The 46,423-nt window shown below is 39.8% G+C and carries 34 protein-coding genes and 1 pseudogene; 30 read left to right on the forward strand and 5 right to left on the reverse strand.

The genetic code is table 11. The features are described 5' to 3' along the window. Positions 1 to 240 precede the first annotated feature (240 nt). The 4 genes from hemE to ACFQ19_RS17835 all read left to right on the forward strand — a co-directional run bounded on the left by hemE (position 241) and on the right by ACFQ19_RS17835 (position 5,413). Positions 241 to 1,278: a uroporphyrinogen decarboxylase gene (gene hemE / locus ACFQ19_RS17820; protein ID WP_379594031.1), complete on the forward strand. Its 1,038-nt coding sequence runs from the start codon at positions 241 to 243 to the stop codon at positions 1,276 to 1,278. Between the two features lie 121 nt (positions 1,279 to 1,399). After that, positions 1,400 to 2,335 carry a ferrochelatase gene (hemH, locus tag ACFQ19_RS17825; RefSeq protein ID WP_379594032.1) on the forward strand — a complete coding sequence of 312 codons (936 nt, stop codon included), beginning with the start codon at positions 1,400 to 1,402 and terminating at the stop codon, positions 2,333 to 2,335. Beyond that, positions 2,335 to 3,738 carry a protoporphyrinogen oxidase gene (hemY, locus tag ACFQ19_RS17830; RefSeq protein ID WP_379594033.1) on the forward strand — a complete coding sequence of 468 codons (1,404 nt, stop codon included), beginning with the start codon at positions 2,335 to 2,337 and terminating at the stop codon, positions 3,736 to 3,738. Before hemH ends, hemY begins: the two co-directional genes overlap by 1 nt. A 1,114-nt stretch (positions 3,739 to 4,852) precedes the next feature. After that, positions 4,853 to 5,413 (forward strand): GNAT family N-acetyltransferase, encoded by a 561-nt coding sequence (locus ACFQ19_RS17835; RefSeq protein ID WP_379594034.1) that lies wholly within the window; start codon positions 4,853 to 4,855, stop codon positions 5,411 to 5,413. A gap of 150 nt (positions 5,414 to 5,563) precedes the next feature. Here the strand turns inward: ACFQ19_RS17835 and ACFQ19_RS17840 are convergent, their stop codons facing one another. From ACFQ19_RS17840 to yhfH, 3 genes are all read right to left on the reverse strand, one after another. After that, positions 5,564 to 5,776 carry a hypothetical protein gene (locus tag ACFQ19_RS17840; protein WP_379594035.1) on the reverse strand — a complete coding sequence of 71 codons (213 nt, stop codon included), beginning with the start codon at positions 5,774 to 5,776 and terminating at the stop codon, positions 5,564 to 5,566. 269 nt (positions 5,777 to 6,045) lie between these two features. Further along, positions 6,046 to 7,854, reverse strand: coding sequence for an oligoendopeptidase F (gene pepF / locus ACFQ19_RS17845; protein WP_379594036.1), 1,809 nt, complete (start codon positions 7,852 to 7,854; stop codon positions 6,046 to 6,048). Between the two features lie 261 nt (positions 7,855 to 8,115). After that, a complete protein-coding gene (gene yhfH, locus ACFQ19_RS17850) occupies positions 8,116 to 8,247 on the reverse strand; it encodes a protein YhfH (protein WP_379594037.1) in 132 nt (43 codons plus the stop codon). 117 nt (positions 8,248 to 8,364) lie between these two features. Here yhfH and ACFQ19_RS17855 point away from each other — a divergent pair, with 117 nt between their 5' ends. The 15 genes from ACFQ19_RS17855 to ACFQ19_RS17925 all read left to right on the forward strand — a co-directional run bounded on the left by ACFQ19_RS17855 (position 8,365) and on the right by ACFQ19_RS17925 (position 30,168). Next, the gene (locus tag ACFQ19_RS17855; RefSeq protein WP_379594038.1) at positions 8,365 to 9,093 is read left to right on the forward strand and encodes an MBL fold metallo-hydrolase; all 729 of its coding nucleotides are present in this window, start codon (positions 8,365 to 8,367) and stop codon (positions 9,091 to 9,093) included. Positions 9,094 to 9,294: 201 nt separating this feature from the next. Next, entirely contained in the window at positions 9,295 to 10,290 is a 996-nt protein-coding gene (locus ACFQ19_RS17860; protein ID WP_379594039.1) for a lipoate--protein ligase, read from the forward strand. 233 nt (positions 10,291 to 10,523) lie between these two features. Continuing rightward, on the forward strand, positions 10,524 to 10,988 hold the full coding sequence (locus ACFQ19_RS17865; RefSeq protein ID WP_379594040.1) for a competence protein ComK: 465 nt from the start codon (positions 10,524 to 10,526) through the stop codon (positions 10,986 to 10,988). Between the two features lie 311 nt (positions 10,989 to 11,299). After that, complete coding sequence (locus ACFQ19_RS17870) at positions 11,300 to 11,953, forward strand: TVP38/TMEM64 family protein (protein WP_379594042.1); 654 nt, start codon at positions 11,300 to 11,302, stop codon at positions 11,951 to 11,953. 129 nt (positions 11,954 to 12,082) lie between these two features. Further along, the gene (gene lepB / locus ACFQ19_RS17875; RefSeq protein ID WP_379594044.1) at positions 12,083 to 12,631 is read left to right on the forward strand and encodes a signal peptidase I; all 549 of its coding nucleotides are present in this window, start codon (positions 12,083 to 12,085) and stop codon (positions 12,629 to 12,631) included. Between the two features lie 995 nt (positions 12,632 to 13,626). Further along, a complete protein-coding gene (gene addB / locus ACFQ19_RS17880; RefSeq protein WP_379594045.1) occupies positions 13,627 to 17,124 on the forward strand; it encodes a helicase-exonuclease AddAB subunit AddB in 3,498 nt (1,165 codons plus the stop codon). Beyond that, entirely contained in the window at positions 17,117 to 20,836 is a 3,720-nt protein-coding gene (gene addA, locus ACFQ19_RS17885) for a helicase-exonuclease AddAB subunit AddA (protein WP_379594046.1), read from the forward strand. The genes addB and addA overlap by 8 nt, the downstream gene beginning before the upstream one ends. 3 nt (positions 20,837 to 20,839) lie before the next feature. After that, on the forward strand, positions 20,840 to 21,997 hold the full coding sequence (locus tag ACFQ19_RS17890) for a DUF418 domain-containing protein (RefSeq protein WP_379594047.1): 1,158 nt from the start codon (positions 20,840 to 20,842) through the stop codon (positions 21,995 to 21,997). A 148-nt stretch (positions 21,998 to 22,145) separates the two neighbouring features. Further along, on the forward strand, positions 22,146 to 22,517 hold the full coding sequence (locus ACFQ19_RS17895) for a YisL family protein (RefSeq protein WP_379594048.1): 372 nt from the start codon (positions 22,146 to 22,148) through the stop codon (positions 22,515 to 22,517). A gap of 210 nt (positions 22,518 to 22,727) precedes the next feature. Then, complete coding sequence (locus ACFQ19_RS17900; RefSeq protein WP_379594049.1) at positions 22,728 to 24,245, forward strand: alpha-amylase family glycosyl hydrolase; 1,518 nt, start codon at positions 22,728 to 22,730, stop codon at positions 24,243 to 24,245. 277 nt (positions 24,246 to 24,522) lie between these two features. Then, positions 24,523 to 25,152 (forward strand): helix-turn-helix domain-containing protein, encoded by a 630-nt coding sequence (locus ACFQ19_RS17905; protein WP_379594050.1) that lies wholly within the window; start codon positions 24,523 to 24,525, stop codon positions 25,150 to 25,152. A gap of 17 nt (positions 25,153 to 25,169) precedes the next feature. After that, positions 25,170 to 26,336, forward strand: a complete 1,167-nt coding sequence (gene rodA / locus ACFQ19_RS17910; RefSeq protein ID WP_379594051.1) for a rod shape-determining protein RodA — start codon at positions 25,170 to 25,172, stop codon at positions 26,334 to 26,336. A gap of 238 nt (positions 26,337 to 26,574) precedes the next feature. Further along, the gene (gene ddlA / locus ACFQ19_RS17915) at positions 26,575 to 27,672 is read left to right on the forward strand and encodes a D-alanine--D-alanine ligase (RefSeq protein ID WP_379594052.1); all 1,098 of its coding nucleotides are present in this window, start codon (positions 26,575 to 26,577) and stop codon (positions 27,670 to 27,672) included. A gap of 20 nt (positions 27,673 to 27,692) precedes the next feature. Further along, a complete protein-coding gene (locus ACFQ19_RS17920) occupies positions 27,693 to 28,112 on the forward strand; it encodes a hypothetical protein (protein WP_379594053.1) in 420 nt (139 codons plus the stop codon). A 400-nt stretch (positions 28,113 to 28,512) separates the two neighbouring features. After that, entirely contained in the window at positions 28,513 to 30,168 is a 1,656-nt protein-coding gene (locus ACFQ19_RS17925; protein ID WP_379594054.1) for an ABC1 kinase family protein, read from the forward strand. A 55-nt stretch (positions 30,169 to 30,223) separates the two neighbouring features. Here ACFQ19_RS17925 and guaC read toward each other — a convergent pair whose 3' ends face one another. Beyond that, positions 30,224 to 31,207, reverse strand: coding sequence for a GMP reductase (gene guaC / locus ACFQ19_RS17930; protein WP_379594055.1), 984 nt, complete (start codon positions 31,205 to 31,207; stop codon positions 30,224 to 30,226). A gap of 190 nt (positions 31,208 to 31,397) precedes the next feature. On the opposite strand from guaC, the gene ACFQ19_RS17935 reads away from it, so the two are divergent. Next, the gene (locus tag ACFQ19_RS17935) at positions 31,398 to 32,198 is read left to right on the forward strand and encodes an SDR family NAD(P)-dependent oxidoreductase (protein WP_379594056.1); all 801 of its coding nucleotides are present in this window, start codon (positions 31,398 to 31,400) and stop codon (positions 32,196 to 32,198) included. Between the two features lie 49 nt (positions 32,199 to 32,247). Here ACFQ19_RS17935 and ACFQ19_RS17940 read toward each other — a convergent pair whose 3' ends face one another. Beyond that, entirely contained in the window at positions 32,248 to 33,603 is a 1,356-nt protein-coding gene (locus ACFQ19_RS17940) for a DUF5068 domain-containing protein (protein WP_379594057.1), read from the reverse strand. A gap of 396 nt (positions 33,604 to 33,999) precedes the next feature. On the opposite strand from ACFQ19_RS17940, the gene ACFQ19_RS17945 reads away from it, so the two are divergent. From ACFQ19_RS17945 to ACFQ19_RS17990, 10 genes and pseudogenes are all read left to right on the forward strand, one after another. Next, positions 34,000 to 35,655, forward strand: coding sequence for an LPXTG cell wall anchor domain-containing protein (locus tag ACFQ19_RS17945; RefSeq protein WP_379594058.1), 1,656 nt, complete (start codon positions 34,000 to 34,002; stop codon positions 35,653 to 35,655). A gap of 422 nt (positions 35,656 to 36,077) precedes the next feature. After that, a pseudogene (gene essC / locus ACFQ19_RS17950) lies at positions 36,078 to 39,935 on the forward strand (type VII secretion protein EssC); the annotation flags it as partial. Between the two features lie 12 nt (positions 39,936 to 39,947). Further along, the gene (locus ACFQ19_RS17955) at positions 39,948 to 40,370 is read left to right on the forward strand and encodes a YwqH-like family protein (RefSeq protein ID WP_379594060.1); all 423 of its coding nucleotides are present in this window, start codon (positions 39,948 to 39,950) and stop codon (positions 40,368 to 40,370) included. Between the two features lie 2 nt (positions 40,371 to 40,372). Further along, positions 40,373 to 40,651: a TIGR04197 family type VII secretion effector gene (locus ACFQ19_RS17960; protein WP_379594061.1), complete on the forward strand. Its 279-nt coding sequence runs from the start codon at positions 40,373 to 40,375 to the stop codon at positions 40,649 to 40,651. Positions 40,652 to 40,682: 31 nt separating this feature from the next. Beyond that, positions 40,683 to 42,542: a T7SS effector LXG polymorphic toxin gene (locus ACFQ19_RS17965; protein WP_379594062.1), complete on the forward strand. Its 1,860-nt coding sequence runs from the start codon at positions 40,683 to 40,685 to the stop codon at positions 42,540 to 42,542. Positions 42,543 to 42,634: 92 nt separating this feature from the next. After that, complete coding sequence (locus ACFQ19_RS17970) at positions 42,635 to 43,174, forward strand: hypothetical protein (RefSeq protein WP_379594063.1); 540 nt, start codon at positions 42,635 to 42,637, stop codon at positions 43,172 to 43,174. Positions 43,175 to 43,301: 127 nt separating this feature from the next. Next, the gene (locus ACFQ19_RS17975) at positions 43,302 to 44,828 is read left to right on the forward strand and encodes a T7SS effector LXG polymorphic toxin (RefSeq protein ID WP_379594064.1); all 1,527 of its coding nucleotides are present in this window, start codon (positions 43,302 to 43,304) and stop codon (positions 44,826 to 44,828) included. Positions 44,829 to 44,845: 17 nt separating this feature from the next. After that, positions 44,846 to 45,622 (forward strand): hypothetical protein, encoded by a 777-nt coding sequence (locus ACFQ19_RS17980; RefSeq protein WP_379594066.1) that lies wholly within the window; start codon positions 44,846 to 44,848, stop codon positions 45,620 to 45,622. Position 45,623: 1 nt separating this feature from the next. After that, complete coding sequence (locus tag ACFQ19_RS17985) at positions 45,624 to 46,082, forward strand: DUF5085 family protein (protein ID WP_379594067.1); 459 nt, start codon at positions 45,624 to 45,626, stop codon at positions 46,080 to 46,082. After that, a complete protein-coding gene (locus ACFQ19_RS17990) occupies positions 46,079 to 46,327 on the forward strand; it encodes a hypothetical protein (protein WP_379594068.1) in 249 nt (82 codons plus the stop codon). The genes ACFQ19_RS17985 and ACFQ19_RS17990 overlap by 4 nt, the downstream gene beginning before the upstream one ends. Positions 46,328 to 46,423: the final 96 nt, after the last annotated feature.

Consider the following 46,423-nt stretch of genomic DNA (forward strand, 5'->3'; position numbering starts at 1 on the left):
AAATTGCGGAGGAGAAATGTATCCAGAATATTATAATGGCATCCATGGACAGGAATACAAATTATCAGATGTTCTCTAATTTGGATAGAAAGAAAAGGACCGGGCGGGGTTTGCCCGGTTTTTCTTAGAATAATTATAAAATGAGACAATTTGATGACAAACAGTTCCCATCTCTATACAGATACGTGATAAATCGGTATAGTTGGAGGTGGAATAAGAATATAAGAGGATGAACGTTGTATGGCAAAAGTAAAAAACACGACTATTTTAGACGCTTATCGCGGAAACAAAACAAACTATACACCAGCCTGGTTTATGCGCCAGGCCGGCAGATCACAACCCGAATACCGGGCATTAAAAGAAAAGTATTCGCTTTTTGAAATTACCCATCAACCGGAGTTATGTGCTTATGTTACTAGGCTTCCGGTCGAAAATTATGGCGTGGATGCGGCGATTCTTTATAAAGATATTATGACGCCGCTCCCTGCTATTGGTGTCGATGTGGAAATTAAAAGCGGGATTGGTCCCGTGATTGACGATCCGATTCGTACGATGCAGGATATCGAAAACCTTGGTGAGATTCATCCGGAAACGGACACACCATATGTACTGGATACCATCCGTTTACTGGTGGAAGAACAGTTGGATGTCCCTTTAATCGGCTTTTCCGGAGCACCGTTTACGCTGGCAAGCTACATGATAGAAGGCGGACCTTCTAAAAATTATACGAAAACAAAAGCTTTGATGTACCGGGAGCCGAAAACCTGGTTTGCATTAATGGATAAGTTAGCGAACATGATTATTCGTTATGTTGAAGCACAGATAAAAGCCGGTGCAAGCGCAATTCAAATCTTTGATTCCTGGGTCGGTGCTTTAAGTGCGGAAGATTATCGTTATTTTATTAAACCGGTTATGACGGATATTTTTGCGGCCTTAAAAAAATATGATGTTCCGCTTATTACCTTTGGGGTAGGGGCACGCCATCTGCTGATTGAGTGGAATGACTTGCCTGTTGACGTCATTGGGCTGGATTGGCGTACTTCTGTCAATGAAGCCAGAAAAATGGGTATCACGAAAACATTACAAGGAAATCTGGATCCTGCTATTTTGCTCAGCGATTGGGAAACTATTGAAAAAAGAACGAAAGCGATTCTTGATCAGGGAATGCATACAGAAGGATATGTCTTTAATCTTGGTCATGGTGTGACACCGGATATTGAGCCGGAAACCTTAAAACGATTGACGGAACTTGTGCACACTTATTCAAAACAATATTAAATGAAGGCAAATCCGAATCCTTTTTATTGGATTCGGACGCTGCATTCTGTCCTGAAAGCAGGCGTATCATACGTATACTTTCTAACTTTTGAACAACAAAATGTAACGAGGTGTATTGGAAATGGAAAAAAAGAAATTAGGATTATTAGTAATGGCATACGGTACGCCATATAAAGAAGAAGATATTGAACCATATTACACGCATATACGTCATGGCAGAAAGCCGGATCCGGAAGCACTGCAAGATTTAAAGGATCGTTATGAAGCAATTGGCGGCATCTCTCCTTTAGCCAAAATAACCAAAGAACAAACTTTTGCTTTAGAAAGCAAATTGAATGAAGTACAAGATGAATATGAATTTAAAGCATATATCGGTTTAAAGCATATTGAACCATTTATTGAGGATGCTGTAGAAGAAATGGCAAAAGACGGCATTGAAGAAGCAGTTTCCATTGTTTTAGCACCGCATTATTCTACATTCAGCGTAAAATCCTATAATGAACGTGCAAACAGTACAGCTGAAAAACATGGCATTCGTATTGAATCCGTCCAAGATTGGTATACTGAACCAGGGTTTATTAACTTCTGGGCAAAAGGTGTGCAAGATACGTTTGCAAAAATGCCTGCAGAAGAAAAAGAAAATGCAGTATTAATCGTATCTGCGCACAGTCTGCCGGAGAAAATTCTTCAAAACGGCGATCCATATAAACAGCAATTAGAGGAAACAGCGCAACTGATTGCGGAAGCTGCAGATGTGAAAAATTATGCAGTAGGCTGGCAAAGTGAAGGAAACACGCCAGATCCTTGGCTTGGACCGGATGTACAGGATTTAACTCGTGAATTGTATAACAAAGAAGGATACAAAGCGTTTATATATACACCAGTCGGCTTTGTGGCAGATCACCTTGAAGTTCTATATGATAATGATTACGAATGTAAAGTCGTTTGTGATGAGATTGGCGCAAGTTATTATCGTCCGGAAATGCCAAATGCGAAACCGGAATTTATTGAAACGCTGGCAAATGTGGTATTAAAAAAAGTAAAGCGTGATTCGTAATGGATAGAAAAAATGTAGTTATTGTAGGCGGCGGTATAACAGGGTTATCTGCCGCCTATCATCTTCAAAAAAAAGTAAAAGCAGCAAAACTTCCAATCGATATCACATTAGTAGAAGGCTCGGATCGATTAGGCGGACGCATTCATACAGTTAAAAAAGATGGCTTTACGATTGAAAAAGGACCAGATTCGCTTTTAGCACGTAAACCGGCAGCAATGGCATTGGCGGAAGAATTAGGTATTTCCGATCAAGTAAAACGAAATTCGACCGGTCAGTCCTTTATGCTGATTAAAGATCGTCTGCATAAAATGCCAAAGGGTGCTTATATGGGCGTTCCAAAAGAAGTAGGTCCGCTTTTGCGCTCCAATTCCTTTACGTTATCCGGAAAGCTTCGCGGTTTAATGGATTTAGTAAAACCGAAGAAGAAAAGTAAGGAAGATGAATCGTTAGGACATTTTATGCGGCGCCGTTTCGGAGATCAAATCGTCGATAATCAGATTGATCCGCTCTTGTCCGGCATTCACTCCGGCGACCTTGATCAAATGAGTCTGCAGGCGATTTATCCTGTGTTCGGGGAAATGGAACAGGAATATGGCAGTGTGATGAAAGGTCTTAATAAAACAATGCCAAAGCCTGCGAAAAACAAAAAGGCGAAACCTGCTCAAGGACAATTTTTCTCGTTTACCAATGGATTGCAGACGCTTGTTCATGCATTGGAAGCAAGCCTTGATTCTGTGGAAATTATCCGCGGGAATAAAGTAAATCATATGGAGAAAAAAGAAGCGGGTTATCATCTTCTGCTGGATTCCGGCGAGGTTTTAACGGCTGATTTTGTTTTATCCGCTGTCCCGCATACGCAGGTTCCGGGAATGTTAAGCAAGCATCAGCCGCTGCAGGAATTATATAATATTCCGGCAACATCAACTGCCAATGTTGTTCTTGCTTTTGATGAAAAACAAATCAAACGTGACCTGGACGGCACTGGGTTTTTAGTGACGAGAAACAGCAATTACCGGATTACCGCCTGCACATGGGCCCACCGTAAATGGGAAGGAACGGCTCCGGCCGGCAAAGCTTTATTACGCTGTTATGTCGGGAAACCTAGTGATCAGGATATTGTAAAGGCATCCGATCAAACACTCGTAGATACGGTATTAAAAGATTTAAATAAAGTCATGAAAGTAAAAGGGCAGCCTTTATTTTATGAGGTGACCCGATTTATTGATGCCAGACCGCAATACCATACAGGTCATTTGGAACTTGTCCGTCGCGTACGCGATTATGTTGCTGCCAATCTTCCAAACTTGGAATTAATAGGAAGCTCCTATGATGGCACCGGACTTCCGGATTGCATTGAGCATGGCCAAAAAGGTGCTGATCTGGCATTGGAAGCATTGACATAAGAAAACTAACTCTCGGTTCGCTTGCTTTGCGAATCGGGAGTTTTACTTATGTTTCATATTCTTTTGTTAAATGGATTTTTTCATCTGTGAAGATATTATAGAATATTTAAATGGCCAGTGCCCCTAAAATATAATCCACATTTTCTGAACTTCTTTTTAGATACTTTAAACAAAAAATTATAATGGCAAAAATATAAAATGAAACTTCATTCAGAGGGAGTTTTACGGATGGTTTTCCATGATAAATATTTTGTATATGAGCGATATCCCGATTATTTGATAGTTTAAATAATTAATTAAAAAGCAACTTCCTTACCATAGGAACAAGGTTGGTCTTTTCTTCTATACATCTATTGATAAAGGTTAGCAGGTAAGGTGAAAAGCTGCCGATCCGCCTCCGATAGTGGGATGTTCTAAACATGAAATAGCTGAACAAATAAAAATAGATCAGACAGAATACATTTTTCGTCGTGCATGGTAAAAATGTTCAGCAAGCATTCCTTTCTGTGCATGCAAGCTATGCTCGATATGGATGATACATGCTGTCATAATTTGAACTGCTACACTAGAATAATTGTTTATTTAGTCTAAAAAGTAATTATTTCATCTAACTTCATCAAGATATTATTTCTTCCAAACGCTGTAGTATCCTATTAGAGCGCAGGCCAACCACGTAGACTCCAATGGGAACAGGGTGAGCTGAAGATCCACTTGAAAAGCGGTCTTCTTTTCAAGTCAGCTGAAGCCGTCCCCATGGAAAGCGTAGTGGTTGGCCGGAGCGGGAGCTATACAGCCTATCCTGTTCAAAAAATAGAAGGATGCTCTTAAGAAAAGCAAGGTTTATATGCTTATCGTTAGGTGCGAAAGTTGAGTGAATATTAACATAGTTATGGTAATGCCGTATAGATGGTATGAAGAAAAAAAGCTCCATTTCTTCAAGGGTTGATGAACAATCATAAATTTTCAGAGATACTAGCATTCTATCATTGTTTTTTTATGGAAATAACTAAATGAATGATAGAATAAAGAAAATACATGCATTTTCCATAAAGAAGTATTCGAGACTGCGTCGATAATTTTACTCCTGGTACAGATAAAAGAGAGGGGAGAAATCATGCTATATAAACAGGTGAATCCAAACATCATGCTTTCCTTGCTGGAGGAAAATGATGCTGAAATCTTATTTAATTTGGTAACCGCTAACAAAGCTTTTTTAAGTAACTGGTTAAGTTTTCCGTCCGCAACCAATCATGTTGAAGATTCTAAATCATTTATTAAAAAGTCTTTATTTCGTTTTGTGAACAAAGAAGGTTTTTGGGCAGGGATCTGGTATAAAGAGAAATTAGCCGGCTGCATCGGTTTTCTGTATTTTGATTGGAATGTAAAGAAAACAGAAATCGGATATTGGTTAGGCGAGGCATATACAAATAAAGGAATTATGACACAAACCTGTGCTGCAATGGTGAATTATGCATTTCATGAACTGGAACTAAATAAAGTAGAGATTAAAACAGCTGTAAAAAATATAAAAAGTGCAGCAGTTCCTAAAAGATTGGAATTTAAGCATGAAGGGACAATCAGGGCGGATGAACGGATAAGAGACACTTTTCATGACAGGGAAGTGTATGGAATGTTAAGAGAAGAATGGGAAAACGGAAGCAGTTATTATTTATAAAGTTAGATGTAAAGACATTAAATTTCGTATTTTTATATTAAACGTTCGATTGGAACATAAATCTCTCGCGGATATTTTTAAATAACCGGCTGCATTGAGGGAAGTCCAATACCGAACTTAATACAGCCGGTTATACGTGTGATGAAAGCTCTACCTTTTAGGCATTACCATGTCTTTTTTAATAATACCTGTGACAGCAAGGACAACATTTTTTCTTGTAGCGGCTTCTGTAATAACTTTTTTGACATTTATCATGATTGTCATCTTTTTTACACCAATTATGATCATGCTTTTTCTTTTTGCAGCAGCATTTAGAATGGTCTTCGTCTTTCTTTTTGTGACAGTGACATTTACAGTGATCATCGTGTTTCTTTTTACATGGGTCATTACATGGGTCGTAGTAATACATTGCTTTATCACTCCTTTCTCAATCAATATACGTCATTTCAGAAAAGGAGTTTGGACAAAGCTAATAGTAGTTCACACATTTTATACTCTTGAAGTATATAAAATGTAAAGGAGTAGAACAGGTGTCATCATCGAATTTAGATTCAGTGATAATATATGCAATCATCCCATATTAAAAGCCAGACCGGAAAGTTAACCGGCTGGCTTTTAGATGTTATCTTTTATTATTCTGAATAACTGTCTGCTAATTCGTCAATTAATGAACCGACATAATCAACTGCAATTTCAATATTTTTTGGATTAGACATGTCAATGCCCGCATCTTTAATCAAATCCTGCGGACGCTTGGCACCGCCTGTTTTTAATACGTTTAACCAGTCATCCACAGCCGGCTGTCCTTCTTCCCGTATACGCTTGGCCATCGTGGTAGAAACGGTTAACCCTGCAGAGTACGTATATGGGTATAGCCCCATATAGTAATGCGGCTGCCGCATCCAGGTCAAACCGGCACCATCATCAAACGTGACGGTATCTCCCCAGAAAGATTCGAGTACATGTCGTTTTTCCCGGCATAATACATCCGCAGTTAAAGGAGTGCCTTCTTCCGCTAATGCATAAATCTTGCGTTGAAAGGCGCCTTCCAGCAGATGGGTAACAAAATTATGATAATAGGTTCCTAATAATTGTGTAATAATCCAGCGTTTCATTCGCGGGTCATTTTGATTTGTATGCATTAAATGATCGGCAAGCAGCAGTTCATTTAACGTGGATGGTGCTTCAATAAAATAAGTGGAAGGCCGTGTGTTAAACAGAGTCTGGTGTTTGCCGGCCAGGTAGAAATGACCTGCATGTCCCAATTCGTGCGCCAGAATAAACGCATTTCGCATTTTATCCGCCCAGGTTACAAGGATATATGGATGGACGCCATAAGGGCTTGAGCAAAATGCCCCGCTTGCTTTGCCAACATTTTCAGCACGGTCTACCCAGCGTTCGGTTAATGCTTTTTGCATTCCTTCGATATATTCTGATCCCATTACATCCAATGCATTTAAAATGGTCTGGGAAGCTTCTTCATAAGATGTGTTCGGGTTGAATGATGGATCCAGAGGCGCTTTTAAGTCGCAAAAACGTAACGCATCTAAACCGAGTTGTTCTTTCAGTAATCTGGCATATTTTTGCATATGTGTTGCCAATTTTTCCTGAATCACATCTAATTGGTTATGATACATTTCTTTTGTAACTTGCTGTGGCGCTAGCAGCATGTCAGTAACAGAATCATATTTTCGTAATTTGGAAAGCTGGACCTGTTTCGTCACTTCGGCAGCATAGGTTGCAGCATACGTATTTTTATATTGTTCGAATGTATTTACAAAAGAATCGTATGCATTTCGCCTCAGTACGGTGTCCTCTGAATACTCATAACTTTCTTCGTAAAGCGGCTCGCTCATCGGCAAGGTGTTTCCCTGACCATCTGTTACAGATTCAAATTGCATATCCGACTGCTTGCTGCGGGAAAAAACATTATAAGGAGCATCTAAGACTTCGCCTAATGCAGAGAGCGTTTCTTCCACCTCGGGCGAAAGGATATGTTCTTTCTTCTCGAGAATGTCCATGATATATTTATGGTACGTCTCCAGTTCCGGTTCATCTTTTATAAACTGTGTTACATCAGATGAAGAAAGCTCCAGCAGTTCGGTTTCAAAAAAGGAGATTTTTGAGCCGATGGCCGCAAGCGTTGTACTGCTTTTTGCTGCTGCTCCTTGATTAGCCGGATCGCTTCCATCTGCACTGACTAATAGATTCGCATACACGGCAACTCGGATCACTTTTTGCTGGTAACCTTCAGCGGTCTTTAATGCTTCCAATAAAGTGTTAGCGTTTTTAGAAAGCTTTCCTTTAAATGCTATGATTTGATCAGCTTCTTCTACAATTTCTTTTAACGCTTTCTCCCAACTCGCTTTATCCGGAAAAAGGTCTGTTAAATCCCATGTTTGTTCCGTGGGTACATCTTTCCGATATGTCTCTGACATCATCCATCAATCCTCCTCAAATACTTGAAATATCGCTGCATATAAAAGAAAATAAAGCTGTAGCAATACTTCATCAATTAATTCGATTATCTAATTAATTATAATACAAGGAATAAGATAAGGACAGGATTTGAAAGGAAAAAGTTTCTTCTTTTCAAACAAAAAAAAGAATAGCCGCATAGAAGGCTATTCAGGAGAAGGATTAAAGTTATGGGATTCTTATTTCATTAAACAGGGCAATTACGGTTAATTGTGGAACAGATATTAACGCCCTGGATAATCACATTCGTCACAAACATTGCCATAACAATCAGCTTTTTCGTGTACCATTGCATTTCCACATTTAGCACATTTCTTTTTTGGCAAACTTTTAAAGAATTCGATAATTCCGGTCATTTCTATTCCTCCTTGAATTATTTATTGATTTATAAAGTATTGTACTATAACAGTATATCGATGTCAACACTGTATTGATACAATTTTTAAAAAAATAAAAAAAGGAGCTGTTTTTCGATGAAATTAACGATTGTGGGCTTTTGGGGCGGTTATCCGAATAAGGATGGCGCTACTTCCAGTTATTTATTAGAAAAAGATAATTATAAATTGGTGATAGATATGGGAAGCGGTGCGTTGTCCAAACTGCAAAATTATGTTTCTGTACCGGATATAGATGCTGTGATTTTATCTCATTATCACCATGATCATGTGGCGGATATTGGTGTATTACAATATGCTAAATTGACGGATTATTATGTGCATCAGCGTGAACAGAAAGTAAAAATATATGGGCACACGGAAGATGAAAAGGGATATGCATCCTTATCCCATCAATATACAGAAGGAATACCTTATCACCCTGAAGAAAGGCTGCAAGCAGGACCTTTTGACATTACATTTTTAAGAACGGCGCATCCGGTTCCTTGCTTTGGAATGCGTATTACAGATGGTGACAAAACGATTGTATATACGGCTGACAGCAGTTATACAGAAACGTGGATTCCATTTGCTAAGGATGCGGATCTGCTTATAACAGATTGCAATTATTTTAAAGGACAGGATGGAACAGCTGCAGGACATATGAACAGTGAAGAAGCAGCCCGTATCGCAAAAGGTGCTAATGTAGGACAGCTGGTACTCAGTCACTTGCCGCAATTTGGTGTACTAGAACAGTTGAGAGAAGAAGCGAAACAGATTTACGCAGGACCCATTGTCTTGGCAGAAGAAGGATATGTGTGGAAATAACCCTTAACGGAGGGACAGGCGCTATAGGTTCAAACGAGCAGCAGTACCTAAAATTGCTGCTGTGTTCAGTTAGATAGTGAAGAGTTGTCCCTCTGTAAACTGTTTTGGAGTTTCTGAAGACAGAGGCTTCCTAGGTAGATATTTTGATTTACTATTATTTATACGTTAGAATAAAATTAATGAAAAAAGGGAGGAATAAAGTTGAAATTTATTGATAATAAAGGGATTACAGATCCTAGGATTAACTTGGCAATTGAAGAGTATATTCTGGAGAATTTTGGTGAGAAAGATACATATCTATTATTTTATGTAAATGGTCCTTCCATTATTATCGGGCGGAACCAAAACACGATTGAGGAAATTAATACAGATTACGTGGATGAGCAAGGGATTAAAGTGGTGAGGCGTCTTTCCGGGGGCGGTGCCGTCTATCATGATGAACAGAATTTAAATTTCAGTTTTATCACTAAGGATGATGGAAATAGTTTTCAAAACTTTGCTAAATTTACTCAGCCGGTAGTTGATGCGCTCAATAATATTGATGTTCCGGCAGAATTACAAGGCAGAAATGATTTAGCCGTTGAAGGCAGAAAAATTTCCGGCAATGCGATGTTTTCTACTCGCGGGCGCATGTTTAGCCATGGAACGTTAATGTTGGATTCCCAGTTGGAAGAATTAACAAAAGCATTAAAAGTGAAAGATATTAAAATTGAATCCAAAGGCATTAAATCTATCCGCAGCCGTGTCGCAAATATTGCGGAGTATCTTGACAATCCGATATCTATGGATGAGTTTAAGGAATTAATTTTACGGTATATCTTTGAAGTGGAAGATGTGAATGACGTACCGCAATATGTGCTGACAGAGGAAGATTGGGAAAGGATCCATGACATTTCCAAAAAAAGATACCAGCAATGGGAATGGAACTATGGAAAATCGCCATCATTTAACTATCAGGAATCCAAGAAGTTCCCCGGCGGGCTTGTTGATGTCCGTTTAGATGTGAAAAAAGGTATGATCGAGAACTGCACGATTTATGGCGACTTTTTTGGAATGGGGGATATCAAAGAATTGGAAGATGCACTGACAGGCATCCGTCATAACCGCGATGCTGTGAAAGAAGCAGTAGACCAGGTGGACGTGTCCCACTATCTTGGCCGGATTACGGCAGACGAGTTTTTAGAATTGCTTTATTAATTTTGAAAACATTTAAAACATCATAATAAAGTGAAACTTCATTTTGAGAGGAGGAAAAAAATCTCAAAATGAAGTTTTTTTATGGGGCTTAATAAGTATATTTAAAGGGTAATTATCATCTGTTTATTTAAAATTATTTAAAATTTTAAAAATAAATGTATCTTTTTGCTTACTTTACTGCTATAATAATTCTAAACTCACCTAATCACTAGGGAATAAGGAGGAATAAAGAAATGAATATGAAAGAAATTACGCCATATACATTGGCAATATTATCTGAAAAGGATGATAATGGAAAAACTGTTACCAGAGTTTTAGAAGACGATACGGAATATGTACTGCAAGGAAAACCGACAAAAGTGATTGAATATGCATGCGCTTATTTCGGGTCTGACTTAAAAGGCAGACAAAATGGAATAAAAAGTGTTTCTGGTTTCCAGTATAAGACACCGATACCAATCGATCCGAGAAACAGAATGTATTTCTTTCCAACGAAATCGCCGCTACAAGCGAGCTGCTCCTGGATTTCGCATACGCATATAGATAATTCAAGAAAAATAGACAAAGCATGTACAGAGATTTTATTTAAAAATGGGCGGAAAATCAGTTTAGATGTTTCCCACGGTACAATTATCAATCAAATACAACGGACAGCCCATATCCGCTATATTATGGACGAACGGGGAAAGACATTTTAAAAGAACGATTGCACTGTTATGTAAGGGTATTCAATAAAATGTAAACCTTAGATTTTTCCTCTTATTTCCTTCCAAAGATACCGCAAACATAAATCATACGACTACATGGATCGAAATCGGTTAATAATATAGTTACTGCATCCATTTATATACCTATATTAATCATACTAAAAACTTCTCTTTGTATATTTAAAATTAATGTACCCTGGTGATTATTTGAGTTTTCAGCAGAGAAGTTTATACTTTTCAAACAAACAGCAGTAGCATATAATCATCATAAGATTGTTGGAATTTTGAGGGAGACTGACCTTATGTATGTAATGAATATTACCTTTTCAAATTGGCGAACTTTTTTAAGAGAACAGGGCTGGGAGGATTTTATTCTTCAGCTGCTGGAGCAATATGAAGGACTCGGTCCTTTACCGGGTATTGCGTTGCCATTTTTTGAAGCATTTTTACCATTTTTGCCGCTTATTGTATTTGTACTTGGAAATGCCGCTGCTTATGGATTGTTTGAAGGCTTCTTGTATTCTTGGATCGGTGCCAGTATAGGCGCTATTCTGGTTTTCCTTCTCATACGCCGGCTGGGCAACACAAGATTGTTGACATGGATCCGGAATAACAAGCAAGTGTCTAGAGTAACGAATTGGGTAGAAAGACATGGGTTTGGTCCTTTGTTTCTATTGTTGTGCTTCCCATTTTCTCCCTCAGCCGTTATTAACGTGGTGGCAGGCTTGTCCAAAATCAGTATCTATCCATTTATATTGGCAGTATTTTTAGGGAAGACAGTGATGATTTTTTCCATCTCTTATATTGGTTCCAGTATCATGGAATTTGCACAAAATCCGATACGTACCATAATCGTCGGGGTAGGTATTGTCATCTTCTGGATGTTCGGTAAATACTTAGAAAAAAGACTGCAAAAAAAAGCGGATAAGTCTTATACATTACACGAGAAGAAGTAATGGTATGGAAAAAACGAATCGGTAACTGCTGAAGGACAAGCAGATGCTGGCACACCGTGATAAAAAGGTTAAATTCCTTCGTTTTGGGGTATGATATAGATAATAAACGAAAGCGAAGGAAGAATAACAGTGAAAAAATATAACTATGTCAGAGTTTCCATTGTAGCTGTCCTGTTAATCGCTGTGTTTTTAATCATTCGAACATTTTTATTTGAAAACTATGTTGTTAATGGAAAATCTATGGAACCAACACTCTATGATGGTAATTTAATGATGGTTAATACGCTCACAGATCAGGTGTCAAATATTCACCGTTTTGATGTGATTGTATTTCATGCATCAGAAGAAAATGATTATGTAAAACGAGTGGTCGGACTCCCGGGGGAAACCGTAGAATATAAAGACGATAAGTTATATGTTAATGGGGAATACATCCCTGAAGATTTTCTGGAAGAAGAAAAGGAAAAAGGAGACGCTGATCCATTGACAGAAGATTTTACACTGCTTCAGGCAACTGGTGAAAGAACAGTGCCGGAAGATGAACTGTTCGTATTGGGAGATAACCGCGGAGACAGCCTGGACAGCAGATCAATCGGATTTATACCAGTGGAGGAAGTGGTCGGCAAGGTGGATATCACGTATTGGCCCGTAAACCAACTATTTAAACAGCCGCGCTGATAACCTCTCAAGCTCCACGCAAACAGCTAAAAAATAAATAACTATTATTAGGAACAAGCTTCTATTTTTGCTAAAATATAAAATAGAAGCTTTTGTTCTTATTTCAATCAAATAGGATAATATCATCTAGATAAGCGGAATAATTAAATCTATCTTTAAAATTTATCTAACATAATCAACTCGACTTTCGTACTTTGAAAAGTAACTTCCTTTATATACATCTGCTGACTAGAATGAGAAGGTAAGGTGTAGGGAACCGCTGCGGCGGACCGTTTTGCTTTCCGACGTACAGGACGTACTAGTGCAGACGTTGCAACAGGACGTTGCGACTTTAGTCTGCCTAGGGGCACGCTCTTCAGCTAACTTTTGCCAAGAAGAGCGCTTGGCAAAAGTGGATCTTCAGAGGGTGCTGATCCCTCAGGAGTCAAAACGGTCCGCCTCCGCTAGTAAGATATTCTATATATGAAATAGCTGAACAAATAAAAGTAGATCAGACAGAACACATTTTTCGTGGTGCATGATATAAATGTTCAGCAAGCATTCCTTTCTGTGCATGAAAGCTATTATTTCATCTCACTTCATCGGGATGTTATTTCTCCCAAACATTGTAGCATCCCATCAGAGCGGAGGGCTTGGCCGGAGCGGTTGCTATACACCATATCTTGTTCAAAAAATAGAAGGATGCTCTAACCAAAAGCAAGCATGATAATAGAAATCATGTTTATCCTGAAACAGCAAGGTTTATATGCTTATTCTTTGGTGCGAAAGTTGAGTAATCAATTATTAATTATGTTGTTAAATGCTGTAACCAGCAGTGAAAAAACAAGGAGACTGCTACGGGGGAGCGCAGTGTTTTGCCGCAGCGGTCATATTAACCTGACAATATTGGTAATCGCAATGGTTTTCGATGGGACGAGTAATCGGAGCCATAATCCCAGTCCCAGCCAATTACACTGTGATAAATACATATATTACGAATAAAGGAGTGTGTCCGAGTGAGTGTACGATTTATTTTAGGCAGATCCGGTACAGATAAAAGCGGTTGGATGATGGAAGATATAGAACATCGTCTGCAAGCGGATCCGAGAGGGCCAGCTATTTTTTACATTGTTCCGGATCAAATGACCTTCCAGCTGGAAACAGCCTTGTTTAGCCGGGAACATTTAAGCGGAAGCATCCGGGCGCAGGTTACCAGTTTCTCACGACTGGCATGGCGGATTCTGCAAGAAACAGGGGGCGGATTAAAGTCCTTTATCAGTTCGGTTGGAACACAAATGATGCTTCGGAAAATCATTGCTGAAAAAAGCGGAGACTGGATGGCTTTTCAAAAAGCGATGAAAAAACAAGGCTTTTTGGATCAGTTGGAATCGGTGATTCAGGAGTTTAAACGATACGAAATTACACCTGATGCGCTCCGGATACAGCAAGACCAATTGAACCAATTTGTGCACCAGTCCCCATCGGAAACTGGATTAGTCCGGAAACTGGATGATTTTATTTATATTTATGAGCAGCTGCTTAAGCAATTACAGCATACTTATATGGATAATGAAGACAGATTGCAAATATTAAAAGAAAAAATCCCGCAAGCCAGCTCGCTGGAGGGGGCACATATTTATATTGACGGATTCCATCGTTTTACACCGCAGGAGATTTCCGTCATTACAGAATTAATGAAGAAATGTGCGCAAGTCCATATTGGTTTGACGGCAGACCCGGTCAATACGGAGAATCCGGATGAATTGGATATTTTTTATCAGACGAACCAAACCTATCAGCAGCTGTCAGCAGTTGCCGAAGAAAATGGTATTTCTCTGGAACAGCCCGTTCATTTAAACCCGCTAAAGGATCAATTCCAAGATCGTCCTTCTTTTGCACATTTGGAACAAAACTTTGATGTTCGGCCATCACCGGAATATACAGCGGATGCGCCGATTCAAATCGCAGAAGCAGTACATCCCCGTGCAGAAGTAGAAGGTGTTGCTTCGAATATTCTCTCGCTTGTCAGAGATGAAGGTTACCGTTACCGGGATATTTCCATTCTAGTAAGACAATCGGATGTATATGATGATTTAATTGAGACGATTTTTGGCGATTACGATATTCCGGTCTTTATCGACCAGAAACGTTCCATGCTGCATCATCCATTAATTGAACTCATCCGTTCGATGCTGGAGGCAATTGAAAATGGCTGGCGGTCAGATGCGATTTTCCGTGTTTTAAAAACAGGTTTTATACCTGCGAGTGATGCGGAATTTCCATTAACCAATGACGCGGTCGATCAATTGGAGAACTATACTATCGAATATGGTATTCGATACCGGAAACAATGGCTTACAGATAAACCGTGGAAATATCAACGATTCCGCGGTTTTGACGAGGCGGCACAGACGAGCTTTGAAAGCGAAATGCAGGAAAAAATCAATCGCTACCGGGATCAAATCACAGATGCGCTCCGTTCATTTGATGCCGAGTTCCGAGATGCAGCAAGTGTCAAAGGACGCTGTGAAGCTATTTTTATGTGGCTGGAGTCGCTGGGCGTTCCTGAAAAACTGGAAGAAATGCAGGCTGCCTTTGATGAACAGGGAATCCCTGAAAGAGGAAGAGAACAGCAGCAAGTATGGGATGCCGTAATTCAACTGATGGATGAAATGGTAGAAATAGCCGGTGATGAAGAACTGGATATGTCCACTTTTAATACCTCGATAAATGCCGGGCTGGAAGCATTGGAATTTTCCCATGTTCCGCCGACAATGGATCATGTTTTAGTGGGTACAATTGACAGGTCGCGGATGTCTGATGTCCGCTGTGCTTTTCTGCTTGGTGTCAATGAAGGAATATGGCCGATGAAGCCCCAAATTGACGGAATGATTGATGATGAAGAGAGAGATTTGCTGGAGCAAAATGGTTTAAAACTTGCCGATAATGGACAACGGCAGCTGCTGGATGACTGGTTTTATATTTATTTATCTTTAACAGTAGCGAAAGATAAGTTGATGATCAGTTATCCAATCAGTGATGAGGAAGGGAAAGCAAAGGTGCCTTCGCAAGTGGTTCATCGAATCGAGGATTTGTTCCCGGCATGTCAGGAACATGTATTATTTCAAGATGTGGAAGATGCTGCAGATACGACGCGATTTATTACAACAAAAACGAAAACAAGGTCCGCTTTGACAACACAATTGGCCAAATTGCAGCGAGGCTATGACATAGACCGTGCTTGGTTTGCTGTTTACAACTGGTATGTAAAGAACCAATCGGAATATAGCATGACCTACCGCATCTTACAAGGTCTGTTCTATAAAAATCAGCCGGAACAATTACAAAAAGAAACAGCCGAAGAATTGTATCCAAAACAGATCAAGGCCAGTGTCAGCCGGCTGGAATCTTATTATCGTTGCTCGTACCAGCATTTTGCCCGCTACAGCTTGAATTTAAAGGAACGGGAAACGTACAAATTGGACGCGCCGGATATTGGGCAATTGTTTCATGAAGCGTTACGCTTAATCACAGATTGGGTGCAGAAAGAACAATCCGATTTCAAGCACCTTACCAAAGAAACATCAGCCAATTATGCGCATCGTGCAATTCAGAAGTTATCTCCTGTTTTGCAGCACCAAATATTGCACAGTTCGAACCGTTATACATTTATTCAGCAAAAGCTGGAAGAGATTATAGCCAGAGCTGCATTTGTATTAAGTGAACAGGCCAGGCAGACAGAATTCAGCCCGATCGGCTTGGAACTTAGCTTTGGAGAGAATGACAGTTCGCTGCCGCCGCTTATATTACCGCTTGAAAACGGCTATGAGCTGATGCTGCGCGGAAGGATTGACCGTGTCGATAAAGCTGAACTGCACCAGGATTTATATTTACGGATTATCGATTATAAATCCAGTTCACGCGCTCTGGATTTGCTGGAGGTTTACTATGGGCTTGCGTTGCAAATGCTGACATATTTGGATGTTGTGCTGACCCATTCTGAAAAATGGCTCGGACAGCAGGCAAATCCGGCAGGGGTACTATATTTCCATGTGCATAATCCAATGATTAATCTCGATAACGAAACAACAGACAGTGATATCGAAGCACAAATCTTTAAATCTTATAAAATGAGAGGGTTGCTCTTATCTGATGAAGAAATTGCCAAAATGATGGATGAATCATTAGATACAGGAACCAGTAATATCATTCCTGCCGGGCTGAAAAAAGACGGCACGTTTAGCTCGCGTTCCAGAATTGCAGATGAAGATACCTTTGCCCAATTAAAAAATCATATTCATGGATTGTTGAAACAAGCTGGACTCGATATGACTTCCGGCGGAGTGGAAATTAATCCGTTTCAAAAAAAGGACGCCGAAGCATGCACGTATTGTCCGTTTCATGCCGTTTGTCAGTTTGATCCGGTTTTAGAAGGAAATCATTATAGAAAAATAGAAAACATGAAAGAAAAAGAAGTGATGAATCTGTTAAAAGGAGGGGAAAAACGTGGCTAAATGGACCGAAGAACAGGAACGGGCAATTTACGAGAGCGGATCTGATATGCTCGTTGCCGCTGCCGCCGGTTCCGGTAAAACAGCTGTCCTGGTAGAGCGTATTATTCAGAAGCTGTTAACAGAAGAAGATCCGATGAATATCGACGAATTATTAGTCGTTACTTTTACAAATGCTGCTGCCCAGGAGATGCGGACCAGGGTCGGGTCTGCTTTAGAAAAGGCATTAGCAGAAAAGCCTGGATCGCTCCATTTAAAAAAACAGCTGTCTTTACTGCAAAGAGCGTCTATTTCAACATTGCACTCCTTTTGCCTGGATATTGTACGAAAGAATGCATATATGGTAGATTTAGACCCTTCTTTCCGGATTGCAGATGATATCGAAATGGATATGATTAAGCGGGAGGTCCTGGATGACCTCCTGGAAAATTGGTACGATGACGCAAACCCGGAGCAGGAGAAGTTTTTTGAAGTGGTGAATCGTTTCTCCAATGACCGCAGTGATAAAGATGTGGAAGAATTAATTTTACGAACAGCCAATTTTGCAGTGCAGCATCCATCTCCAAAAAAGTGGCTGCATCAATTGACTGCGAATTATGAAATAGAAGAAGACTGGACAGAAAAGACCATTCCTTGGCTGCAAGACGTCAAAGAGGAAATCGCTAACCAGTTGAATGCGATGAAACAGGAAAATGCATTGGCGATAAGCATGGCACGAGAGCCGGACGGGCCCTATCATTATCTGGATGCGCTGGAACAGGATAAAGCGATGCTGGAAGCAGCTGCTGATAAATTAGCAGACTGGGATGCATTCTATCAATTTGTCCATGAAGGGAAATTTGCAGCATTATCCAGAAAAAAAGTAGAGGATAATCCGGAAAAACGGGAACAGGTGAAATCCTTCCGCAACAAAGTCAAAGCCAGATGGGACAACATGAAAGAGAAATGGTTTGCCCGGAGCCTGGAAGGCCATATTGCAGATATGCAGGAAATGGCGCCGGTTCTGAAGCAGATGACTTCGATGGTGGAACGCTACATGGATGTTTTCCAAACACGTAAAAAAGAGCAGGCGATTGTGGACTTTAATGATTTGGAACATTATTGCCTGGATATTTTATCAGAAACGAATCAAGAAGGGCATTTATCAGAGCCTTCTTCCATTGCTTTGCAGCTGCAAAAACAATACAAGGAAGTTTTGGTTGATGAATATCAGGATACCAACCTGGTGCAGGAGAGCATTCTGCAGTTTGTCCGTAATCCCGAAGATGACGGGAATATGTTTATGGTAGGCGATGTCAAACAAAGCATTTACGGATTCCGGCACGCAGAACCTTCCTTGTTCATTGAAAAATATAAACAATTTGCGGCAAAAGATCACCCGGCGGAACGTATTGACCTGAACCGGAATTTCCGGAGCCGCGCTGATATATTAACGTCTGCAAACTATTTGTTTCGTCAAATCTTTGATGAAGCAGTCGGGGATATTGCGTATGATAAAGATGCCGAACTGATTTATGGTAATCGCGTGTACGATGACTTTCCTTCTGATTCTGATCCGGAATTATTGCTGATTGATGAATCCGCTCCAGAACAGAAGTCAGAGGAAGGGGAAGAATCGGAGGAAGATTTGGAAAAAGCACAGCTGGAAGCACGTGCTTATGCCCAAAAAATTCAGGAATGGATTGGCACCGGAGAGAGCGGAACGCCCATGCAAGTGGTAGATAAAGGAAATGGACAGAACCGTAATCTGATGTATCGCGATATCGTTATTTTAATGCGCTCCATGACATGGGCTCCTGTCATTATGGATGAACTAAAAAAGCAGGGCATTCCTGCCTATGCTGAATTAACATCCGGTTATTTTGAAGCGATTGAAATCAGAGTGATGATTAGTTTGCTGAAAATCATCGATAACCCGCGCCAGGATATCCCGCTGGCTGCCGTATTACGCTCTCCTGTGGTCGGGCTGCAGGAAAATGACCTTGCTTCCATCCGCTTAGCGAACCGGCACGGCAATTTTTATGATGCGCTGCTGGCGTATATGAAAAAAGAAGATACAGACGTAACCGAGAAGTTAAAAGCGTTTCAGGAAATGCTGGAACAATTCAGACAATCCGCTCAGCAAGGAGCACTGTCCGAATTGATTTGGCAAATTTACAGAGAAACAGGCTATTATGATTTTGTCGGCGGCATCCCCGGAGGAAAACAGCGTCAGGCGAATTTACGGGCTCTGTATGATCGGGCAAGAAGTTATGAGGAAACCTCTTTCCGCGGTTTATACCGGTTCTTGCGATTTATTGAAAGAATGGAAGAAGAACAAAAAGATTTAGGGGCTGCGCGTGCACTCAGCGAGCAGGAAGACGTGGTCCGGATTATGACCATCCATAAAAGTAAAGGGTTAGAATTTCCGGTGGTTATTCTTGGCGGTATGAATAAAGCCTTTAATATGATGGATTTAAACCAAAAGTATCTTCTTCATAAAGATTTAGGGTTTGCCAGCAAGTATATTGACCCGGAGAAACGGATTCAATATCCTACCTTGTTTTATCATGCGATAAGGGAAAAAATAAGACGCGAACAGTTATCTGAAGAAATTCGTTTATTATACGTGGCCTTAACACGTGCGGAGGAAAAGTTGTTTATGGTAGCAACGGTTCCTTCTGCAGAGAAACGGAAAACTGCCTGGTCCTGGCTGACACATCATGCCGACTGGCTATTGCCGGCGTATTTCCGGACTGGTGCAAAGACCTACTTGGATTGGGTTGGTCCTGCACTTATCCGACATCAGCAGGGGGAAGCTTTACGGAACGAAGCGATAGGCGGCCAGGTTTCATCCGATATTATTCAGGATTCATCCAGGTGGAAAGCAACGATTCATTCGAGTAAAGATATTGTTTCGTTTGAGAATCAAGTACAGGAAAAACAGGAAGCCTTAAAAACGCAGATTAGCAATTGGCAGCAGATTACATTGGAAGATAAAGAAACAGCTGCCTGGGTAGACCAGCGCCTTTCTTACCAGTACCCGTATCAGCAGGCTGCTCATTCCCGGGCGAAACAATCGGTTACCGAATTGAAACGCCAGCAGGAACAGAAAGATACGTACAGTGATGAACGAATGATTCCAAAATCCACCTCTCGTCCAATTACGAAGAGACCGCGATTTATGCTGGAAGAAAAGAAATTAACGCCAGCAGAGAAAGGAACAGCGCTGCATACGGTGATGCAGCATCTTCCTTTGAAACGTCCGTTCACGAACGAGGAAGTCGCGGAATTTATAGAAAAACTGGTTCTGGAAGAGAAGATGACTGCGCCGGAAGCAGAAAGTGTATCGACGGCGGATATTGTTTTCTTTTTAGAATCGGAAATGGCACAGCGCATCTATCATGCAGATCATATCTTTAAAGAAGTACCTTTCAGCCTGATGCTGCCGGCAGAAAAAGTGTATGCCGACTGGCAGGAAAATCCGGGCGAAAAAGTACTCATCCAGGGTGTAATTGATTGTATTCTCCCTGCAGAGGATGGCTGGATTATTCTTGATTATAAAACAGACCATATTACAGAAACTGCAAAAGAGAAAGTAGAAGACAAGTTGAGGAAACGGTATAAAACCCAGCTCGAACTTTACCGTTATGCGATTGAAGAAATCTGGAAGCAGCCTGTTACGGAATCTTATCTTTATTTCTTTTCCAATGGTCTGCTGATTAAAGGAGAATAATGCGTGCAACCTTACCAAGTAAATAAAAGGCTGGAATGGATAGATGCAGCAAGAGGGTTTGCGATTTTTGGGATATTTATGGTCAATATCGGTGCGTTTTCAGCCCCTTATTTCCTTTACGGAGGAGCTGAAGATGCTTGGCCTGCTGCTATGGACCAATTCAGCCTGATTTTTATTGATATATTCTTTCAAGCAAGTTTTTATACCTTATTTTCGATTCTTTTTGGTTTTGGAATTCAAATACAAAAGGACAGTTTGGATAAAAAGCATATGTCGCCGTATACGTTTTTCGGGCGCAGGTTAGGAGCATTAATCGTGTTCGGATTGATTCATGCTTTTGCCATCTGGAGCGGAGATATTCTGTTAACATATGGAGCAATCGGATTCTTGCTGCTTTTGTTTTTAAATAGTGAGGATAACATACTGTTAGGCTGGGCAATTGGTTTATTAGGGATTTCAACCCTTCTTTTAACAGGAATGCAGTTTGCCATGCGGGATTTTATGGATATGCGTTTTACAGCAGAAATCAATCAGGCTTATCAAGCCTATCGTTCCAGCGATGTTTCTGCGATTCTGACGCAGAACGCTCAGGATTGGCAAATGTCCAATGGAATCAATGGATTGATTATGTTTCCGTTTATTTTTCTTCCTTTGTTTTTATTCGGAATGTATTTGGCAAGGAAGAGATGGTTTCATGACCCGCTCCAGTTTACATCCATTTTGAAAAAAGCCTGGCTGATTTCGCTGCTTGGATTTATTGTATTTAAAATCGGACCATACGCATTTGGCAATCCGACTTGGTTTGCACTTATGCAGGATAATGTCGGCGGGACAGCATCGGCGATGTTTTACCTTACATCCATTACCTTATTATGGCAAAAGCGTCCGATGCAGAAGGTGCTACGCATGCTGACGCCTATCGGGAAAATGGCATTGTCCAATTATCTGCTGCAGTCCGTTGTAGCCGTTTGGCTGTTTTACGGTTTTGGACTTGGTTTGTATGGAGATATGCGTCCTGTCCAGCAGATTGGCGTTGTGGTCGGGATTTTCTTCTTGCAAGTAGCGGGGAGTGTCATTTGGCTCCGTTATTTCCGGTTTGGTCCGGTGGAATGGCTGTGGCGTTCCATTACGTATAAAAAGATGCAGCCGCTCAAACGGTAATCATGGCGATTTGTTGACAATAATACGTTAAAATGTCATCTTGGGGAAGAAAATGGTATCATTGAAAACGAATTATTCGTCATTTTTGTTACAAATGTAAAAGATGAGTAAAATCTGTATGAATAACATAATGAAGGAGGGGACATAAATGACACACATGCATATTACATCGTGGGCTTTGGGATTGATTCTTTTTATTGTTGCTTTGATTCTTTATAAGAAAAGCAGCACGAAGCCTGCAACCATTGTTCATATGATTCTGCGTCTGGTGTATTTATTTATCATCATTACAGGCGGTTTATTGACTTGGGATTATATTCAAGGCTTTGGTATGCCGGAACTTGGAGAAGCCATTGTTAAATCACTTGCCGGTCTGTGGCTGGTTGTGATGATGGAATTAATCCTGGTTTCCTTGAAAAAAGGGAAAGGTACCACAGGAAAATGGATTCAGTTTGCTATCGCACTGATTATTGTGATTGTCTTAGGATTCTTCCGTCTGCCGATGGGCTTTTATTTCTAAAATAAAAATGGATTCAGAACAAAAGAAGTACATAAAGTGCCTCGGTCAAATTGGCTGGGGCACTTTATTTGCTTGGAAGTTCTTGGAGATAATTGTGAACGCTTTTTTACATATTTTCATCAAGGTATGATTTTTAAAGAAAATAAGTGATAATAGAGAGAGTAAATAAAAAGGGCAGATTTTGTTATTAATAGGGGGAAAGAGACATCTATGTTTAAAAAAATAAGTATCGGGATTGCTGCTGTGATAAGTATGTTCATGTGGCAAGCACCTGTTCATGCGCAGAATGAAGATATACATAATGAAGTATTCTATGAAATACTCATTGACCGCTTTAATAACGGGGATACCAGTATAGAAGGAGAGATAGATATTGATGACCCTGATCATTATCATGGCGGTGATTTCCAAGGAATTATCAATCATTTAGATGAATTGAAAGATTTAGGCATTACAACGATTTCTGTATCGCCGATTATGGATAATAAGGAAAACGGCTACCACGGTTATTGGGTGGATGATTTTTATCAGGTCAATCCGCAATTTGGAACCATGGAAGACTTTGAACGCCTTGTATCCGAAGTACATGACCGTGATATGAAGATAACTATGGATCTGGTGTTGAACTATGCTGCTGATACGAATCCGTTAACAGAGGATGCAGATTCAGAAGACTGGTGGCAGGGGACGCCGGATACGGATAATGCCTGGTTGTCCGATACGGTCCAATTTGATTTAACCAATCCGGAAGCGGCTGCATACATGGTAGATGTTGCTTTGTATTGGCAGGAAGAAACAGACGTGGACGGGTTTAACCTGCAGGACGTAGATGTGGCGCCGCAGGCATTTATCGAAGAATTGACAGCTTCCTTGAAAGAAAACGATTCGGATTTTTATCTGATTGGAGATGCAGCTGCTGCCGATACCGAAGAAGCGGAACAATTACTGGAAAGTACATCGCTTGACCTGATGAATAATCCGGATTTGAACCAGGTATTAAGCGAAACGTTTGCAGATAGTGACCGGGATGTTTCTGCGATTTATGATGCGTGGGAAGAGCAGGGTTCTCCGACCGATTTTTATAAGCAGATTGACGGTTTTCAACAGGAGCGGTTCACCAATGCTTTCTCAGAAAATCAACGTAACGCGCTGACAGCCTGGACGCTGGCTTTAACGTATATGTATACCACGCCGGGCGCAACCATGGTGACGCAGGGGACAGAGCTTCCTATGTATGGAATGGACGCGGAAGAATCCCAGCGCCTTGTTCCTTTTAATAGCGGGGATGAAGATTTAAAGGAATTTCATAAACGAATTGCTTCCCTGCATAATGAATTCCCTTCATTAAGATTAGGTGATTTTGAATATGTCGGGTCCGAGGCATCCTTGCTGGTGTTCCGCCGCAGTTATGAAGGCGAAGAGATGTACGTGGCAATTAATAATGGAAGTGAGTCTGCTTATATTGATACAGATAATATCGCATCCGGCATGCAGTTAACCGGAATTTTAGAGGATAATTTAGTTCGTGAAAATGAAGAAGGCAGCTACCGCATCGGTATTCCAAGAGAATCAGTGGAAGTCTATCGTTTAGAAGAAGATAAAGGGATTAATTGGCTGTTTATCGGCTTTATTGCGACCGTCCTGCTGTTATTTGTAGTTGCAGTGGTACTGCTAAAAAGAAAACAGAAACTAAGAGAACGTCAAGAGAATGATAACAGCATTCCGTGACAAGCCAGCTGTTGAGTAAATAATGAAAAAGTATGTAAAAGGAAATGTTCTATTTTCCATTTACATACTTTTTTTAAAGGATAAGAAAGTTTAACTTTTTTCGAAAATAAATTCTCAAACTAGAGATATAGCTGTCCAGCTCTGAGCGTCAAACTTATGTAGGCAATCTAGAGACTGAAATAAAAGTTGCTGCTGTGTTTGACATTTTGTCAACACCTCTCGTATAGTAGAGTAAGTAAAAGAGACATATCTGAAGATAGAAGGGTTTGGAGAAGAAATGAGCCAAAATATAGGAGATTATATAAAAGAACAACTCGACAAAAAACGTATTTCCATGCGCGCATTAAGTAAACAAACAAATATTAATGTCTCCACAATATCTCGAATTATTAACCAGAAGCGTAAACCGACCAACCAGCATTTAATGGAAATTTCAAAAGCGTTGGATATCCCATTTGATACATTGCTGCATAAAACAGGGCTGCCGGTAAAAACAGCAGAGGATCAAACGAGCGATATACAGGATTCCATTGTGATGATTGACCATTTCTTAAAACAATCCGATGAACACTATGAATCTTTTTCAATGGAAAAATTACAAAAGAAACTGCATGACTATGAGAAAAAGGCAGAAACAGAAGCCGGACGCCGCTTGATATTAGATACATTTCAAGAAAAGAAAAAAAGCGCAGGAGATCAGGGCGCTTATATGAAGCAGATATCTACTTTTTTTCACCGTTTTTTTCATAAAAAAGGAACACGTAAAGAGTTGGTATTAATCGGTGCTGCATTAATTTATTTTATCAGCACAGCGGATGTGATTCCAGATTACCTTTTTCCAGTCGGTTATTTAGATGATGCTGTAGCGGTCCAGGTAGTCATGGGCTTTCTTTCCAATAAATATTAGTATGAGGTTTTTCAGATATGAAGCATAAGAAATATCATTTAGATTTCAATATCATCACCATTTTATTTTTATTATTTATAATCAGTTTAATAGCTGTATACAGTGGTTCGGGGCAGTATGCGCAGTCCCAGCCCTATTATTTTGTGATCCGTCAAGTTATCTGGTATATTGCCGGTATTTTAATGATACTGGGGATTGTTTCCTTTGATTATGAGCTTTTGGGAAAACAAGCATTTAGGCTATACGCGATCGGTGTCGTGTTATTAATAGGTGTTCATTTTTTCGGTGTTTTTCGGAATGGTTCCCAGCGTTGGTTAAATTTAGGTGTATTTGAGATACAGCCATCTGAATTTATGAAAATATTTCTTATTATTTACTTAGCAGTTTTACTCGAGAGATATGGTAATCGCAAGCTGTCTTTAAAAACGAGTGTCCAATTAACTGTAAAAATACTGGCAGCAACCTTTATTCCGTTTGTTTTTATATTTTTGCAGCCGGATTTAGGATCAGCTTTGATTATATTGGCCATTGCATTTACAATGATTATTGTTTCCAGTATTTCGGTTAAAGTGATTTTACCGATCCTTATTGCGATTGTGACGTCGATTTCCAGTTTGGTTTTTTTATTCGCTTATAATGAAGATCTTTTTTCACGGTTATTTCAATCGCATCAGATGGACCGGATTTATGGATGGTTAAAGCCTTCGGAGTATGCCTCGGACTACGGCTATCAGCTCCAGCAGGCGATCATGGGGATTGGATCCGGTCAATTAAGCGGATCCGGATTTAATCAGGGGATGCAAATTCAAAACGGAAATGTACCGGAAGCCCATACGGACTTTGTTTTTACAGTGATTGGAGAGGAATATGGCTTCATTGGTGCAAGTGTTTTGATTTTGCTATATTTCCTGCTTTTATATCGCATTACGAAGGTTGCTCATGAAGCAGATAATTTATTTGGTGTTTATCTTTGTGTCGGTATCATTGGCATTCTTGCGTTCCAAGTTTTCCAAAACATTGCCATGACCATCGGATTGATGCCGATCACTGGTATTACTCTGCCTTTTATCAGCTATGGAGGAAGCTCGCTGATAACCAATTTGATTATGATAGGTCTGGTAATCAATGTGCAGATTCGCTCTTCCAACGACCATCTATTTCGAAAAAAGGCCATTCGCGAGTAAGGAAAGAAGAAAGCTGTGAAAATCGTCATCATAGGTTTTGCAGCTTTCTTTTTGCTGATCAGATGCGTGTCTTCTCTGCAGAAAACACGTACTTTTCATGAATTATGGACATTCATCTCCCCTTCCAAAAGGACTCTGTGATAAAATAGCGATACAGGTCAAACAAATTAGGATATAAAAACATATGATATGTTACATATAACATTATGTCATCAGGGTCAACGAGGAGAGGATTTGAATGAAGAAAAAAGTAGGTATTGTATTTGGAGGGAAATCATCCGAGCATGAGGTTTCCTTGCAATCAGCGAAAAATATTGTGGAAGCTATTGATGCAGATAAGTATGACGTCTACCTGTTCGGAATTGATAAACAGGGGAATTGGCATGTGAATGATCGTTCGCATTATTTAATCAATGAAGAAGATCCAAGCCTGATTGCTTTAAATAAAACAGGAGAAGGCATTGCGATTATTCCCGGAGCAGAGGAAAAGCAGATTATCCAGACGGATTCCGATGTCAGCATCGATCAGTTAGATGTTATTTTTCCTATTGTCCATGGTACGCTAGGGGAAGATGGCAGTCTGCAAGGAATGTTACGAATGGCTAATATTCCATTTGTCGGGTCCGGTGTTCTCGGCTCCGCCATCAGTATGGATAAAGACATTGCCAAGCGTTTACTGCTGGATGCAGGTTTGAATGTTGCCAGAGGCTACAGTTTCCGAAAAGCACAGCAAGATGATATATCCTATCAGGCTATTATTGCAGAACTAGGCACGCCGTTATTTATTAAGCCGGCAAATCAAGGCTCTTCGGTCGGCGTACACAAGGTGGAAACCGAAGAAGCATTTTATCATGCCATTCAGGATGCTTTTCTATATGACCATAAAGTGTTAGTAGAAGAGGCTGTCAGCGGAAGAGAAATAGAATGTTCGGTTTTAGGGAATGAACAGCCGGTAGCTTCCGTTCCGGGTGAGATACTTCCAACCGTCGAATTTTACTCGTATGAAGCGAAGTATATTGATGAATCGGGTGCAAACCTGGAAATTCCTGCAAGTTTGGATGACAAGGTGGCAGCACAGATTCAACAGACTGCTGTTCAGGCTTTTGAAGCGTTAAATTGTGAGGGATTGGCTAGAGTAGATGTATTTTTAAAAGAAGATCATACGATTATTATTAATGAAATTAACACATTGCCTGGTTTTACAAAAATAAGTATGTATCCAAAACTATGGGAAGAAAGCGGTATTGCTTATCCGGATCTGATAGAGAGGTTAATTGAACTGGCTATCGATCGGCATGAAAGAGACCGGCAATTAAAAAGTTCTATTCAAAGTTAAAGAAGTAAAAGGATGATTGAATGTCTGGCAACATTGAAGGAGAAAACAGTGTTAAATTGTATTTTCAAAGCAATGCTCCGTCACTGATTTTCCATTTTTTCCTGAGTGTCTTTGCGATGTTTGCCGTGCTTTTCACCAATCAGCTGCAAATTATATTTTATGGTATGTTCATTGTGTATATTTTATTTGGGTTGGCTTTGAAAAACCAAGGGTCCTTATTGAAAAATATAGTATCAGTGTCTCTTGTTTTTATTGTTAATCTGCTAATGTATACACTGGTTCCGATGCTTGTATCGGAAGTGCTTATGTTTTATTCCTTGCCATATCTCTATATTGCTTTTATAAATGGACAATTGATTTATTTAGCTATTATTATTCCTTCTATTTGTATGTTGATTGGATTATATATAAAAATATTGCTGGCACGTTTAAGAAAATAAACATGGATGGAGGAGCTGTTATCATATTCTGAAAGAAACAGCTCCTTTTTGCAAATAGAGGTTTAACACCAAAATTTATAAGCGATTAATGCCTATTTTTTGATAACAGCAACCGCTGCGGAAAAACACTACGCTTTCCATGGGCTTGCGCTCAGCCTCCTCGGTAAAAAGAAGACCGCTTTTTACCTGCGGGGTCTTCCCACTACGCTTTCCCATAGGAGTCTCCGTGTTTTTCCTCCGCTAGCTTCATTAGCTTATTTATGGAATAATATCAACCATAGATTTTTTATGAATAGCTAAAATAGATTGTTGTTTTTCAGATGAGTAATAGTGGGTATACTATACATAGGAATAAACAGGAAGGGAGGGAGCTGTCATTTTTAATACACGTATTCGTCATATGCAACGTTACCGTCAAATCCTCGTTGCCTTTTCCCGTAATGGGTTTGGTTATATTGTCAAAGAATTAGGTCTGCAAAAGGCTGTTTCCTTGCCTGAAAGGGTACTTAGAGGAAAAAAAGAAATACATAGTAAAACAATAGGAGAACGGGTCCGGCTTTTTCTGGAAGAGTTAGGACCGACTTTTGTTAAACTGGGGCAAATTGCAAGCACCAGAAATGACCTGATACCTCAGCATATTATTAAAGAGTTGGAAAAACTGCAGGATCAGGTTGGACAAGTTCCGTATAACGAGATACAGGAAATTATAGAAAGAGAACTAGGAGAGCCGGTTCACACTATTTTTAAAGAATTTTACGAAGCCCCGTTAGCTGCAGCATCAATCGGACAAGTCCATCAAGCTGTTTTACAAAGCGGAGAAGAAGTAGCTGTGAAGGTGCAGCGTCCAAATATTGAGAAGAAAATTCATACGGATTTAGAGATTTTAATGAATTTTGCATCACTCGCTGAAACACGTTTAGACTGGGCCAAGCAATATAAGATTACGGAAATCATTGAAGAATTCAAAGCATCGATTCTGGCTGAATTGGATTATACGCTGGAAGGACGGAACGCGCATAAGATTGCAATGAACTTTAAAAATGATCAGGAAGGTGTCAAAGTCCCTGACGTTTATTGGAAATTTACAACCGGGCGCGTCCTGACGATGGAGTTTGTCAAAGGAATTAAATTGGATGAAAATGTACAGCTGATCCAGGACGGTTATCAGCCAAAAGTGATTGCGGAAAGATTAATTCATAATCTATTTGAGCAGATTTTGCTGGACGGGTTCTTTCATGCAGATCCGCATCCGGGAAATGTGATGATACTGCCCGGCCACCAATTGTTATTTATGGATTTCGGAATGGTCGGCCGGCTGACTCCGTTGATGAAGGATCATTTGACGGATATGATTATCGCACTGGCCCGTCAAAATACACATGCCATTGTGAAGTCCATTTATCGAATGGGTGTTGTTCCTGATGAGGTCAATGATGACATGATGCGTGCAGATATTGAAGAACTCCGGGATAAATATTATGACATTCCATTCAGCCAAGTCAGCTTGGGCGAAGCAGTAAATGATTTGTTCAGTGTGGCTTCCAAACACCAAATTCGTATTCCGGCTGATTTATCGTTAGTCGGGAAAACGCTGATAACGCTGGAAGGTACCGTCGAAAGATTAGATCCGGATATTAGTATTGTGAAAATTGCACAGCCTTTCGCCAAACGACTGATTAAAGAGAAATACCGCCCGAAAAAAATTGCAGAGGAAATCTATGAACAGGCCGACGATTATAAAGACATTGTTTTAGATTTTCCAGAACATGTGAATGCTTTGTATAAGCTGATACGTAAAGGAAAGGTTCCCTTGGAAATATCCGTTTCCAGAGTGGATATGATTCTGAAGAAGCTGGATAGAATCAGTAACCGTTTATCTTTTAGTATTGTCCTGTTATCTTTCAGTATTATTATGGTTGGTTTAATTATTGGTTCCGCTATCTCCGGAGAAGCATCTTATTTCTGGAGTTTCCCAGTTATTGAAATTGGTTTCGTCGTGGCGGTGCTGATGTTTATATGGCTTATCTTTGCGATATTCCGTTCAGGAAGGTTTTAAAGCACGAAAAAAAGCTTATGTTCCCAGACATAAGCTTTTTTTCATAGTCATTTTATTAAAATACTTGATCGCCATTAAAGATAGAGTTTTTCACAACAACATAGTCTACCGTACGGACGGAATCAACATGCTTTCCGCCGGAATATGAAATAGCGGATTGCAGATCCTGTTCCATTTCTGTCAAGGTATCTTGGAGTGCACCTTTATGTTCCACATACATTTTTTTGCCTTCCACGTTTTTCTTTTCCCCTTTTTGAAATTCAGAAGCAGAACCGAAATACTCTTTCAATTTCTTTCCGTCTTTTTCAACTGTTTCACCAGGAGACTCTTCATGACCGGCAAATAAAGAACCGATCATCACCATGGAAGCACCGAAACGTACGGATTTTGCAATATCCCCATGGGTGCGGATACCGCCGTCAGCAATAATTGGTTTGCTGGCAGCTTTTGCACACCAGCGCAATGCAGCCAATTGCCAGCCGCCTGTACCAAAACCGGTTTTAATTTTAGTAATACATACTTTACCAGGTCCGATCCCGACTTTGGTAGCGTCTGCACCGGCATGTTCCAGCTCGCGGACTGCTTCCGGGGTACCGACATTGCCGGCAATTAAAAAGATGTCCGGTAAATGGGATTTAATATGCTTAATCATATTCATAACCGCTTCCGAATGACCATGGGCAATATCAATTGTCATATATTCCGGAACCAGATTATCAGCAGCAAGATCTTCCACAAAACGATATTCTTCTTCTTTCACGCCGACACTGATAGAAGCGATTAAATCTCTTTCATGCATGTCTTTAATAAAATCAACACGCTTTTCCGGCTCAAAGCGGTGCATAATATAGAAATAGTTATTTTCAGCTAAATACGTTGCGATATTTTCATCAATGATCGTCTGCATGTTGGCAGGAACCACTGGTAATTGAAATCTTCTTCCGCCAAACTCAATGGAGGTATCACATTCTGAGCGGCTATTCACCACACATTTTGCGGGAACTAATTGGATATCTTCGTAATCAAACACATTTTCCATTTAAAACACTCCTAAACACGAATAAAATTCGATTGATATATTAAAAACATTCGCTTTTAGTAATTTAACCTAATTATGGGCTTTTGTCAATGGCGAGACATTCTATATCGACAAAATAATTTGAAAAAAGAATGCACATGTTATAATGAAAAATAATTATATCAAAAAATCGTGGAAGGGAGCAGGAAGAATGGCTATATTTTCAAAGGATGCATTAAAAGGAAGACATATTGTTATCACCGGGGCAACGGGCGGAATAGGAAAGGAAACAGCAAAAATCGTGGCGCAGATGGGCGCGAAAGTAACGATTACCGGACGGAATACTGATAAACTTGCACATCTCGAGCAGGAACTTCAAGTATTAACCGATGCTTCAAACCTATTTGTGCAGAAGTCGGATATAACAGATAAAGAAGAAAGAGAGCAATTAGTCAGCAATGCCCGAGAAGCGCTTGGGTTTATTTCCGACCTGGTCAATGCAGCCGGTATTGCCGGAAAAAAGACCGTAGATCAATTGGAAGAATCCGATATTGAATCAATGCTTCATGTGAACTACTTAGCAGCATTTAGTTTAAGCAAAGAAATATATAAGGAAATGCAGGAAAAGAAGCAGGGAAACATTGTCAATGTAGCATCTCTATCCGGTTTGCGGGGCACGCACGGAAACAGCGCCTACGCATCTTCTAAATTTGCGATGATTGGCTGGACACAGTCCATGGCGTTGGAAGCTATTGCCTATAATGTCCGTGTCAACGCAGTTTGTCCCGGTTTTGTCGATACGGAAATGGTACAGAAATTGTTTCAAGCAAATGCAGAAAAAACGAATCAATCGTATGAGCAGGTAAAACAAACGGCGGAGGAATCTTTGCCTTCAGAAAGAATCACAACTCCGGAAGAAGTGGGAAATACAATCGCTTTTCTGCTGACAGATGCGGCACAGAATATTGTTGGCGAATCGGTGAAAATTTCGGGCGGGGCTGTGATGCGTTGAGGAAGAGAAAGACGAATGGTGTAACATCCATTCGTCTTTCTCTTTTTGCTTATTTGAGCTGGAAAGTAACTTCATGTCCTTTGGATATATCTTCTGCATCCATATTTCTCATTGGGCCAACTTCCAATTCCATACTTTTATCTTTCCAAATTTCTTCATACATTTCCTTATCCATTAAGAAAGTTTGCAGCAATTCATCTTTTTCACCTGCTGGAATACTGCTGCTGTTGTCATATGGAACCAACATACCTTCACTTATAAGATACTGTGACCCGTCGTTCACGGTAAGTGTTGAGGTAAGAGAACTTAAACCAATATCCTCGTCCCCTTGGTTATCAATTTCCATTTTTATTGTAGCTGCCACAACGCTGTCTGGATCATCATAACGAATGGCTTCTTCGGCATTAGGTGTGAAATCAACAAATTGATAACCTTCTAATGTAATGGTAACATCCCTCAGATCTTCACTTTGGTCCATTCCATCATCCTGTTCAATCATTTCTTTATCACCTAAATTTTCAGCACTGATACTATCTTGATAAAAATCCTGACTTTCTGTATCTGCATTTTGTTCCACATTTTCATCGTCTAAAGGAAGACTGAATTCAGATCCAGAGCCAATATTGGAAGAAAAGTCGTCAACATCGGTAGTTGGTGTCGGTACGTCAACAACAACATTGCCTTCTGCTAAGATATCATCCAATTCATCTTGGCTAAACGGATAAGCAATATACCCGCTTACTTCCTCTCCAGCTTCTACTAAGTAATCATTATCAGGTGATAATACAGTTGGTAATTGTTCATCTAAAGGAAGAAGTTCCCGATAATTGGAATATATTTTTGTTGCTCCGACATAGTCTATGTCCAGTGACGGCATATAATGTAAATCCTGATCTGAATCATTATTTACCGTATACTTTGCCAGGATAACGCCTCCATCTGTCTGGTCCCCAAAAGGAATACTATAATTGGTATGGAAATCCTCTAATTCTACTAGTTGGTATGCGTCCAATGTTAATGTTAAGCCTTCCATTTCATGAGACTGAGATTCATCGTTCTCAAAAAGTTGTGTAGCGTTACCTTCTGTTTCTTCCTCCATTGTAGAAATTAATGCGTCAAAATCAGCATTAGAAGAATCTGTTTGAGACTGCTCTTCCTCTTCAGAATCTTCTTCTCGCTCTACATTTGCTTCATCGGAAGAATTATTTTCGTTTTCTTCTTGTTCAGGTTGTTCTGCATCTTCTGTCTCTTCCTCTGGTTCTGCCTCCTCTTCTGTTTCGTTTTCTTCTTGATTTGTTTCTTGTTCTTCTGCATCAACAGCTTCTTCATCATCGCTGGATCCGCAAGCAGTTAAAATAAGTGCAAATACTACTGCAAGAAGAACATAAAGCATTCTTTTTGACATCAAATACCTCCATTTTTTGAAATATATATAATAATATCATAATTTAATAAGCTTAAATGGTTAAATTTGAAAATCGGTTCCAATTTAAAGATAAATACCTACATCATTAAAAATTACAGTTCCTGTTACTTAATTGAATAAGAGGATATAGAACGAAAGAAGGAATAGTATATAACCAAATTATGGATGTTTCTATCTATATATTGCTACTAAAAGGGATTACTTTACTTTTTAATAATGAATACTTACTCTAAATAGAAAGATTAACTCTAAATAAAAAATTCTAAAAAAATAATAAAAAGTCTTGATTTTCTATGTTATTTTTTGGTAACGTATCCATAGTTCATTTTTTTTAGTTAAAATTTCATAATAACAGGAAAGGTAGGTACATATTCTATGCCAAAATACGATTACAAAAAACTTATGGACAGAAACAGGAAGCGTTATGCTAAAAAGGTGGCCGGAATTACGCTGTCAGCTTCATTAGCGTTGGGAGTCGGAGCACCCGCAGCAGCCAATGTATTAAGCGATGATGCTTTTCAAAAGACGTTTGGTGTCTCCGTAGCACATGCTGAATCAAGTGATTTAATGGGACAAGATGTTTCGCCATACTTTTATCCTCTCTATAACGAGGAATACGGAGTAACAAACTATAATTTCAATAGTGATTTGGAAATAGGAACTGAAATTAATCTGGATGACTATTCATCGTTAGCTTATATTGTTAAACTTCCAGATGAATTGAGTTATGTTTTCGATGATCCTGCTTTTGAAAATGGATTAACTGGAGGTCAGTATAATTCTGGTAATTTTATGATGACTGGCGGTTTTGTGGATGAAAATGGTGAGGAAGGGGCAATAAATTCCAATGATCATACCCCAGCCGATTATGTAACGATTAATCGTGAGACAAACAGTATTGAGTTTAATCTTTATGGATTTTTAGAAGACAATCAAATCACTAATTTGAGAAACTTCGATTTCAATGTGCCAATTTTCCAAGAAGGAAATTTCCCCATTGCACTAGGAGATTATACCTTTCAATCAGCTTTGGTAGCTGAGGGTAGTGGGGTTGATCTTAATAATATATCTGGTGCAAAGGAAAGTGTGTTATCACCAGAGGAAGGTCCTGAAGGAGAAGACAATACCGACGGGGAAGACGGCTCTGATGAAGGAGAAGACAATACCGATGGGGAAGATGGCTCTGATGAAGGAGAAGACAATACCGACGGAGAAGACGGCTCTGACGAAGGAGAAGACAATACCGACGGAGAAGACGGATCTGACGAAGGAGAAGATAATACCGACGGAGGAGACGGATCTGGCGAAGGAGAAGACAACACCGACGGGGAAGACGGCTCTGATGAAGGAGAAGACAATACCGACGGGGAAGACGGCTCTGATGAAGGAGAAGACAATACCGACGGGGAAGACGGCTCTGACGAAGGAGAAGACAATACCGACGGAGAAGACGGATCTGACGAAGGAGAAGATAATACCGACGGAGAAGACGGATCTGGCGAAGGAGAAGACAACACCGACGGGGAAGACGGCTCTGATGAAGGAGAAGACAATACCGACGGGGAAGATGGCTCTGATGAAGGAGAAGACAATACCGACGGAGAAGACGGATCTGACGAAGGAGAAGACAATACCGACGGAGAAGACGGATCTGGCGAAGGAGAAGACAACACTGACGGGGAAGACGGCTCTGATGAAGGAGAAGACAATACCGGCGGGGAAGATGGCTCTGACGAAGGAGAAGACAATACCGGCGGAGAAGATGGATCTAACGAAAAAGATGACAACACCAGCAAAAAAGAAGATTCTGAGGATAGCAGTACAACGATTACCGGTGGAGACAGTAATGATGATGGAAATAGCTACCAAAAAGATGCTGAACAAAACGGCGTAGAAAAAGCAGAACAGGGTGGCGAGCTACCGAATACGTCTACTAATAACTTTGATATGGTTCTGCTTGGTGGATTAGTTGCTCTATCTGGAGGTTTGCTGTTACTCGTTCCTAAATTCTATAGAAAATTTAAATCTTAATAAAATAAATTATAAAAGTGAGAGCCGGTTTAACTACTGGCTCTTACTTCGTTATTATATGATTTTCGGAGATATTTTTAAATTTTAGTCATTAAATCTTTAGCTACGACACTTACAACTGACTTTTGAATTACCGCCATTCTTTCTTTTATTCTATCTTGAGAGATTGGCAATTTTACATATATTTATATAACATACAAGTGTCGATTCAATGACTTGCTCAGCAAAGAGCATAAGTCCAATCCCCTATGAATTCTTCTCGCTTTAGTAGAAACTAGTATTATAACAACTTGTATCATCCACACTCTTTCCATTCTTGCATCTCACGCTTGTATCATATAATCGGTTAATAAAACTGAAAATATATCGAAATTAAAATATGGCTATTCGTTATTTCAATTACTATATCTCTATTAAAATCTTACCATCGCTCCCCAAGAATTATTTATAGAGAACCGACAGATCAACACGTTATTGCCAAACCTGCGGGCAAGCCATCGAAGCCGAGTGAACAGCTCGGACGTACTATTGTCCCGCCGCTAGTCATGATTGCGGCATTGGTTATTGTATCGATTATTCAGCCAAGAGGCATCTTTATTATTGTGATGCTGGCGATGACCGTCACCACCATTATTTTTGCCATCACATCTTATGTGAAAAATGTGAGAAAGTATAAAGCGGATATGAAAGAACGTGACAAGACCTATCGAGAATACTTACAACGTAAGACAGAAGAATTGTATCATGTTACAGAAGAGCAGCGGCATGCGTTGAATTACCATTATCCGAATGTTGCACAAATCCGTCAGATGGCTAAGGAAGTCAATGCGAGAATATATGAAAAAACATTATTTCACCATGATTTTCTCCATTATCGTGTTGGTCTCGGCAAGGTGGATTTAAGTTTTGAGATTGATTTTAAAGATGAAGAGTTCGATAAAGAGAAAGATGAACTCGTCGATGCATCCCGTGAGCTTTATTCGCAATACAGGGAAATCGAAAACGTTCCTGTGGTGACTTCTCTGATGAACGGGCCAGTCGGTTATATCGGCACACGTCATCTGGTTCTGGAACAATTGCAATTATTAGTGATGCAGGCAGCACTTTTCCACAGCTACCATGATGTCCAATTTATCACGATTTTCCCAGAAGAAGAAAAGAAGGAATGGGACTGGATGCGCTGGCTGCCACATGCCAGTCTGCAGGGCGTGAACATCCGCGGTTTTGTGTACCATGAACGTTCCCGCGACCAGGTGCTTCATTCTCTGTATCAAATTCTGAAAGAACGTCAGCTTGTTTTAGATGAGAAATCAAATAAAAATGAAAAAACCTATTTCAAACCGCATTATGTTGTTTTGATTACAGATGAGAAACTTATTTTAGACCATACCATCATGGAATTTTTCAATGAAGATCCAAGCGAACTCGGTGTTTCTCTAGTCTTTGTCCAGGATGTGATGGAATCCTTGCCAGAACATGTGACAACTGTCGTTGATATCAGAGACATCAAAAACGGGAATATTTTACTGGAAGAAGGGGAACTGGTCAATAAACATTTTACCTTGGACCACTTTCCACAAGGGTTTCAGAAGGAAGACGTCTCTCGAGCCCTGGCACCATTGAATCACTTACAGAGCCTGAAAAACTCTATTCTAGAAAGTGTCTCCTTTCTGGAAATGTACGGAATAGAAAAAGTGGAAGAGCTTCGGATAGCCAGACGGTGGCAGGAGAATGAAACCTATAAGAGTTTGGCTGTGCCGTTGGGTTTGCGCGGAAAAGACGATATTGTCAATTTAAACCTGCATGAAAAAGCGCACGGGCCGCACGGTCTGGTCGCAGGAACAACCGGTTCCGGGAAATCCGAAATCATTCAGTCTTACATTATCTCGCTTGCGGTGAATTTCCATCCTTATGAAGTGGCCTTTCTATTGATTGACTATAAAGGCGGCGGGATGGCGAACTTATTTAAAAATATGCCGCATTTACTCGGAACCATCACCAACCTCGATCACGTGCAATCGATGCGTGCGCTCGCTTCCATTAAAGCGGAGTTGAAAAAACGCCAGCGCTTATTCGGGGAACATGACGTCAATCACATTAACCAGTATCAAAAGCTGTTTAAACAGGGCAAAGCGCAAGAAGCAATGCCGCATTTATTCCTGATTTCCGACGAATTCGCCGAGCTGAAATCCGAACAGCCGGATTTTATGAAAGAACTTGTCTCTACCGCCCGTATCGGACGTTCCCTCGGCATTCATCTGATTCTAGCAACGCAAAAGCCGAGCGGTGTCGTGGACGACCAGATCTGGTCGAACTCGAAATTCAAGCTGGCATTGAAAGTCCAAAATGCGAGTGATTCCAATGAAATTCTGAAAACACCGGATGCAGCGGAAATTACTCTGCCTGGACGCTCGTACTTACAGGTCGGCAATAATGAAATCTATGAACTGTTCCAAAGTGCATGGAGCGGTGCGGATTATGTGCCGGATAAAGAAGACCACGAACAAGTGGACACAACGATTTACGCCATCAACGAACTGGGCCAGTATGATATTTTAACGGAAGACTTAAGCGGTCTGGACAAAAAAGAATCGATTGAAAAAGTACCGACCGAATTGGAAGCGGTGATTGATTATATGCACGATTACGCAGAAGAGCAGGCGATTGAGCCATTGCCGCGACCGTGGCTGCCGCCGTTACCTGAGCGTGTCTATGCAGAAGACTTGCACCCGGTGAACTTTGAAGAAGCCTGGCAGGAACCGAAAAAACCGATGCATGCCATGATTGGCCTGTTAGACCAGCCGGAATTACAGGCGCAGGAACCGCATTCGCTCGACCTGACAAAGGATGGCCATATTGCGATTTTCTCCAGTCCCGGATACGGAAAATCAACGTTCCTGCAATCTCTGGTTATGGATTTAGTCAAACAGCATAGCCCGGAACACCTGCATGTGTATTTATTGGATTTTGGCACGAACGGCTTATTGCCATTGAAAAACTTTCCGCATGTCGCCGACACGATGCTGATGGATGAAGTGGAGAAAATAGGCAAGTGGATGCGTCTCTTAACCAACACCATTCGGGAACGGAAACAGAAATTAAGCCGATACGGTGTGGCCACGATGGACATGTATGAAAAATCCAGCGGCGAAACGGTTCCGAACCTCTTTATCGCGATTGATAACTTTGATTCCGTGCGGGAAGCGGACTTTGGAGAGGAATTCGAGAAACTGATTACGCAAATTGCGCGCGAAGGAGCAAGCATCGGCGTGCATCTCGCTATCAGCGCCGGCAGACAGAATGCGCTGAAAATGCCGCTGCAATCTAACATGAAAATACAAGTCGCTCTATATCTGATTGACCAGTCGGACATGCGCTCGATTGTGGGAAGGACCGAATTGGAGATTGAAGAAATCACCGGGCGAGGCATCGTCAAACTGGAAGAGCCGACCTTGTTTCAAGCGATGCTCCCAGCACAAGGAGAGGAAGCTCTTGCGGTGATTGACGCGATTCAAGATACGGCCAAACGGATGGATGCCCACTGGCAAGGAGAAAGACCAGAGCCGATTCCGATGATGCCGGAAGGAGCGATTGATTTTGAACAGTTCCGGAAGACGAAGAAAACGAAGGAATTGGTTGAGAAGCAGCAGCTTCCGCTTGGTCTGGAGTTTGAAGAGGTGACGCCGCTTGCGTTCGACCCGGCGCAGTTTGGGTTCTTAACCGTCTCCAGCGATCGAAAAGACGGCTTGGATAAATTGACGCATGCCATGGCGAAAAATATGACCATGGTAAAAGCTGCGTACCATACCATACTCATCGATACCAATGACCAGCCGCTCGCAGATACAGGAAATCAATTAGATGCTTACTATGCAGAAGCTGCGGACATTAATACCATCAAAGAAGAACTCATCACAGAAATCCGCAACCGGAAGCAGGGGGAAGCAGACCAGACTAAATGGCTGGTGATGATCAAAGATTTGAAAGACTTTTCCACTCGAAGTGAGTTGGATATGGATGAACCGTCGTTATTATGGGAAGAAGGACCATCTGTCGGGATTTACTTTATCGTATGTGGTGATTACGGCTTTATCGGCAGCAGTTTTGAAGCAGGAGCGAAGTATATCCGCAGACAGTCCAGCGTTGGTTTATTCGCGATGAAGATAAGTGATCAGGATATTTTCAGTCAGCCGTTCATGCGAAAAGAAAAATATCCAAACGCCTATGAATGTTATTATTTGATGGATTATGAACATATGAAAATAAAAATTCCGGAGTAAGGAGGAGTGTAGATGAGCAGTGATGAATTGAGTAACTTACAAACAAAGAAGACAAGAATGAATCATGATATCTCGATTGCAAGGGAAAAGGTTTCCGCTGCGGAGGGCAGAGTCAAACGGCTGCAAACCATCTCTAGTTCTTTGCAGACAAGTATTCATAGTTTAAGAAATCTCAAATCGGAAGCGGACGGCTTTGAAGTAACAAAGTCAAAATGGGAAGGCAATCAGGAGAATCAGTTTGAAACAAAATATAATTCCCATGGGGTATATTTAGAAACCTATGAATCAGATACGGTGAAAGCCAAACAGCGAATTGATGATGACCTTGAAATGGCCAGACAGGAAAAAGCACAGGCAGATATGGGATTGACCGATCTTCAATTTAACCTGGCTAACTTAGAATTAGATATCAAAGAAGCGAAGGAGGATGCATAGATATGGCGGAAGAAGTGAGTATTAATAAAGATAAGTTTGAATTGAATATTTCTAACTTACGCAAAGCTGTTTTTAATATTAACAGTAGAATTGCAGCAGGTAGAGAGTTTGAAGCAACAAATCTTGAACCGTTCTTGGATGACTTAGAAACAACAATTGATGCTATCAAGTTGTTAGAAAGATATAAACAAATGTTGGACGCTGACATTAAAATATTGGATAGTGTTGGTGAAAAAATGGTGGAGAATGATGAACAGATAGCACAGTCAACTGGCTCTTAAATGTTGGAAATAAAAATAGGAGGAATACCAAATGAGTCAAAAAGTGGATATATCTGAGGTAACTCGTTTTTCTAATGATTTACAACAAGTTTCAGAAGAAATTCAATCTAGCCTAATTAAGGTAAAAAAAGAAATTGACGCGCTTGCTGGTCTGGATTCTTTTTCCGGGAAAGCAGCAAAAGAAGCGAAGCAATATTTTAGCGGGATGCATGAAACGATAACGGAATCATTTCGAGGTTTGTTTGATGACTTAGAAACCAATTTGGAACAGCACTTGGAAGCATTCCGTTCAGAAGTGGATGTAAGCGAGACAGCTATCATCCGAAGCAATTACTTACAAGATGTCCAGGAAAACGTAAACGATCTTTTTGAAGATTTGGTTAAGCAGGATGAAATTATTCATGATACTATACAGGAAGTGTCTGATATTTCTTCCGCGACGCCGCCGTCTTTTTCAGATGTGAATGATTACCAAAACCAGACAATGAAAATACTAAAGGAAGTAAAAGAGGATTTAACTTCCTTTAACAGTAAAGGCAATGAGATAGATGTCAAAACAATCATCAGCCAAATTGAGTCATCCATGAATAAGGCACAATCAAGTGAAGGACAAGCACGTTTTTCGAATTTTGAAGGAGCGTCTAAAGTTGATGCATTAGCGAAGTTGCAGGATTATAATGCGGATAAGCAAGAAGAGAGGAAAAACAAAATTGATTCTCTTCAGAAGAAATTAGCAAACGGGGAAGAGCTGAGTTATACAGAAAGAGAAATCCTTTATCAGCATATTCAAAAAAACGTATTAGATGAATATGATCGTGCACATATGAATGAGATATCTATCTACATGCAGCATGATAATGAAAAATTAACAGAATATATGAATGAAGAGGTATTAGCTAGTGAGCAATCGTTAGAAAACGAAATCGTTATTCTTGAGCAGTATTTATTTGCAGGGAATGAACGTCCAAGTGACTTGACAGGGAAAACGGAAGACCGTGTTGCATTAAGAAGCTATCTGGATGTTCTAAAAAATCATCATACTGCCATTAATGAGGTAAGCGAAGAAATGGACTGGGATCGAAATAAAGATGACCCTTTACTTGCCCGTATTGAATATGCAAATTTTGCATTCACAGGAGACTCAGAGGTTACGCCAAACAGTCATTTGGAGTCTGATATTACCATTCATTTACACCAGGATACGAGTGAAGATAAAGGTATCAGCAGGGAAGAGTTTCTTGAAATGGAACTGCCTCTGTTGGTTCGTCGTAATCATTCCGAAATTGAATATTACTATGGCGGAGATGCTGTAACGGATTTGATGCATAAGGAAGGGAAGGAACTTGAGGAGGAAGTGGATACGATGACTGGAGAATTTTTGGGATCAGAGATTTTGGGATATTCTTTAGAGGCTGGGGGGCGTGCTTTTAATGTTTTCGGTAATGTAGCTTTAAGCACTGGTAATTTCCTTAGTGACAAAAAAGAAAAAGAAGATAGTTTGAAATGGAGCGAAATCAAAAATACAGCAAATAAGTTTAATTTGGAAATTAAAATAAATACAAGGGATGTTCCAGGGAGTCCAAAGAATGAACAAGTTGAATTGAATCCTTCAGAATTGACACAGGAGCAAATGGAGCGTTGGCAAGCTATTCATATAGAAGAACCAGATTTTCCATATGATGAAGAGGCAATGAAAACACAGGATTGGAAAAAGATGTATGACCTTTTATATGATGATGAGGATGGAAAAGTAGAGAATGGAGATGTAAAGGAACCAAAAGAAAAGGAAAGTCTGAACGAACACCATATAGAATTACTTCATTACATGATTAGTGGAAAGCCAGAAGAGGATAACGATACTGTATTAAAATTATGGAATAGAGATAGATAGTATTATATTAATTAGTTTAAAAAACGAATCATTTAGGTGGTTTAATTAACTTTTATTATGTTAAAAAAGAAGTTTATGTAAAGGAGAAGTCTATGAAAAAAATCATCATTCCCATATTTATTGTGATTATTGCTTTACTGCTTGTCTCTTGTGAGGATAAGGATGAGGTAGCAGATGAGATTGTAGAATTTTACAATGAAGAGTGGGTACCTATTAATGATATGAAAGAAAAAGGAATGGCGGACATACCTTTGGAGCTTACTAGGTTAGAAGAAGAAGGTGAATCAGACGAGGTTATTGGTTTAATTAAGGATGAAATAATCCCACTTTTGGATAGGGTGATGGAACGTCTCAAATCAGTAAATCCAAAGAATGAAAAAATAGAAAAAATGATTGATTTGCAGATTGAAGCGGAGGAATTTTCTAAGAATATATTCGGAGAAGCTAGAACTTATTATGAAAATGATAATGTTACTGATCAAGATATAGAGCAATATAATGAGGAACTAGATGAGAAATATCAGGAAGTCCTAGATTATAGAGATGAATTAATGGAAGAATACAATCTTGAACAAATAGAAAAAAAAGATAGAGATAGTAACTTTTACAAGCTAAAACGTGAGGAAGATTAATATAAAATTACTAGATAGAAAAGACAGATTCCATAGTTGAAATCTGTCTTTTTTATCCTTCTTATCTTTAAACTAGAAGAAACATAATTTTTAGAAATATTAGGATAACGCAGTACATAAAACCAACTTGGAGCAACATCTGGAAGCCTTCCGTTCGGGTGTGGATGTTAGTGAAACGGCCGTCATCCGAAGCAATTATTTACAAGATGTTCAGGAAGACGTGAATGAACTTTATGAAGATTTAGTTACACAAGATGAAATCATTCATGATACGATTCAAGAGGTATCCGATATTTCGTCCGCAACACCGCCATCTTTTTCCGATATAGCCGATTATAAAACCAAGGTAATGAAGAAATTGAAGGAAGTGGATGAAGATTTAGCTTCCTTCACCAGTACAGGTGATGAGACAGATGTCCAAGCTATCATGAGCCAGATAGAGGCAGCGATGAATCGTGCGCAAACGAGTAAAGGGAAAGCAAGGTTTGCGGATTTTGAAGGAGCTTCTCAAGGCAGTGATTTAGGGAAATTACAGGCGTATAGTCACGAGAAAAAAGAAGAAAGATCCGCAGCTGTTTCGAGAATGGATGAGGAAAATATTGATGAAATGTCCATGTCCGAAATTAAGCAAGCAAAGGATGCAGAATTAAGTGACTTAGAAGATGGCTCCGGAGAAATATTGAATATGGCGTATAACGACTTAAGAGATGGAGAGATGGATAAGCAAACATATGTTGAGGTTCGGGACGGCCTTAAAAATTTTGATAAAGAATATAAAAAAGGAAAGGAAGACTTCGAAGTTTCTGAGATACTGATGAATTATATAGGTGGTAAAGAAAAAGAGAACGATGTTAATAATAAAGAACTAGAGGCGTTAAAGGATCTAGCGGCCTATGGTTCATCTATAATCGCAGGAACGACATCAAGCGCAGCTATAGCAAAGGCAGCACAAGATAAAGGATTAAGTGTATCTGAATATACCAAGAATGGAAAAGTTACCTATCGTATTAATGCTTCAGAAAATGCATTAAAAGAGTTGGGGGTAAAACCGGACCATCATGCAGCAAGAGATTTTAAAAAACAGAAAAAAAGCGGTAAACCAAAAACGGCTCTGAACTATCCTGAAAATAGAACCGGGAAGCAAGTTTGGTCCAAAGTGGGACAAGATGCAGTTAAAAATTACCCGGAAATAGCATCTTATAATGATAAAGCGTCGAACTGGGATAAATTTAAATCCGTTGGGAAAGCAACATATAGAGGAGGAAAAGATAGTTTTACTGACCTAAACCCTAAGAATATTCGTAGCAATGGAACCTTAAGAACTGCAGGGAAAGCATTAGGTCCAGTAGGTGTAGGGTTAAATTATTATGGTAACTATAATGACGCTAGGGCAGAAGTGTTAACTGGAGCAGAAGCCTATACCCGTGCTACTGTTGATACTACGATTGATACAGCGGTTAGTGGAGGAGTTCAAGCAGGTTTTACAGCTGCGGGAACTGCTTTTATTCCGATTCCTGGTGTCGGAACGGCGATAGGGGCAGCTGCAGGTATTGGTATGAACTGGCTTTTAAATCAAGATTTTGGTAGTAAAGGTAAATCTGTAATGGATAGAGCAAAAGGTGCAATTCATAAAATAAAGGGATGGTTTAGCTAGTATACGGAGGGAAAGTAATGTTACTGAACAAATTAAAGGAAGAAGACTTTACAGTTTTAAAAGGATCACTGGAATCAGGAAGGCAAAGTCCGAACTCTTTAGGCGGAATGTTAATTCTAGCCATTTTTTTGCAAAGTCTTTTATTTATTGTAATTTATATGGTTGGTGGAGATCGTTCCAGTTTTCCAAATAAAGATATTTTATTCATGGTACATCTAGTGGTAACAATTGTAGTTATTGTTTTATCTATTGTTTATGCAATACCATATATATATATGAAATATCAAAAAACTCAATATATGTTAACAATAATTGTATCTCAGAATTTATTTGGAATATCTTTCTATATATGTGCTTTGCTTTTTATTGGAAAAAATAGAGATATCACTACAAACTCTCTAATGATGTTTACTTATGTGACGTTGATAATTGGGGGGTTGATATTTATTTCTACTTGTATTCGTTTCTATATCTTGTTACGAAAAGGAAGTTACCGCACGGGAACGAAAAAAGATAGATTAAGGGGGAAGTTTGAAAAGAAATCTTATTTGCCAATGGTAATAATAGGGAGTATCGGTTTAGTATTTATCCTTCAATATTTAGTCAGAACGTTTGGCCTGGAAGGCATAGATACAATTGTAATGATGACTCTATTTATATCACTTTTCTACGCTATGCTCTTTGTCCTCCCAGAACAACTAGTTATATTATATTGTAAATATCGTTTTGACAGTTTTAATTTTAAAGAAGATGGAACTTTAAAACCAATGGGTAATGATAGAAAGGATGCTTAATATGCATATGGAAAAGCACTCACTTATTTTTGATAACTTACTAGTCTATGAAACGAAGCAATTACGAGAAGACTGGCAACAGGGCTTTTTTCTTATGGAGGATTTTACGCTTACGGCAGGTATTTATAAGAATGGGCCAACGTTTTTCTCTGTTACATCCGAAGAAAATGAAGATGAGTTTGGTCATTTTACTTATTATTTACCAATTAATGAACCGGTCAAACTAGCTGATGAAACAGACTTCTATTTTCAAGAAAGGTTTTATATCCAAGAAGCACTAGTTATGCGTCAAGCTGACGAAGCAGTTGACTTTCATACAGCTTATAAGGAGATAAAAACTTATGCAAGAAAGAATCATATTCTCTTAGAAGACACGTTTTATTGTATTTTATTAGAAGTGTTTGATGACTATATTATTGATTTATATGTACCGATAAAAGATAGGAGCGATCTGAAATGATTGTTGATCATCATATTGCCCATCGTAATGTTGTTTCGAAATATTATAGTTTTTTACCTGATGAAATAGATATAGCAATAAATGATTTTCAGGAAATTTTGGAAAGACACGGCTACCATTCAGATGGTAGAATACTCTTCTCCATTCTTAGTGATCCGACAAGTGAGATAATGGATGCTGAAATATTTTTACCTATCACGGAAGATAATTTTATAAGTAAGCGTAAAATAGCCCACACCTATTAAAAGGTATGGACTATTGTTATGATTTATTTAGATTGATTGGGAACACGACATTCCTCAGGAAGAGTCGGTGACCAAGGTAAGAGGTGAGCTAATTTT

It is taken from the genome of Oceanobacillus locisalsi, assembly GCF_042675985.1.
Lineage (GTDB): Bacteria > Bacillota > Bacilli > Bacillales > Amphibacillaceae > Oceanobacillus > Oceanobacillus locisalsi.

Bases quoted from the DNA above. Each gene is read 5' to 3' on its own strand.
- hemE (WP_379594031.1), top strand. From the start codon at position 241: ATGGCAAAAGTAAAAAACACGACTATTTTAGACGCTTATCGCGGAAAC.
- ACFQ19_RS17905 (WP_379594050.1), top strand. From the start codon at position 24,523: ATGAGCCAAAATATAGGAGATTATATAAAAGAACAACTCGACAAAAAA.
- ACFQ19_RS17870 (WP_379594042.1), top strand. From the start codon at position 11,300: ATGTATGTAATGAATATTACCTTTTCAAATTGGCGAACTTTTTTAAGA.
- hemY (WP_379594033.1), top strand. From the start codon at position 2,335: ATGGATAGAAAAAATGTAGTTATTGTAGGCGGCGGTATAACAGGGTTA.
- ACFQ19_RS17960 (WP_379594061.1), top strand. From the start codon at position 40,373: ATGGCGGAAGAAGTGAGTATTAATAAAGATAAGTTTGAATTGAATATT.
- ACFQ19_RS17935 (WP_379594056.1), top strand. From the start codon at position 31,398: ATGGCTATATTTTCAAAGGATGCATTAAAAGGAAGACATATTGTTATC.
- ACFQ19_RS17980 (WP_379594066.1), top strand. From the start codon at position 44,846: ATGTTACTGAACAAATTAAAGGAAGAAGACTTTACAGTTTTAAAAGGA.
- guaC (WP_379594055.1), bottom strand. From the start codon at position 31,207: ATGGAAAATGTGTTTGATTACGAAGATATCCAATTAGTTCCCGCAAAA.
- ACFQ19_RS17840 (WP_379594035.1), bottom strand. From the start codon at position 5,776: ATGATCACTGTAAATGTCACTGTCACAAAAAGAAAGACGAAGACCATT.
- ACFQ19_RS17955 (WP_379594060.1), top strand. From the start codon at position 39,948: ATGAGCAGTGATGAATTGAGTAACTTACAAACAAAGAAGACAAGAATG.
- ACFQ19_RS17855 (WP_379594038.1), top strand. From the start codon at position 8,365: ATGAAATTAACGATTGTGGGCTTTTGGGGCGGTTATCCGAATAAGGAT.
- ACFQ19_RS17985 (WP_379594067.1), top strand. From the start codon at position 45,624: ATGCATATGGAAAAGCACTCACTTATTTTTGATAACTTACTAGTCTAT.
- ACFQ19_RS17945 (WP_379594058.1), top strand. From the start codon at position 34,000: ATGCCAAAATACGATTACAAAAAACTTATGGACAGAAACAGGAAGCGT.
- ACFQ19_RS17900 (WP_379594049.1), top strand. From the start codon at position 22,728: ATGTTTAAAAAAATAAGTATCGGGATTGCTGCTGTGATAAGTATGTTC.
- ACFQ19_RS17865 (WP_379594040.1), top strand. From the start codon at position 10,524: ATGAATATGAAAGAAATTACGCCATATACATTGGCAATATTATCTGAA.
- ddlA (WP_379594052.1), top strand. From the start codon at position 26,575: ATGAAGAAAAAAGTAGGTATTGTATTTGGAGGGAAATCATCCGAGCAT.
- ACFQ19_RS17835 (WP_379594034.1), top strand. From the start codon at position 4,853: ATGCTATATAAACAGGTGAATCCAAACATCATGCTTTCCTTGCTGGAG.
- ACFQ19_RS17920 (WP_379594053.1), top strand. From the start codon at position 27,693: ATGTCTGGCAACATTGAAGGAGAAAACAGTGTTAAATTGTATTTTCAA.
- pepF (WP_379594036.1), bottom strand. From the start codon at position 7,854: ATGATGTCAGAGACATATCGGAAAGATGTACCCACGGAACAAACATGG.
- rodA (WP_379594051.1), top strand. From the start codon at position 25,170: ATGAAGCATAAGAAATATCATTTAGATTTCAATATCATCACCATTTTA.
- ACFQ19_RS17970 (WP_379594063.1), top strand. From the start codon at position 42,635: ATGAAAAAAATCATCATTCCCATATTTATTGTGATTATTGCTTTACTG.
- ACFQ19_RS17895 (WP_379594048.1), top strand. From the start codon at position 22,146: ATGACACACATGCATATTACATCGTGGGCTTTGGGATTGATTCTTTTT.
- yhfH (WP_379594037.1), bottom strand. From the start codon at position 8,247: ATGACCGGAATTATCGAATTCTTTAAAAGTTTGCCAAAAAAGAAATGT.
- ACFQ19_RS17925 (WP_379594054.1), top strand. From the start codon at position 28,513: ATGCAACGTTACCGTCAAATCCTCGTTGCCTTTTCCCGTAATGGGTTT.
- hemH (WP_379594032.1), top strand. From the start codon at position 1,400: ATGGAAAAAAAGAAATTAGGATTATTAGTAATGGCATACGGTACGCCA.
- ACFQ19_RS17990 (WP_379594068.1), top strand. From the start codon at position 46,079: ATGATTGTTGATCATCATATTGCCCATCGTAATGTTGTTTCGAAATAT.
- ACFQ19_RS17965 (WP_379594062.1), top strand. From the start codon at position 40,683: ATGAGTCAAAAAGTGGATATATCTGAGGTAACTCGTTTTTCTAATGAT.
- ACFQ19_RS17940 (WP_379594057.1), bottom strand. From the start codon at position 33,603: ATGTCAAAAAGAATGCTTTATGTTCTTCTTGCAGTAGTATTTGCACTT.